Origin of the sequence: Pseudoxanthomonas sp. USHLN014, from assembly GCF_037153335.1 — a bacterium.
Taxonomy (GTDB): Bacteria; Pseudomonadota; Gammaproteobacteria; order Xanthomonadales; family Xanthomonadaceae; genus Pseudoxanthomonas_A; species Pseudoxanthomonas_A winnipegensis.
Genome location: NZ_JBBCKO010000012.1, coordinates 54122 through 111222, shown reverse-complemented (window position 1 = coordinate 111222; position 57101 = coordinate 54122). Strand labels below are relative to the sequence as shown.

Annotated in this window: 49 protein-coding genes and 1 pseudogene (2 of these 50 running past the window's edge); 25 read left to right on the top strand and 25 right to left on the bottom strand. The window is 69.0% G+C overall.

Translation table 11 applies throughout. The annotated features are described in order from the left end of the window. Positions 1-195, top strand: a pseudogene (gene ggt, locus WFQ05_RS18430) (gamma-glutamyltransferase); its annotated part reaches 1455 nt to the left of the window's first position; the annotation flags it as partial. A gap of 105 nt (positions 196-300) precedes the next feature. Next, on the top strand, positions 301-1194 hold the full coding sequence (locus WFQ05_RS18425; RefSeq protein WP_337054859.1) for an MBL fold metallo-hydrolase: 894 nt from the start codon (positions 301-303) through the stop codon (positions 1192-1194). Positions 1195-1653: 459 nt separating this feature from the next. On the opposite strand, the gene WFQ05_RS18420 is transcribed toward WFQ05_RS18425, so the two are convergent. Then, complete coding sequence (locus WFQ05_RS18420; protein WP_337054858.1) at positions 1654-1944, bottom strand: PsiF family protein; 291 nt, start codon at positions 1942-1944, stop codon at positions 1654-1656. A gap of 316 nt (positions 1945-2260) precedes the next feature. After that, positions 2261-2893 carry a uracil phosphoribosyltransferase gene (gene upp, locus WFQ05_RS18415; protein ID WP_130521125.1) on the bottom strand — a complete coding sequence of 211 codons (633 nt, stop codon included), beginning with the start codon at positions 2891-2893 and terminating at the stop codon, positions 2261-2263. 266 nt (positions 2894-3159) lie between these two features. On the opposite strand from upp, the gene WFQ05_RS18410 reads away from it, so the two are divergent. After that, positions 3160-5643: a TonB-dependent receptor gene (locus WFQ05_RS18410; protein WP_337054864.1), complete on the top strand. Its 2484-nt coding sequence runs from the start codon at positions 3160-3162 to the stop codon at positions 5641-5643. Continuing rightward, a complete protein-coding gene (locus WFQ05_RS18405; RefSeq protein WP_337054857.1) occupies positions 5640-6815 on the top strand; it encodes a phytase in 1176 nt (391 codons plus the stop codon). Before WFQ05_RS18410 ends, WFQ05_RS18405 begins: the two co-directional genes overlap by 4 nt. Before the next feature lie 146 nt (positions 6816-6961). Here the strand turns inward: WFQ05_RS18405 and WFQ05_RS18400 are convergent, their stop codons facing one another. Further along, positions 6962-8461, bottom strand: a complete 1500-nt coding sequence (locus WFQ05_RS18400) for an aminotransferase class III-fold pyridoxal phosphate-dependent enzyme (protein ID WP_337054856.1) — start codon at positions 8459-8461, stop codon at positions 6962-6964. 170 nt (positions 8462-8631) lie between these two features. On the opposite strand from WFQ05_RS18400, the gene WFQ05_RS18395 reads away from it, so the two are divergent. The 9 genes from WFQ05_RS18395 to WFQ05_RS18355 all read left to right on the top strand — a co-directional run bounded on the left by WFQ05_RS18395 (position 8632) and on the right by WFQ05_RS18355 (position 18838). Next, the gene (locus WFQ05_RS18395) at positions 8632-9063 is read left to right on the top strand and encodes an Lrp/AsnC family transcriptional regulator (RefSeq protein WP_337054855.1); all 432 of its coding nucleotides are present in this window, start codon (positions 8632-8634) and stop codon (positions 9061-9063) included. Between the two features lie 184 nt (positions 9064-9247). After that, a complete protein-coding gene (locus WFQ05_RS18390; RefSeq protein ID WP_337054854.1) occupies positions 9248-9931 on the top strand; it encodes a hypothetical protein in 684 nt (227 codons plus the stop codon). Then, positions 9928-11346, top strand: coding sequence for an XVIPCD domain-containing protein (locus WFQ05_RS18385; protein WP_337054853.1), 1419 nt, complete (start codon positions 9928-9930; stop codon positions 11344-11346). The genes WFQ05_RS18390 and WFQ05_RS18385 overlap by 4 nt, the downstream gene beginning before the upstream one ends. A gap of 107 nt (positions 11347-11453) precedes the next feature. Further along, complete coding sequence (gene queA / locus WFQ05_RS18380) at positions 11454-12497, top strand: tRNA preQ1(34) S-adenosylmethionine ribosyltransferase-isomerase QueA (protein WP_337054852.1); 1044 nt, start codon at positions 11454-11456, stop codon at positions 12495-12497. Further along, positions 12494-13636, top strand: a complete 1143-nt coding sequence (tgt, locus tag WFQ05_RS18375; protein WP_337054851.1) for a tRNA guanosine(34) transglycosylase Tgt — start codon at positions 12494-12496, stop codon at positions 13634-13636. Before queA ends, tgt begins: the two co-directional genes overlap by 4 nt. A gap of 173 nt (positions 13637-13809) precedes the next feature. Continuing rightward, complete coding sequence (gene yajC / locus WFQ05_RS18370) at positions 13810-14157, top strand: preprotein translocase subunit YajC (RefSeq protein ID WP_130521110.1); 348 nt, start codon at positions 13810-13812, stop codon at positions 14155-14157. Positions 14158-14296: 139 nt separating this feature from the next. Continuing rightward, a complete protein-coding gene (gene secD / locus WFQ05_RS18365) occupies positions 14297-16183 on the top strand; it encodes a protein translocase subunit SecD (protein ID WP_337054850.1) in 1887 nt (628 codons plus the stop codon). Between the two features lie 89 nt (positions 16184-16272). After that, positions 16273-17241 carry a protein translocase subunit SecF gene (secF, locus tag WFQ05_RS18360; RefSeq protein ID WP_130531797.1) on the top strand — a complete coding sequence of 323 codons (969 nt, stop codon included), beginning with the start codon at positions 16273-16275 and terminating at the stop codon, positions 17239-17241. Positions 17242-18052: 811 nt separating this feature from the next. Beyond that, on the top strand, positions 18053-18838 hold the full coding sequence (locus WFQ05_RS18355) for a dienelactone hydrolase family protein (protein ID WP_337054863.1): 786 nt from the start codon (positions 18053-18055) through the stop codon (positions 18836-18838). Between the two features lie 83 nt (positions 18839-18921). Here WFQ05_RS18355 and WFQ05_RS18350 read toward each other — a convergent pair whose 3' ends face one another. After that, complete coding sequence (locus WFQ05_RS18350) at positions 18922-19176, bottom strand: helix-hairpin-helix domain-containing protein (protein ID WP_337054849.1); 255 nt, start codon at positions 19174-19176, stop codon at positions 18922-18924. A gap of 116 nt (positions 19177-19292) precedes the next feature. Further along, complete coding sequence (locus WFQ05_RS18345) at positions 19293-20294, bottom strand: polyprenyl synthetase family protein (protein ID WP_130531794.1); 1002 nt, start codon at positions 20292-20294, stop codon at positions 19293-19295. A gap of 170 nt (positions 20295-20464) precedes the next feature. On the opposite strand from WFQ05_RS18345, the gene WFQ05_RS18340 reads away from it, so the two are divergent. Continuing rightward, the gene (locus WFQ05_RS18340; RefSeq protein ID WP_337054848.1) at positions 20465-21022 is read left to right on the top strand and encodes a single-stranded DNA-binding protein; all 558 of its coding nucleotides are present in this window, start codon (positions 20465-20467) and stop codon (positions 21020-21022) included. A gap of 262 nt (positions 21023-21284) precedes the next feature. Here WFQ05_RS18340 and WFQ05_RS18335 read toward each other — a convergent pair whose 3' ends face one another. Next, a complete protein-coding gene (locus tag WFQ05_RS18335) occupies positions 21285-23048 on the bottom strand; it encodes an oligopeptide:H+ symporter (RefSeq protein WP_337054847.1) in 1764 nt (587 codons plus the stop codon). 152 nt (positions 23049-23200) lie between these two features. On the opposite strand from WFQ05_RS18335, the gene WFQ05_RS18330 reads away from it, so the two are divergent. From WFQ05_RS18330 to WFQ05_RS18315, 4 genes are all read left to right on the top strand, one after another. Then, the gene (locus WFQ05_RS18330) at positions 23201-25171 is read left to right on the top strand and encodes an oligopeptide transporter, OPT family (RefSeq protein WP_337054846.1); all 1971 of its coding nucleotides are present in this window, start codon (positions 23201-23203) and stop codon (positions 25169-25171) included. 244 nt (positions 25172-25415) lie between these two features. Further along, positions 25416-27482, top strand: coding sequence for a S9 family peptidase (locus tag WFQ05_RS18325; protein WP_337054845.1), 2067 nt, complete (start codon positions 25416-25418; stop codon positions 27480-27482). 114 nt (positions 27483-27596) lie between these two features. Beyond that, the gene (locus WFQ05_RS18320) at positions 27597-28571 is read left to right on the top strand and encodes a hypothetical protein (protein WP_337054844.1); all 975 of its coding nucleotides are present in this window, start codon (positions 27597-27599) and stop codon (positions 28569-28571) included. 196 nt (positions 28572-28767) lie between these two features. Continuing rightward, positions 28768-30012 carry a serine hydrolase domain-containing protein gene (locus WFQ05_RS18315; RefSeq protein WP_337054843.1) on the top strand — a complete coding sequence of 415 codons (1245 nt, stop codon included), beginning with the start codon at positions 28768-28770 and terminating at the stop codon, positions 30010-30012. Positions 30013-30117: 105 nt separating this feature from the next. Here WFQ05_RS18315 and WFQ05_RS18310 read toward each other — a convergent pair whose 3' ends face one another. The 3 genes from WFQ05_RS18310 to WFQ05_RS18300 all read right to left on the bottom strand — a co-directional run bounded on the left by WFQ05_RS18310 (position 30118) and on the right by WFQ05_RS18300 (position 33296). After that, complete coding sequence (locus WFQ05_RS18310; RefSeq protein ID WP_337054842.1) at positions 30118-31302, bottom strand: XVIPCD domain-containing protein; 1185 nt, start codon at positions 31300-31302, stop codon at positions 30118-30120. Positions 31303-31370: 68 nt separating this feature from the next. After that, on the bottom strand, positions 31371-32129 hold the full coding sequence (locus tag WFQ05_RS18305; RefSeq protein WP_131659404.1) for an ankyrin repeat domain-containing protein: 759 nt from the start codon (positions 32127-32129) through the stop codon (positions 31371-31373). A gap of 252 nt (positions 32130-32381) precedes the next feature. After that, positions 32382-33296, bottom strand: coding sequence for a LysR family transcriptional regulator (locus tag WFQ05_RS18300; protein WP_337054840.1), 915 nt, complete (start codon positions 33294-33296; stop codon positions 32382-32384). A gap of 112 nt (positions 33297-33408) precedes the next feature. On the opposite strand from WFQ05_RS18300, the gene WFQ05_RS18295 reads away from it, so the two are divergent. Beyond that, positions 33409-34170: an SDR family oxidoreductase gene (locus WFQ05_RS18295; protein ID WP_337054838.1), complete on the top strand. Its 762-nt coding sequence runs from the start codon at positions 33409-33411 to the stop codon at positions 34168-34170. Between the two features lie 454 nt (positions 34171-34624). Here WFQ05_RS18295 and WFQ05_RS18290 read toward each other — a convergent pair whose 3' ends face one another. The 3 genes from WFQ05_RS18290 to WFQ05_RS18280 form a co-directional block, all read right to left on the bottom strand. Next, positions 34625-34849: a CstA-like transporter-associated (seleno)protein gene (locus WFQ05_RS18290; protein WP_130521058.1), complete on the bottom strand. Its 225-nt coding sequence runs from the start codon at positions 34847-34849 to the stop codon at positions 34625-34627. Then, a complete protein-coding gene (locus WFQ05_RS18285) occupies positions 34849-36921 on the bottom strand; it encodes a carbon starvation CstA family protein (protein WP_130521056.1) in 2073 nt (690 codons plus the stop codon). Before WFQ05_RS18285 ends, WFQ05_RS18290 begins: the two co-directional genes overlap by 1 nt. A 121-nt stretch (positions 36922-37042) precedes the next feature. Further along, positions 37043-38083: a magnesium and cobalt transport protein CorA gene (locus tag WFQ05_RS18280; protein ID WP_130535834.1), complete on the bottom strand. Its 1041-nt coding sequence runs from the start codon at positions 38081-38083 to the stop codon at positions 37043-37045. Between the two features lie 127 nt (positions 38084-38210). Here WFQ05_RS18280 and WFQ05_RS18275 point away from each other — a divergent pair, with 127 nt between their 5' ends. The 3 genes from WFQ05_RS18275 (at position 38211) to WFQ05_RS18265 (ending at position 40256) form a co-directional block, all read left to right on the top strand. Beyond that, positions 38211-38576, top strand: coding sequence for a PadR family transcriptional regulator (locus WFQ05_RS18275; RefSeq protein ID WP_130521052.1), 366 nt, complete (start codon positions 38211-38213; stop codon positions 38574-38576). Next, positions 38573-39478 carry a sensor domain-containing protein gene (locus WFQ05_RS18270; RefSeq protein WP_337054837.1) on the top strand — a complete coding sequence of 302 codons (906 nt, stop codon included), beginning with the start codon at positions 38573-38575 and terminating at the stop codon, positions 39476-39478. Before WFQ05_RS18275 ends, WFQ05_RS18270 begins: the two co-directional genes overlap by 4 nt. Positions 39479-39620: 142 nt before the next feature. Beyond that, positions 39621-40256 (top strand): DUF2306 domain-containing protein, encoded by a 636-nt coding sequence (locus WFQ05_RS18265; protein ID WP_337054836.1) that lies wholly within the window; start codon positions 39621-39623, stop codon positions 40254-40256. 48 nt (positions 40257-40304) lie between these two features. On the opposite strand, the gene phaZ is transcribed toward WFQ05_RS18265, so the two are convergent. Together phaZ and WFQ05_RS18255 are read right to left on the bottom strand one after the other, a co-directional pair. Continuing rightward, positions 40305-41546, bottom strand: a complete 1242-nt coding sequence (phaZ, locus tag WFQ05_RS18260; protein WP_130535915.1) for a polyhydroxyalkanoate depolymerase — start codon at positions 41544-41546, stop codon at positions 40305-40307. A gap of 91 nt (positions 41547-41637) precedes the next feature. Beyond that, positions 41638-42231 (bottom strand): class I SAM-dependent methyltransferase, encoded by a 594-nt coding sequence (locus tag WFQ05_RS18255; RefSeq protein ID WP_337054835.1) that lies wholly within the window; start codon positions 42229-42231, stop codon positions 41638-41640. Positions 42232-42303: 72 nt separating this feature from the next. Here WFQ05_RS18255 and WFQ05_RS18250 point away from each other — a divergent pair, with 72 nt between their 5' ends. Both WFQ05_RS18250 and WFQ05_RS18245 read left to right on the top strand, forming a co-directional pair. Then, on the top strand, positions 42304-42756 hold the full coding sequence (locus tag WFQ05_RS18250) for a CopD family protein (protein WP_337054834.1): 453 nt from the start codon (positions 42304-42306) through the stop codon (positions 42754-42756). Positions 42757-42857: 101 nt separating this feature from the next. Continuing rightward, positions 42858-44852: a M1 family metallopeptidase gene (locus tag WFQ05_RS18245; RefSeq protein WP_337054833.1), complete on the top strand. Its 1995-nt coding sequence runs from the start codon at positions 42858-42860 to the stop codon at positions 44850-44852. A gap of 60 nt (positions 44853-44912) precedes the next feature. Here WFQ05_RS18245 and WFQ05_RS18240 read toward each other — a convergent pair whose 3' ends face one another. The 4 genes from WFQ05_RS18240 to WFQ05_RS18225 all read right to left on the bottom strand — a co-directional run bounded on the left by WFQ05_RS18240 (position 44913) and on the right by WFQ05_RS18225 (position 47321). Further along, a complete protein-coding gene (locus WFQ05_RS18240; protein ID WP_337054832.1) occupies positions 44913-45323 on the bottom strand; it encodes a DUF6326 family protein in 411 nt (136 codons plus the stop codon). Continuing rightward, positions 45320-46027 carry a DUF4386 domain-containing protein gene (locus tag WFQ05_RS18235; protein WP_337054831.1) on the bottom strand — a complete coding sequence of 236 codons (708 nt, stop codon included), beginning with the start codon at positions 46025-46027 and terminating at the stop codon, positions 45320-45322. Before WFQ05_RS18235 ends, WFQ05_RS18240 begins: the two co-directional genes overlap by 4 nt. 126 nt (positions 46028-46153) lie before the next feature. Continuing rightward, positions 46154-46789 carry a hypothetical protein gene (locus tag WFQ05_RS18230; protein WP_337054830.1) on the bottom strand — a complete coding sequence of 212 codons (636 nt, stop codon included), beginning with the start codon at positions 46787-46789 and terminating at the stop codon, positions 46154-46156. Positions 46790-47150: 361 nt separating this feature from the next. Then, positions 47151-47321: a hypothetical protein gene (locus WFQ05_RS18225; protein ID WP_337054829.1), complete on the bottom strand. Its 171-nt coding sequence runs from the start codon at positions 47319-47321 to the stop codon at positions 47151-47153. A 289-nt stretch (positions 47322-47610) separates the two neighbouring features. On the opposite strand from WFQ05_RS18225, the gene mqo reads away from it, so the two are divergent. Further along, a complete protein-coding gene (mqo, locus tag WFQ05_RS18220; protein ID WP_337054828.1) occupies positions 47611-49320 on the top strand; it encodes a malate dehydrogenase (quinone) in 1710 nt (569 codons plus the stop codon). A 99-nt stretch (positions 49321-49419) separates the two neighbouring features. Here mqo and WFQ05_RS18215 read toward each other — a convergent pair whose 3' ends face one another. From WFQ05_RS18215 to ptsP, 7 genes are all read right to left on the bottom strand, one after another. Continuing rightward, entirely contained in the window at positions 49420-49899 is a 480-nt protein-coding gene (locus WFQ05_RS18215) for a low molecular weight protein-tyrosine-phosphatase (protein ID WP_337054827.1), read from the bottom strand. 58 nt (positions 49900-49957) lie between these two features. Beyond that, positions 49958-52978, bottom strand: a complete 3021-nt coding sequence (locus tag WFQ05_RS18210) for a diguanylate cyclase (RefSeq protein WP_337054826.1) — start codon at positions 52976-52978, stop codon at positions 49958-49960. A gap of 99 nt (positions 52979-53077) precedes the next feature. After that, positions 53078-53626 carry a redoxin domain-containing protein gene (locus WFQ05_RS18205; RefSeq protein ID WP_131659392.1) on the bottom strand — a complete coding sequence of 183 codons (549 nt, stop codon included), beginning with the start codon at positions 53624-53626 and terminating at the stop codon, positions 53078-53080. Between the two features lie 71 nt (positions 53627-53697). Continuing rightward, positions 53698-54480 (bottom strand): PHB depolymerase family esterase, encoded by a 783-nt coding sequence (locus tag WFQ05_RS18200; RefSeq protein ID WP_337054825.1) that lies wholly within the window; start codon positions 54478-54480, stop codon positions 53698-53700. Between the two features lie 75 nt (positions 54481-54555). Continuing rightward, positions 54556-55176 (bottom strand): DUF1294 domain-containing protein, encoded by a 621-nt coding sequence (locus WFQ05_RS18195; RefSeq protein WP_337054823.1) that lies wholly within the window; start codon positions 55174-55176, stop codon positions 54556-54558. A gap of 12 nt (positions 55177-55188) precedes the next feature. Continuing rightward, positions 55189-56547 carry a magnesium transporter gene (gene mgtE, locus WFQ05_RS18190; RefSeq protein ID WP_130521010.1) on the bottom strand — a complete coding sequence of 453 codons (1359 nt, stop codon included), beginning with the start codon at positions 56545-56547 and terminating at the stop codon, positions 55189-55191. Between the two features lie 151 nt (positions 56548-56698). Continuing rightward, on the bottom strand, positions 56699-57101 hold the end of the coding sequence (gene ptsP, locus WFQ05_RS18185; RefSeq protein WP_337054822.1) for a phosphoenolpyruvate--protein phosphotransferase. The gene runs 1328 nt beyond the window's last position; only the last 403 of its 1731 coding nucleotides appear in the window; its start codon lies off the right edge, out of view; its stop codon occupies positions 56699-56701.

Below are 57101 nucleotides of genomic sequence, written 5' to 3'. Positions count from 1 at the left end.
ATCAAGGCGCTGGAGGCGATGGGCCACAAGGTCGAACAGCCCGGCGACGAGGCCGCCGGCGGTCGCGGCTCCAGCCACGTCTGGGGCAACCTGCAGACGGTGGAATGGGATCGCAAGACCAACACCCTCAGCGGCGGCAGCGACCCGCGTAATCCGGTCGGCGCCGCGGAGATCCTGACCACGACGACGCCCTGAAGATCGGTAACGTCGTGCGATGAGGAAGGCGACGCGGCTGCGTCGCCTTCTTCGCTTCCGGCGCGCAAGGCGCCGCGCAATACAGCCTTCGGGAGGAGGCAAGGCATGAAACTCTGGTCGATCCTGGGCAATTCGCAGAAGCTCGATGGCGGGGCGATGTTCGGCAACGCGCCGCGCGCGCTGTGGGCGCGCTGGGTGGAGCCCGATGCGGGCAACCGCATTGCCCTGGCCTGCCGCGCGCTGCTGGTCGAGGATCTCGACGGCAGGACGGTGCTGTTCGAGACCGGCATCGGCGCGTTCTTCGAGCCGAAACTGCGCGAGCGCTACGGCGTGGTCGAGTCGGAGCATGTGCTGCTCGACTCCCTGGCGCGCGCCGGCTTCTCGCACGAGGACATCGACGTGGTGGTGCTGAGCCACCTGCACTTCGACCATGCCGGCGGCCTGCTGGCGCCGTGGCAGGAAGGCCAGGCGCAGGCGCTGCTGTTTCCCAAAGCGACCTTCGTGGTCGGCGCGGCGCACTGGCAGCGGGCGCGGGCGCCGCATCCGCGCGACCGGGCCAGCTTCATCCCCGAGCTGCCCGGGCTGCTGGAAGCCAGCGGCCGGCTGGAGCTGGTGGAGGGCCCGCATGCGCGGGCGCTTGGCGAGGCGGTGCGCTTCACCTTCAGCGACGGCCACACGCCGGGGCTGATGCTGTCGGAGATCGTCGGGCCGCAGCGCGATGCGCAGGGGCAGGCGCACGGCGGGGTGGCGTTCTGCGCCGACCTGATCCCGGGGCGCTTCTGGGTGCACGTGCCGATCACGATGGGCTACGACCGCAATGCCGAGCTGCTGATCGACGAGAAGCGCGCCTTCCTGGACGATGCGCTGGCGCGCGGGGTGCGGCTGTTCTTCACCCACGACACCGACTGTGCCCTGGCCCAGGTCACCCGCGACGCGCAGGGCCGTTTCGGCACGACGCACGAGGTGGCCGAGCTCCACGCCAGGCCGCTGGCGGCCTGAGCCGCCAGCGGGCGCTCCCGGTGGGAGCCCCAGCTACATGGATGGGAGTTGTTTGGCCCCCCCTTGTAGAGCGGAGCTTGCTCCGCTGGGGCCTTCCCCACGAGCCGAACGAAGAGCAGCGGAGCAAGCTCCGCTCTACAAGCGGGGCTGGAGCCTTCCCCACGAGCCGAACGAAGAGCAGCGGAGCAAGCTCCGCTCTACAAGCGGGGCTGGGGCCTTCCCCACGAACCGAACGCAGAGCAGCGGAGCAAGCTCCGCTCTACAGGCGGGGCTGGGGCCTTCCCCACGAGCCGAACGAAGAGCAGCGGAGTCCCCAAGAGGGGATTGCCACAAGCTCCGCTCTACAGGTGGGCCGCTGCGAGATTTGAGGAGACAGTTGCTCCCACACTGAGTTCGCATCGTCCCTGCGATTGCCGGGACGATGCGCCTGCGGTGTCCGCGCCGCTTGGGCGCGAGCGCTCAGCTCTTCTTGAGACAGCTGGATATGAAGGTCTTGCGCGCGTCACCGGCGAGCTTCTTGGCCGAGGCGTCGGCGTTGCAGGACTTCATGCGCTCCTGCGGCGTGGCGGCGGCGGCCGGCTTGGCGCTCAGGCAGGCCTTCTGCGCCGCCTTGTACTCCTCGCCCTTCTTGCCCTTGTTCTGGGCCGAGCACTCGGCCATGCGGGTCTGGGAACTGGACTGCGCGGCAAGGGCGTGGGCGCTCACGGCGCCGGCCAGCAGCGCGCAGGCCAGCAGGATCGAACGGGTCATGGCGTAGCTCTCCGAAGGGAAGATGGGTGACGCCGGCGGATCCTACGCCCGGCCCCGGTGCCGATGTGTGGCAGCGCTGCGACATGGCGCAGCCGGGCTGAGCGGCGTTCAGCCCCCACCTGTAGAGCGGAGCTTGCTCCGCTGGGGCTTTCCCCACGAACCGAACGAAGAGCAGCGGACTGTAGAGCGGAGCTTGCTCCGCTGGGGCTTTCCCACGAACCGAACGAAGAGCAGCGGAGCAAGCTCCGCTCTACAACGCGGCCGCGGCCTGATCGAGAGGGACAGTGGCTCCCACAGACCGTTCCAGCCTTCCTGGTCAGCCCACCCGCGTGCCGAAGATGCGGTCGCCGGCGTCGCCCAGGCCGGGCAGGATGTAGCCCTTCTCGTTGAGATGGTCGTCGATGGCGGCGGTGTAGACCTCCACGTCCGGGTGCGCGGCCTCCAGGGCCTTGAGGCCCTCGGGCGCGGCCACCAGGAAGATGCCCTTGATGCGGCGTGCGCCGGCGCGCTTGAGCATGTCGATGGTGGCGATCAGGGTGCCGCCGGTGGCCAGCATCGGGTCCAGGATCAGCGCATCGCGCTCCTCCAGGCGGCCGGTGAGGCGTTCGAAGTAGGGCACCGGCTGCAGGGTCTCCTCGTCGCGCTGCAGGCCGACCACGCTCACGCGCGCGGCCGGGATCAGCGCCAGCACGCCGGGCAGCATGCCCAGCCCCGCGCGCAGGATCGGCACCAGGGTGATCTTGGCGCCGGCGATCTTCTGCACCTCCACCGGGCCGGCCCAGCCCTGCATGGTCTCGGTCTCGGTGTGCAGGTCGGCGGTGGCCTCGTAGGCCAGCAGCGTGCCCAGTTCGGTGACCAGCTCGCGGAACCCCTTGGTGCTCAAGGACGCATCGCGCAGCAGGCCGATCTTGTGGCGGACCAGGGGGTGACGGACTTCGACGGTTTTCATGTCTGGCAGTGAGCGAAGGCGGGCGGACCAGTGTGCCGCATCGCCCGCGTGCCGGCCCAGTCGCGGGCGCGTCGGGGCCCCCAGGCGCTGGGTGCTGGAAGGTGACCGCTCCGTCACTTTGCCGCGTGTGTCACGGTGCGGAAATCTCGTCGCAATACCGTGCCGCCCCATCTTTGTTCGCTGGGGAACGACACACCGTGCTGACGCGCCATCGCCTTGCCTGCGCCATTTCGCTCACGCTGACCGCGCTGGCGGCCCCGCCCGTGCTGGCCGGTCCCGCCGCCGACGCACCGGCCGCGGCCGCGCCTGCGGCCGATGCCACCACCCTGGACCGGCTGGTGGTGCGCCCGCAGTTGGAGGCGCAGGTCCGCGCGATCGACCTCAAGCGCGACAGCAACGCCATCCTCGACGCGGTCGCCGCGGACGACGTGGGCGACTATCCCGACCAGAACGTGGCCGAGTCGGTCTCGCGCCTGCCCGGCGTCAGCGTAACGCGCGACCAGGGCGAGGGCCGCTACGTGGTCGTGCGCGGCCTGGACGCGGCGCTCAACAGCGTCACCATCGACGGCATCGCCATCGGCACGACCGAAAGCGACAACCGCGCCACGCCGCTGGACCTGATCCCGTCCGATTCGACCGAACGCCTGAAGGTGGTCAAGTCGCCGACGCCGGACATGCCGGGCGATTCGATCGGCGGGGCGATCGAGGTCGAATCGGCCTCGGCCTTCGACCGCGACGGCCGCAGCCTGCGCGGCAGGATCGAGGCCGACCACCAGCAGCTCAGCGGGCACACCAGCCCGCGGGCCGCCTTCAACTACAGCGAGCGCTTCGCCGATGACACCTTCGGCGTGGCGCTGGGCCTGAACTACCAGGACCGCAAGTTCGAGTCGGACAACACCGAGGGCGAGTACGACGCGCTGGACAGCGGAGAACTGTTCATGGTCCAGCAGCAGCGGCGCAAGTACTTCATCGAGCGCAAGCGCTGGGGCGCCAACCTCAACCTGGACTGGCGTCCGGACGCGGACAACCGCTACTACCTGCGCACGCTCTACAGCGACTACCAGGATGCCGAGACCCGGCAGAACACCGTCATCGACTTCGACCCGGACACCGTCGTGGCCCGGGGCGACGGCACCTACCTGGCCCCGGTGGACGACCTGAGTAAGCGCGTGCGCTTCCGCACCAAGAAGGAGAACACCGCCGCCGCCAGCTTCGGCGGCGAAAACCGGCTGAGCGGCGCGGTGCTGGATTACCAGGTCGGCTACACCAAGACCGAAGAGCGCGTGCCCGACGAGCAGGAGGCCCGCTTCAAGATCACCAAGGCCGCCAAGAAGGGGCTGACGGCCAGCATCGACCAGACCGATCACCTGCCGGACATCGACTTCTCCAGCGAGCGCTGGGCCGACAACGCCAACTACGCCTTCAACAAGTGGGTGCTCTCGCCGGGCAGCACGGACGACAAGGAAGTCAGCGCCAAGATCAACGCGCGCTTCGACGGCGACCACGCCAGCTACAAGCTGGGCCTGCTCGGCCGCTTCCGCGACCGCGACGTGGACAAGAACGAGCCCGAGCTGTCCAAGGGCCCGGCCATCGACCCGACCACCTGGACGGTCGCCGCGCCCGAGCATCGTCACAACAGCCTGGGCCAGGCGCTGAGCTCCTCGGCCATGCGCGCCTACTGGGCGCAGAACGGCGCGCGCTACAGCGCCGCCGCCGGCGACGTGGCCAGCAATGCGGTCGCCGCGCTGGCCGAGGACTACACCTCCAGGGAAGACATCCTGGCCGCCTACGCCATGGGCACCTGGGACATCGGCGCGTTGCGCGCGATCGCCGGCGTGCGCGTTGAGAACACCAGCTTCACCGCCACCGGCAACAGCATCGAGATCCAGGACGACGGGACCTTCAGCGCCACGCCGCTGAAGGCCCACCGCAGCTACACCAACGTGCTGCCGGGGCTGCACCTGCGCTGGGACGGCGGGGAGGGCTGGACGCTGCGCGCGGCGTTGAACAAGACCGTCTCGCGGCCCGGATTCGGCCAGATCGCGCCGCACGCGACCATCGACCGCGACGATGGGCGGGTCGAGCTGGGCAATCCCGACCTCGACCCTTACGAATCGACCAATCTGGACCTGTCCTTCGAGAAGTATCTGGGGCAGAGCGGCATCGTCTCGTTGGGCCTGTTCCGCAAGTGGATCGACGGCTATATCGTCGACACGGTCAGCAACAACGACCCGGCCTATGCCGGCTTCGACGTCACCCGCGCCATCAACGGCGATGACGCCAAGGTGCTGGGCGCCGAGTTCAACTACCAGCAGCAGCTCGACTTCCTGCCTGAGCGCTGGAACGGCCTGCTGGTCGGCGCCAGCGGCACCTGGCTGGACACCGATTTCGATCCCGGCGTGGCCACGCGCCAGGGTGAGGACTTCACGCTTCCGCGCGCGTCCCGACACGTGTACAGCGGCTACCTGGGCTACGAGAAGTACGGCGTGTCCGCGCGCGTGTCGGCGGTGTACCGCAGCGCGTACCTGGACGAGCTCGGCGCCTCGGCGCCGTACGACATCTACGTGGCGCCCAATACGCAGCTGGACTTCGGCCTGGACGTGCAGCTGAGCGACAGCGTGCAGCTGTTCTTCGATGCCTCCAATCTGCTGGATAAGCCGCTGGAGCGCTACCAGGGCGATCGCGCGCATACCCAGCAGTTCGAGGAATACGGCCGCAGCTTCGCGGTCGGCCTGAAGGTGAAGCTGTGATGGCCGCCGTGCGTCTCCCGCGAGGCGCGGCCGTGCTGGCGCTGGCGTGCGCGCTGCTGTCGGCCTGCGATCGAGCGCCGGTCGCCGCGCCCGCGGCGTCCGCACCGCCAGCCACATCCGTGACCAGCGACCGCGAACCCGACGAGGCCGGCACCGGCGATCCGCTGCTGGCCACGGCCAAGGTGCCGCACCAGGTGGTGGCCGAGGCCTTCGTCACCGCCGCCACGCCGCAGGACAATCTGGATTCGCCGGCGGTGTGGGCCGCCCCGGATGGCGCGCGCTGGGTCATCACCACCGCCAAGAAGACCGGCGAGCTGGTGGTGTTCGACGGCGACACCGGCAAGCGTCTGCGCACCGTCGCCGGCAAGGGCGCCGCGCCGGGCCAGCTGGATCGGCCCAACGGTGTGTCGGTGGTGGGCGATATGGCGCTGGTGGTCGAACGCGACAACCACCGCGTGCAGGCGTTCTCGCTGCCGGACTTCAAGTCCGTGGCGGTGTTCGGCAGCGAGGAGCTCAAGAAACCCTACGGCCTGTGGGCGCACCCCAAGGACGAAGGCATCGAGGTCATCGTCAGCGACAACTACATGCTGGGCGCCGACGAGGACACGGTGCCGCCGCTGGCGCAGCTGGGCCAGCGCTTCCGTCGCTATCAGCTCAGCCGCGAAGGCGGGCAGTGGAAGGCGACCTTGCGCCAGACCTTCGGCGACACCGCGCAGGGAGGCGCGATCCGCATCGCCGAGTCGGTCTATGGCGACGCGGACAACGACCGCCTGCTGCTGGCCGAGGAGGACGTGCCCACCGGCACGCGCCTGCGCGAGTACCGGCTCTCCGATGGCACCTACACCGGCCGCGATATCGGCGCGGGCCTGTACAAGGCGCAGGCCGAAGGCATCGCGCTGCTGGCGTGCGCGGATGGTGGCGGCTACTGGATCGGCACCGACCAGTTCAAGGACCGCAGCCTGTTCCATGTGTTCGATCGCAGGACGCTGCGGCATCTGGGCGCCTTCGCCGGGCAGGTCACGGCCAACACCGACGGGGTGTGGATGGACGCGCGCGGCGATGCGCGCTTCCCGCAGGGCGCGTTCTATGCGCTGCACGACGACCAGGCGGTGACCGCGTTCGACTGGCGCGACATCGCCAAGGCGCTGGCGCTGCCGGCCTGCAAGACCTAGCGTCCTGTCGTATCGGCTTTCTTCGAAGGGCAGCGTCAGGTCTGGGGCTTCAGGTCAAAGTCGAAAGAAGTCCCGATCCATCCGTCGAAGTGCCAAACAAGAAGGCCCGCTCGCGCGGGCCTTCCTGCTGCATGGGGCTGGGTGGATCAGGCCGCCTGGGCCTGCTGCTGACGCGATCCTTCGCGCAGGGCCTGGCCGACCATCGACACCAGCAGGTCCAGCTCGTCCGCGTCGATGAGGAAGTGCGGGGTGAAGCGCAGCGAGTTGACGCCGCCGTGGATCACGTTGAGCCCGCGCATGCGCAGCGACTCCTCGATCGACCCGGCGCCATAGCACTTGAACTGCGGCGCCAGCTCGCACGAGAACAGCAGGCCGGTGCCCTGCACATTGGTGATCAGCCCGCCCAGCTCGGCCTTGAGCTGTTCCAGCTTGGCCACAGCCTGCGCGCCGCGGGTGCGGATGTTCTCGCGCACCTGCGGGGTGAGCAGGGCCAGCGTGGCGCAGGCAGTCTCCAGGGCGCGCGGATTGCTGGTCATGGTGTTGCCGTACACGCCCTTGCGATACAGCCGGGCGGCGTGCTCGGTCACCGCCAGCACCGACAGCGGGTACTGGGCGGCGTTGAGCGCCTTGGAATAGGTCTCCATGTCCGGCGCCTCCAGGCCCTCGAAGCCGGGGTAGTCCACCACCGACAGCACGCCGTGCGCGCGCAGGCCGGCCTGGATCGAGTCGACCAGCAGCAGGCTGCCATGGGCGCGGGTGAGCTCGCGCGCGGCGGCGTAGAAGGCCGGCGGCAGCGCGCGGCCCGGGTCGCCTTCGCCCATCACCGGCTCCAGGAACACCGCCTCGATGAACCAGCCGTTCGCCTGCGCATCGGCGAACACCTTGCGCAGCGCCGCCTCGTCGTAGGGCGGCACGGCGATCACCGAGTCCTCGCCGCGGTAGCTGGCCAGGTGCTGGGTATAGGTCTTGCGGCTGGAATCCGAATACAGCCCGGGCCGGTCGGTGCGGCCATGGAAGCTGCCCTTGACCACCACGCGCTTGAGCGTGGCGCCGGCATGGCGCGCGCCCGGGTCGGTCAGCAGCTTGGCGTTGATGTCGGCGATGCGCGCGGCCAGGCCGACCGATTCGGAGCCCGAGTTCAGGCACAGGAACTTCGCATACGGGCAGCCGTCGGCGCGGGTGTGGCCGATCTCGGCGCGCAGGGCCGCATCGAAGCGCAGCTGCGACAGGCTGGGCGTCATAATGTTGGCCATCGCCTGCGGCCGGGCCATGGCCGCCAGCACCGCATCGGGCGTGTGGCCGAAGCCGATCATGCCGTAGCCGCCGGCGTCGTAGAGCACCGCGCCCTTCAGCGTGACCACCCACGGCCCGCAGGCGGCCAGGGCGACATAGGGGTTGACCGCATCGTCGGCATAGAAGTTGACGTAACCCTCCTGCACGCGCGCGACCTGTTCGGCCTCGTCCAGGTCCAGCAGCGCATCGAAGCTGTCCTCCAGCGCGGCGAACTGCGCGGCGGCCGCGGCGATGGCGCGGCCCAGGTCCGGATGGCCGGACGCCAGTCGCGCCAGGGTGGCCTCGTCCAGGCCTTCGGTCAGGCGGGTGCCGGCGCGGGCGCGCAGCGGGGCGAGGGGAGCGGTCACGGACATCGGCAGGTCTCCTTGGGCGAACGGGCGGGCGTGGCGCAGCGCAGCAGGGCGAGGCGCCAGGGAAACACGGGGATGCCTGCATTATTGAAGCAACGACCGTCGATTCGACAGGTATGATCCTGGCGAAACCACCGGTTTTTTCGTCGTATCGACGAAGGGAGCTGCGCACAATGACGGTATCCGCCGCCGATCAGGCCCTGCTTGCGCTGTTGCGCGAGGACGCGCGCGCGCCGGTGGCCGAGCTGGCGCGCCGCCTGGGCGTGTCGCGCACCACCGCGCAGAGCCGGCTGGAACGGCTCGAGCGCCAGGGCGTGATCGCCGGCTATACCGTGCGCCTGCGCGACGATGTGGAACATGGCCATATCCGCGCCCACATCCTGATCACCGTGCGGCCCAAGCAGATGGTCGCCGTGACCAATGCGCTGCGCGCGATGGCGCAGGTGCGGGCGCTGCATTCGGTCAGCGGCCCGCACGATCTGATCGCCATCGGCATGGCGCCCACGGTGGGTGAGATGGACGAGCTCACCGACCGCATCGGCGCGATCGAGGGCGTCGAGCGCACCACCTCTTCGATCGTGCTGTCGACCAAGTTCGAGCGCTGAGGCGCCGGATTGCGGGCGCTTGCCGCGCGATTTTCGTTTCGTTGCGCCACCCGCAGCGAGGCGACTCGACCCGATTGCGTTTCGATCGCCCAGCGGTTTCTTGCACTGCATCCCGATTTGACAGGCCCGCCTGCGCTGGGGACCATTCCGACAAGGCTTGCCGATTCCCCCGTGGAAGGACCCCATGACGCGCACCCAGCCCCGCTTGTTTGCCGCGCCCGCGCTGTTGTTCGCCCTGGCGGCCTGTTCTCCTTCAGATTCAAGGACCGATATGAATGCTGTGACCTCTTCGGCTGCCGAACACGGCGGCGCCGTCGCGTCCGCGCGCAACCCCGCGCCCAAGGATGCCTACCGCATCACCATGACCATCAAGGATGCGCCGGGTCCCTTCGCCTGGATGAAGGCGCTGGCGCAGTACGACGTGGTCAACAAGGAATGCCTGAGTCCGCCCAAGGACAACCCCGGCGGCCGCAGCGCACCGGTGCCTACCGACGATGTGGAGATCCCGCTGCAGAAGGTCTCCGACACCGAGTACGTCGCCACCGTTTACGCCGACCAGATGCTCGACGAGGACTACACCGGGCGCGGGGTGTGCCACTGGAAGCTGATCCAGTTCCGGGTGCATATGAAGGCGACCGGCGCGCAGGGCGAGACGCTTTTCATCCCCAGCATCCAGGATCAGAAGCTGATCCCCGCCGAACAGGAAACGGTCTACTTCAACAAGATCTCTTATCCGAGACTGGCGTCGTCGGCGTTGGATGAGCCGCTGGATACGGGCGAGTCGGATCGGGCGAGGTTCGGTGCTTCGATCCGCGACGATGATCTTTTCACCGTGACATTTGTTCCGCACAAGGATGGTGTGCCATGACGATAGGAACCCAGCAATACGCTTATCTGGCCGACCACAGCTATGGTCGCGACAAGCACGGCGCGGCCGTCGATCTGCAATCCCTGGTGGGTAAGGTCACCGAGATCGGGGGCCTTGAGTACAAGGTCCTGGCCTACTCGGACAAGCCTTCCGGCTATCAAGGCGCCGTCTATCAGCGCATGGATACCGGTGAGATCGTGGTCGCCCATCGCGGCACCGAGTTCGAGCGAGAGAGACTCAAGGACCTGGTCAAGACCGATGGCGGCATGGTGGTTGGGCGCGACAACCGGCAGGCCGACGATGCGATTGCCCTAACGCGTCAGGCGATCGAGCTGGCCAAGGACTATGGCGCGACCAAAGGCGTCGCGCCGCCTGAGGTGACGGTCACTGGCCACTCGCTGGGCGGCACGCTGGCCGAGGTCACCGGGCATTACTTCGGCTTGAAGGGCGAAACCTTCAACGCCTTCGGCGCCGCGAGCCTGAATATGCGCAACCCGGCCACCGGCGAGCACTATCGCATTCCGGAAGGCGGCAACGCGATGGTCAATCACGTGATGGCGGCCGACCTGGTCAGCTCCGCCTCGCCGCACTACGGCCAGGTCAAGGTGTACACCAATCAGCGCGAGATCGACACGCTGCAGAAGTACGGCTACGAGAACAACAGAAGCGTGTTCGACCTGCGCAACGATATCTTCAGTGCGGTCGCCGCCATGAGCGGTGGTTCGCACGACATGGACAATTTCTTGCCTTGGAACGGCCAACATCGTCCCGACACCTCGATCCTCGCCGATCCCAAGGCGCGGCAGCTCGCGCAGCAGTACGACCCGATGATCGACAAGTTCCGGGCGGATATCAGCGGCGAGCGTCTTGCCGCGACGCTGTTGACGCGCAGTGGCAAGGGTCTGGTCGAGGATGCGTGGCACCTGACGCGCGATCCATTGCCTGCGGGTGAGCCCGCCAAGCGGGCCGAGCAGCACGATCGTCGCGGCGCCTCGCTCGACCTCGGCAGGCCCGATCCGGCGCCCGACATGCGCGACCCGGGCCACCCGGCCAACGGCCGCTACCAGCAGGCTTACGCTGGCGTCGCGCGGATCGATCAGGGTATGGGCCGCGCGCCCGATGGCAGCAGCGAGCGCCTGGCCGCGGCGCTGACCGCCGCCAGCCCGCATCTGTCCTCGATCGATCGGGTGGGCGTGAGCCCGGACGGCAGCCGTGCCTTCGCCGTGGAGGCCTCCAACGGCCCGGCCGAGGCGCGGCAGCGGGCGCAGGTGGAGGTGGCCAGCGCGGTGCAGCGCCCGGTCGAGGCCAGCACCGCGCAATGGCAGCTCGCCACCGACCAGCTCGCCCAGTCGCACGCGCGGCAGCAGGCGCAGGAGCGCGCCAATCCGGTGGTCCAGGGCCCGGTGATGGGTTGAGCGCGTCCGGCGCGGGCGCCCCTTCGCAGGGGCGAGCCTGCGCCACGGCGGGGCCGGCCGCGCCGGCCCGCTAGAATACGCGGCTGACCCGACACCGACTGCCCGCGTTGAAGAAGTCCGATTTCCACTATGACCTGCCGCCCAAGCTGATCGCCCAGGCGCCGCTGCCCGAGCGTTCCGCCAGCCGTCTGCTGATCGTCCCGCCAGGCGATGCGCCGCTGGCCGACCTGCACGTGCGCGACCTGCCCGAGCAGTTGCGCGCCGGCGACTTGCTGGTGTTCAACGACACGCGCGTCATCCCGGCGCGGCTGTTCGGCCAGAAGGACACCGGCGGACGGGTCGAGATCCTGATCGAGCGCCTGCTGCCGGACAACCGCGCCCATGCGCAGATCGGCGCCAGCAAATCGCCCAAGCCGGGCGGCCGCATCGCGCTGGACGCCGGCGGCCAATGCGAGGTGCTGGGCCGCGAGGGCGAGTTCTACGAGCTGCGCTTCGAGGTCGGCGATGCGCTGGACAGCTGGCTGCTCAAGGCCGGGCGCATGCCGCTGCCGCCGTACATCACCCGCGAGCCGGGCCAGGATGACGACGAGCGCTACCAGACCGTGTTCGCGCGCGAACTGGGCGCGGTCGCCGCGCCGACCGCGGGCCTGCATTTCGATGAAGCGCTGCTGGCACGGCTGAAGGCCCAGGGCGTGCAGTTCGGCCACATCACGTTGCATGTGGGCGCCGGCACCTTCCAGGCCATGCGCGTGGAGGACGTGCGCGAGCATCGCATGCACAGCGAATGGCTCAACGTCGGCGCCGAGCTGGTGCAGCAGATCCGCCGCACCCGCGCCGCCGGCGGCCGGGTGATCGCGGTCGGCACCACGGTCGTGCGCGCGCTGGAAAGCGCCACCCGCGAGGGCCAGCTGCAGCCCTTCGCCGGCGAGACGCGCATCTTCATCTTTCCCGGCTATCGCATCACCAGTGTCGATGCGCTGATCACCAACTTCCATCTGCCCGAGAGCACGCTGCTGATGCTGGTCTCGGCCTTCGCCGGCAAGGCGCGCATCCTGCAGGCCTACCGGCATGCGGTGGCGCAGGGCTACCGGTTCTTCTCCTACGGCGATGCGATGCTGCTGTTTCCGCAGGCGCAGGAGGCGTCGGCATGAGCCGCATGGACTTCACGCTCAAGGCCACCGACGGCAATGCCCGGCGCGGCCAGCTGAGCTTCCCGCGCGGCACGGTGCAGACCCCGGCGTTCATGCCGGTGGGCACCTATGGCTCGGTCAAGGGCGTGTTCCCCGAGCACATCAAGGACCTGGGCGCCGAGATCATCCTGGGCAACACCTTCCACCTGTACCTGCGCCCGGGCCTGGAGGTCATCGGCCAGCACGGCGGGCTGCACGGCTTCGCGCGCTGGGACAGGCCGATCCTGACCGACTCGGGCGGCTTCCAGGTGTTCTCGCTGGCGCACCGGCGCAAGATCACCGAGGCGGGGGTGACCTTCGCCTCGCCGACCGACGGCGCCAAGGTGTTCCTGGGCCCGGAGGAGAGCATGAAGATCCAGCGCGTGCTTGACTCGGACATCGTGATGATCTTCGACGAGTGCCCGCCGGTGAACGTGGACGGCAAACCGGTCGACAAGCGGGTGGTGCACAAGTCGATGGAGCTGTCCCTGCGCTGGGCGCGGCGCTCGCGCGAGGCGCACGATGGACTGGGCAACGACGCGGCGCTGTTCGGCATCGTCCAGGGCGGCGTGCACGGCGATCTGCGCTCGCAGTCGGCCCAGGGGCTGCAGGACATCGGCTTCGACGGCTATGCCATCGGCGGCCTGGCGGTGGGCGAGACCGAAGACGAGCGCAACGCCATGCTCGACCACCTGCACCCGCAGCTGCCTGGCGACAAGCCGCGCTATCTGATGGGTGTGGGCCGGCCCGAGGATCTGGTCGAGGGCGTGGCGCGCGGCGTGGACATGTTCGACTGCGTCATGCCGACCCGCAACGCGCGCAACGGGCACTACTTCACCCGCTTCGGCACGGTGCGCATCCGCAACAGCAAGTACGAGCACGACCTGGACGTGATCGAGCCGGGCTGCGGCTGCTACGCCTGCCGCAACGGCTTCACCCGCAGCTACCTGCGCCACCTGGACCGCTGCAACGAGATGCTCGGGCCGATGCTCGGCACCCTGCACAACCTGTGGTACTACCAGTGGCTCATGGCGCAGATGCGCCAGGCCATCGAGCAGGGGCGGTTCCAGGCCTTCCGCGCCGCGTTCTATGCGGAGCGCGGGATGGCCGTACCGGGGTGACCGGATTGTCACCGCGCGCGCGGGGGAAACTTTTGCCCGCCGGCGCTGTCCGATCAGGGCACGATGCGGGGAATTGGGGGTGAATCGCACGCACGCGGGCCTTGCGGCCACGCGCTGGCGGCCACATGGCATAATTCCCGGCTGCTTTCGGCCCAACCATGGACCTTGTTGACATGAATCTGCTCGATTTCCTGATCCCCGCCGCCCACGCCCAGGCCGCCGGCGCGCCCGCCCCGCAGGGCGGTGGCCTGTCGATGCTGGTGTTCCCGATCGTCCTGATCGCGGTGATGTACTTCGTGATGATCCGCCCGCAGATGAAGCGCCAGAAGGAGCACAAGGCCCTGCTGGACAAGCTCTCGCGCGGCGATGAGGTGATCACCTCCGGCGGTATCGCAGGCACCGTGGCCGAGATCGGCGACAACTTCGTCACCGTCGAAGTCGCCGACGGGGTCAAGGTGCGGGTGCAGAAGGGCGCGGTCGGCAACGTGCTGCCCAAGGGCACCCTGAAGTCCGCCGTCTGAACCACCCGCTTCATCCGACGGACCGCCTGGCGCGGTCCGTCTTGCTGTTCAACGCCGTGCCGGCGGCCCCGAGATCCGGGGCCGGTGGCCACAGGTTCGATCAACCAAATGCGCGCCTGTTCGGCGCGGGTGCCAAGCAATGCTCGAGTTTCCCCGCTGGAAATACGTCCTGATCCTGGTAGTGCTGGTGGTGAGCGCGATCTATGCGCTGCCCAACATCTATCCCCAGGACCCTTCGGTGCAGATCACCGCCAGTCGCGGCGCGGCCATCGACGATGCGCTGCGCGCCAAGGTCGATGAGACGCTCAAGGCTGCGGGCATCACGCCCAAGCAGATCGAGAAGCGCGACGGCGACCTGCTGGTGCGCCTGTCCACGCCCGACGCGCAGGCCAAGGCCAACGACGCGCTGCGCGAATCGCTGGGCGAGAACTACACCCCGGCGCTGAACCTGGCCTCGACCGTGCCGGCCTGGCTGACCCGGTTGGGCGCCAACCCGATGGTGCGCGGCCTGGATCTGCAGGGCGGCGTGCACTTCACCCTGCAGGTGGACCAGAAGGCCGCGCTGGACAAGCGCGTGGAGGCCTACGCCGAAGACGCCCGCGTCGCGCTGCGCGACGCCAAGATCCGCGTCGACTCGGTGCTGCGCGGCGCCAACAACACCATCGTGGTCAACGTGGCCGAGGGGCAGAGCGCCACCGCCGCGCGCGATGCGCTGATGAAGGTGCTGGCGCCTGCCAACGCCAGCGCCTCCGGCGCGCTGGTCGGCGCCTCGGCGCTGACCTACGACGTGCAGGGCCAGCGCATCGTCATCGGCCTGCCCGAGAGCGAGCTGACCCGCATCTCCGGCGATGCGATCCAGCAGAACATCGCCACCCTGCGCAACCGCGTCAACCAGCTCGGCGTGGCCGAGCCGGTGATCCAGCAGCAGGGCAGCGACCGCATCGTGGTCGAACTGCCGGGCGTGCAGGACACCGCCGCGGCCAAGCGCATGATCGGCGCCACGGCCACCATCGAGTTCCGCGCCGTGGTCGAAGGCGATGCGCTGGAGGCCATGCGCACCGGCAACGTGCCGCCGGAAGCCAAGCTCTACCAGCTGCGCGACAACCGCGGCCCGGTGCTGCTCAACAAGCGCGTGCTGGCCTCGGGCGACCAGATGGTCAACGCGGTCTCCAACGTCGACCAGAACGGCCAGCCGGCCGTGGACATCACGCTCAACAGCGTCGCCGGCCAGCGCATGTTCGACTTCACTAGCGTCAACGTCGGCAAGCGCATGGCGGTGGTCTACATCGAGCGCATCCCGGAAGTGAAGATGGTCGATGGCAAGGAGGTGCGCAGCGTGCGCGTGAGCGAGGAGGCGCTGCAGCCCTCGACCATCAACGGCGTCTTCAGCAACAAGTTCCAGACCACCGGCCTGACCAAGGACGAGGCCGACAACCTGGCCAAGCTGCTGCGCGCAGGTTCCCTGGCCGCGCCGATGAGCTTCGTCGAGGAATACGTCATCGGCCCCAGCCTGGGCGCGGAGAACGTCGAGCGCGGCATCAAGGCGGTGGTGTACTCGTTCCTGTTCACCCTGGTGTTCTTCACCATCTACTACCGCGTGTTCGGCGCGATCACCTCGGTGGCGCTGCTGTTCAACCTGCTGATCGTGGTGGCGGTGATGTCCATCTTCGGCGCGACCATGACCCTGCCGGGCTTCGCCGGTCTGGCGCTGTCGGTCGGCCTGTCGGTGGACGCCAACGTGCTGATCAACGAGCGCATCCGCGAGGAACTGCGTCTGGGGGTGCCGGCCAAGAAGGCCATCGCCGAGGGCTACGAGCGCGCCAGCGGCACCATCCTGGACGCCAACCTGACCGGCCTGATCGTGGGCATCGCGCTGTTCGCCTTCGGCACCGGTCCTCTCAAGGGCTTCGCGCTGACGATGATCATCGGCATCTTCGCCTCGATGTTCACTGCGATCACCGTCTCGCGCGCCCTGGCCACGCTGATCTACGGTCGCCGCAAGAAGCTCAACTCGGTCGCGATCTGACGCCAGGCCCTCGCAAGCGCCTGCGCCAGTACGCGCGTCCCGCAAAAGCCCGCACCTGCGTGTGCGGACTTCTCAAGGAAAAACGTGGCATGAAACTTTTCCCGCTGCACATCGTTCCCAACGACACCAAGATCGACTTCATGCGCCCGCGCAAGCCGGTGCTGGTGCTGATGGTGGTGCTCCTGATCGCCTCGCTGGCCATCATCGGCCTGAAGGGCTTCAACTACGCGCTGGAGTTCACCGGCGGCACCGTGGTGCGCGCGCACTTCGAGAAGCCGGTCGATGTGGACCACCTGCGCACGCTGCTGGACCAGAACGGCTTCGAGAACGCCCAGGTGCAGAACGTGGGCAGCGCCAACGATGTGATGGTGCGCCTGCAGCCGCATGGCGAGCACAACAACGACGAGAACGCTGGCCGGGTCGTGGCTGAGTCGGTGCGCAAGGTCGTCACCAGCGACGCCAATCCGGCCACGGTGCAGCCGGGCGAGTTCGTCGGTCCGCAGGTCGGTAAGGACCTGGCCAAGAACGGTCTGTACGCGACCATCTTCATGCTGGCCGGCTTCCTGATCTACATCGCGTTCCGCTTCGAGTGGAAGTTCGCGGTGGTCGCCTCACTGACGGCGTTCTTCGACCTGATCCTGACGGTGGCCTACATGTCGCTGCTGGGCCGCGAGTTCGATCTGACGGTGCTGGCCGGTCTGCTGTCGGTGATGGGCTTTGCGATCAACGACATCATCGTGGTCTTCGACCGTGTGCGCGAGAACTTCCGCAGTCTGCGCGTGGAGCCGCTGGAAGTGCTCAACCGTTCGATCAACCAGACGCTCTCGCGCACGGTGATCACGGCGGTGATGTTCTTCCTGTCGGCGCTGGCGCTGTATCTGTACGGCGGCCGTTCGATGGAGGGGCTGGCCGAGACGCACATGGTCGGTGCGGTGATCGTGGTGGTGTCCTCGGTGATCGTGGCGGTGCCGCTGCTGAGCATCGGTCCGTTCAAGGTCACCAAGCAGGATCTGCTGCCCAAGGCCAAGGATGTGGAAGCGCTGGCGCGCCGCCCCTGAGCACCCTTGCCGCTTTCGACTCTTGCAAAGGCCGCGCTTTCAGTGCGGCCTTTGTTTTTGCTGGGTTGTAGATCGGGATTGCGGCGGGTGGGCGTGTTGACTTCGGAGGGGCAGCGGTCCGGCGGGCGGCGTCCGCTTATCCCTCAATCAGGGCATCCTGCCCTGATTCGGGCGCTCGGCTCCTGCCTCGCTCGTCGCGGCCACCGCCCGCCGGCCCGCTGCCGCGCGCGTCAGGTCACAGGGCTTCGGTTTGCGGTGTCGTTCGACCTCCTCCCTTTTCGTGCAGGCAAAGGAGAGGAGAGAGGAGTGAGCGCGATCAGTGACCGGAGGACTCCGACTTGAGGCCCCCTCCCTTGCGCGCAGCGCAGGGGAGGGATGGGGAGGGGTCGGGGCTTTCCCGGGCGAGCCACAGAAGCGAAGAGCAAAAGCACCCCACCCCGGCCCTCCCCTTCGCCTGCGGCGAAAGGGAGGGGGCAGGGCGCTGCTTGATGCCTTCAAGTTGGAAGAAGTCCTGATCCATTCGCCGCAGGGCTTCGACCTGGGGCGGGCCCGCGGCGGCGAGTCGGCCAGGGATGGCGGAGCGAGCCGGGCAGCTGCGCCTGGCTGGGTCGAGGCTGTTGGGCGGGGTGCGATCTCCAAACTCAGCTCATGCGTTCTGCAGGTTCATCTGTCTGTGTTCCGGCAAGGAGCCCTGTCGGTGGGCCGGCTTGTGCGTGCTAGCGCGCCTTTGCATCGCCAATGCGGTCGCGGGCCTACACTCGTCGGCATCCGAAACGAACGGGAGGGGCAGGACATGGGCAGATTCTCGGCAATGCTGCTGGTCGCCACGACGCTGCTGGCGGCCGCGCTGCCGGCGGCGGCCAAGGAGGTGGCCAAGCCGGTGCAGTGGAAGGTCGGCGATCAGGCGTTCTCCGGCGTGCTGGTCTACGACGACGCTGGCAAGGCCAAGCGTCCGGGCCTGGTGATGGTGCCGGACTGGATGGGCGTGACCGATGCGGCGGTCGATCGGGCCCGTGAAGTGGCCGGCGACGACTATGTGGTGCTGGTGGCCGATGTCTACGGCACCGGCGTGCGGCCGAAGAACGCCGAGGAGGCGGGCAAGCTGGCGGGTGGCCTCAAGGGCGATCGGCCGGCGCTGCGCGCCCGTGTGCGCAAGGCGGTGGAGGTGCTCAAGGCGCAGGCCGGCGCCGCGCCGCTGGATGTGGCGCGGATCGGCGCCTTCGGTTTCTGCTTCGGCGGCACCACGGTGCTGGAACTGGTGCGCGGCGGCGATGCGCTGGCCGGCGTGGTCACCTTCCATGGCGGACTGGAGCCGGGCAGCACGCCGGCCAAGCCGGGTTCGGCGAAGACGCCGGTGCTGGTGCTCAACGGGGCGGACGACCGCGGCGTGTCGGCCCAGAGCATCGCCGACTTCCGCAAGGAGATGGACGCGGCCGGCGCGGACTGGCAGTTCGTCGATTTCAGCGGCGCGGTGCACTGCTTCGCCATCCCCGGCGCGAACAGCCCGCCCGGCTGCGTCTACAACGCGCGCGCGGCCAAGCGCGCCTATCGGATGGCGCAGGACTTCTTCGAGGAAGTGTTCGGCAAGCAGAAGTGAGCGAAGAGGGCTGAGGAATGAGTGAGAGCGGGTGCGCCGCAGCCTTTACTCACTCCTCGCTTTCAGTCTGATATATGGGCGGATCATGAGACGCAGTGGCGCCTGGCGGCCTCGATTGCGCCGGCCATCGCCTCCCGCGCCTGTGGGCTGTTGCGCCAGCAGGTGCTGCCCAGCATGGCCGAAGCCTGCTGGGTCAGCGCCACCGCATCGGCCTGGGCCAGTTGATCGAGCGAGCGAAATCCCAACTGTTCCAAGCGCGCGACCACGGTCGGGCCAACGCCCTTGACCGCCAGCAGTACGGCGCGATCGGGTTCGGAAAATCCTTGGGCTTCGCTCATTGCTCGGTGCTCGCGGGAATGCCGCTCATGGCGCGCGATGGAGGCATGTGGAGAGGAATGAGGCGGGAACGGTCGGTATCTTGCGCGCTCAGGACTTTCTCATTCTCGCGTCCGTTTCAGTGGCGGCGCTCGACCGCGTAACGCGCCAGGCCGCGAAGGGCGGCGACGGCGTCGTTTTCCGGAAGGCCTTCCAGCGCGGCCTCGGCGGCGCTGGCGTATTCGGTGGCGCGGCGCTGGCTGTAGGCGATGCCGCCGGTGGCGTGGATCGCGGCCAGCACTTCGGGCATGGCGTCGGTCTGGCCGTCGGCCACGATCTGGCGCAGGCGCGACTGGGTGGTCGCGTCGGAATGGGCGATGGCGTGGATCAGCGGCAGCGTGGCCTTGCCCTCGGCCAGGTCGTCGCCCAGGTTCTTGCCCAGATCGCTTGCGTCGGCGGTGTAGTCCAGCACGTCGTCGGCGATCTGGAAGGCGTAGCCCAGCTGCATGCCGTAGTCGTACAGGCGCTGCTGCAGGGCGGCGTCGGCGCCGGAGGCCAGCGCGCCCAACTGGGTGCCGGCAGCGAACAGCACCGCGGTCTTGCGCTCGATCACGCGCAGGTAGGCGGCCTCGTCGGTGTCGGGGTTGTGCACGTGCAGCAGCTGCAGCACCTCGCCCTCGGCGATGCGGTTGGTGGTGTCGGCCAGGATGCGCATCACGGCCATGCGGTCCAGTTCGACCATCAGCTGGAAGCTGCGCGAGTACAGGAAGTCCCCGACCAGCACGCTGGGCGCGTTGCCCCATAGCGCATTGGCGGTGCTGCGGCCGCGGCGCAGGTCCGATTCGTCCACCACGTCGTCGTGCAGCAGGGTCGAGGTGTGGATGAACTCGATGATCGCCGCCAGCTGGTGGTGTTCCGGGCCGGCGTCCACGCCGCAGGCGCGGCCGGCCAGGGCGACCAGCATCGGCCGCAGGCGCTTGCCGCCGGCGGAGATGATGTGGTCGGCGATCTGGTTGATCAGCACCACGTCCGAGGCCAGGCGACGGCGGATGAGGGCGTCGATGGCCGCCATGTCCGCCGCGGCGAGGGACTGGATCTGCGGCAGCGCCAGGGCGGCGGAGGGGAGCTGAACGGCGGACATGCGGCCTGGGAGTTCCAAGGAGAACGGCGATTATAGGTGGGCCGGGGTGAGTTCCGGTCGGCGATGTCCTATACGCCGGCGGGGGGTTTTCCGGTAGACCGGACGGGCCGGCTATAATCCACTGTCCGCAGCCCGCATTCGGCGGGCGCTTCGCAACCGGACGAATCCTCATGGCACGCGGCATCAACAAGGTCATCCTGGTGGGCAACCTGGGCAACGACCCGGACACCAAGTACACGCAGGGCGGCATGGCCGTCACCCGGATCAGCCTGGCGACCACCAGCGTGCGCAATGACCGTGAAGGCAACAAGCAGGAACGCACCGAGTGGCACCGCGTGGTGTTCTTCGGCAAGCTCGGCGAGATCGCCGGCGAGTACCTGCGCAAGGGCTCACAGGTCTACGTCGAAGGCGAGATCCGCTACGACAAGTACACCGGCCAGGATGGCGTGGAGAAGTACACCACCGACATCGTCGCCAACGAGATGCAGATGCTCGGCGGCCGCGGCGAGGGCGGCGGTGGCATGGGCGGCGGCGACCGTCCGCAGCGCGCGCCGCGCCAGGAGTACGGCGGCGGTGGCAGCGGTGGTCAGCGCGGCGGCGGCGACAACTACGGTGGTGGTGGCGGTGGTGGTGGATACGGCGGCGGCCAGCAGCAGCCGCGTCGCCAGGCCCCGGCCCAGCAGCCGGCGCCGATGGATGACTTCGCCGACGACGACATTCCGTTCTGAGCCGACGGCATTGGTGTCGACTGGAAAGCCCCGCATCGCGGGGCTTTTCCTTTGCTGTTCTGGCGATCGATGCGGTACGGCACGCGGATTGCTCCTGCTGGAGAAGCCGTGCCTGGCCCGGTCGAGGCGCTGCGGCGTAGTGCTGCCCTGGCGTCCCACGCGGCTCGGCAGGTTCATGCGCCCACGTTTCGGCGAAGAAATCGAAAGACCCCGCTTGCTGCGGGGCTCCTTCCCTTCATGGAGCGCTTGCCGCCGGCCGCCTTCAGCGATGCGGCCGCATCATCCACTTGAGCAGCGGGGCGGCGACCAGCGCGATCACGCCGCAGCCCAGGCCGATCCACATCATCAGCCAGAACAGGTGCGCGTAGCGGGCCGAGGCCTCGACCAAGTCCATCGTCTGGCCCTGGGGCACGTCGATGGAGGCGAGCTTGCCGAACATGGCCGCCAGCATTTCCGAGAACGCGGTGGCCAGGAACCAGGTGCCCATCATCAGGCTGACCACGCGCGGCACGGCCAGCTGGGTGACCGCCGACAGGCCGACGGGGGAGAGGCACATCTCGCCCAGCTCCAGCACGAAGTAGGCCGCCACGATCCACCACACGCTGGCCATCTGCCCGGTGCTGCCCACGTGCTGCGCGGCCAGCGCCAGGGGGATGAACGAGGCGCCGGCCAGCAGCAGGCCCCAGGCCGACTTCACCGGCTTGGACGGGTCCAGTCCGCGCCGGTCCAGCCAGGCCCACAGCGCGGCGAAGATCGGCGCCAGCAGGACGAGGAACAGGGCGCCGAGGTAGGTCAGCGAGCCGGCGGTCTGCGGCAGCACCAGGCAGTCGCGCACCAGCAGTACCACGATGATCGCCGCGGCGATGGCGAACACGGTGCGCGGCGCCTTGGACTGCGGATGCCGGTCCGACAGCGAGGCGGCGGCCACGAACGCGATCGGCGCCAGCAGCAGCGAGACGATCGACCACGGCAGCGGCGTGCCTTCGCGGATCACCAGCGCCGGCACGATGTCCTTGGTCAGCAACCGGTCGTTGAAGGTCACCCACGAGCCGTAGGTCTGCTCGTACAGAGTGAAGAACACCAGGGCCATGAAGATCAGCGCCATCAGCGCCAGCATCTGGCGGCGCTGCTCGGACGTGCACTGGGTGGCCAGGAACCAGGCGAACCACAGCAGCACCCCGCCCAGCACCACCAGCATCAGCAGCTGGGCCAGGGTGACCTCGCCGCCGAGCGCGAACGCGCCGTTGGCGGTGGCCCACATCAGCCAGGCGATCGGCAGCACGCCGACGACGGCCAGCAGATAGATCAGCCATTCGCGCGGCAGGCCGGCCACGCGTTCGCGCAGCGAGGCCGGGTTGGCCGGCTCGGCATGGCCGTGCAGATACTTCTGGCCCCACAGGAACATCGCCAGCCCGGCCAGCATGCCGATGCCGGCCGCGCCGAAGCCGTAGCGCCAGCCGTAGGCCTCGCCCAGATAGCCGCATACCAGCGAGGCGAACAGCGAGCCCAGGTTGATGCCGGCATAGAACAGCGAGAAACCCGAGTCCCGGCGCGGGTCGTCGTCCGCATAGAGCCTGCCGACGATGGTGGAGATGTTGGGCTTGAGGAAGCCCACGCCCATGATGATCAGCGCCAGCGACAGATAGGTGATGCGCAGGCTGCCCTCATCGCGCAGCACCTGGCCGCCGCTGACCGTGGCGGTGTGGCCCTCGAAGGCCATGCCGACGTGGCCGGCCACCAGCAGCAGGCCGCCGAAGATCACCGCCTTGCGCATGCCCAGCCAGCGGTCGGCGAGCAGGCCGCCGATCACCGGGATGCAGTACACCAGCCCGCCGTAGGCGCCCAGCAGGTCGTAGCCGGCGTCGTCGCCGAACAGGTGATGCTTGGTCAGGTACAGCAGCAGCAGCGCCTTCATGCCGTAGAAGGAGAAGCGCTCCCACATCTCGGTGAAGAAGCACACGTACACGCCCTTGGGATGGCCCAGGAAGTCCTCGCGGGCGGGCGGGGCGGCGGAGGTGGCGGACACGGGCGACCTTGCGGCAATGACAGGCGCGCGAGTATGCCAGTGCGCCGCCTGGGCGGGGCCGGCGGCGCCCGACCGTGGCAATCGTCACTTGGCCCGGCTCGCCGGCTTGGAGTAGCGTTGCCGTTTTACGTCTTCCGCAGGGCCCCAAGACCATGCAGCAGCCCGTCGCCGCGCCGCGGCAGCTCACCTTCCGTGCCGTCGTGCTGGCCGTCGTGCTGGCCGTGGTGCTCTCCGCCGCCAATGCCTACCTGGGCCTGTTCGCCGGCCTGACCATCGCCACGGCCATCCCCGCGGCCGTGGTCTCGATGGGCGTGCTGCGCCTGCTCGGCGGCGGCACGATCCTGGAGAACAACATCGTCCAGACCGGCGCCTCGGCCGGTTCGTCGATCGCCGCCGGCGTCATCTTCACCATCCCCGCGCTGGTGATCATGGGCTACTGGCCGGACTTCAAGTACTGGTGGGTGCTGGGCATCGCCGGCCTGGGCGGCCTGCTGGGCGTGCTGTTCTCGGTGCCGCTGCGCCGCTCGATGATCGTCGAGGAGCCGCTGCCCTTCCCCGAGGGCAAGGCCGCGGCCGAGGTGCTCAAGGCCGGCGAGAACCCGGGCCCGGGCCTGAAGATCCTGGCCGTGTCCGCGGCCATCGGCGCGCTGGTGAAGCTGGCCGCGGCCAGCGGCCTGCGGCTGATCCCCGACACCTGGACCCAGTCGACCTACCTGGGCAGTGCCCGGGTCACCGCCTTCATCGGCACCAACCTGTCGCCGGCGCTGCTGGGCGTGGGCTACATCGTCGGCCTGAACGTGGGCATCGTGGTGGTGTCCGGCTCGATCCTGTCCTGGCACATCGCCATCCCGCTGTATCAGGCCTTCTTCGCCGGCTCCGATCCGGCGCTGGCGGCCAAGATCGCCGCGGCCTCCTCGGCCGACGCCGCCTATGCCATCTGGAGCGCCAAGATCCGCTATCTGGGCGTGGGCGCGATGCTGATCGGCGGCATCTGGACGCTGTTCTCGCTGCGCAAGTCGCTGCTGGGCGGGATCAAGTCCGGCTTCGCCGCCGCGCGCAAGGGCAGCGGCGGCGTGGCCCTGGCCGAGACCGAGCGCGATCTGCCGATGAAGTGGATGCTGGTGGCGCTGGTGGTGTTCACCCTGCCGCTGCTGGGGCTGTACCAGGCCATCGTCGGCGCGTGGCACGTGTCGATCCCGATGGCGATCATCATGGTCGTGGCCGGCTTCCTGTTCGTCTCGGTATCCGGCTATCTGGCCGGGCTGATCGGGTCGTCCAACAATCCGGTCTCGGGCATCACCATCTCCACCATCCTGTTCGCCTCGGCGGTACTGGCCCTGCTGATGGGCTCCAGCGGCCTGACCCCGGTCGGCACGGGCGGCGCGCCGCTGGGCGCGGTGGCCGCGATCATGATCGGCGCGGTGGTGTGCTGCGCCGCGGCGGTCGGCGGCGACAACCTGCAGGACCTCAAGGCCGGCTATCTGGTCGGCGCCACGCCGTGGAAGCAGCAGCTGATGCTGGGTATCGGCGCGTTCTCCTGTGCGCTGATCATGGCGCCGGTGCTGAGCCTGCTCTCGCAGGCCTACGGCATCGGCGCGCCCACGCCCGAGCATCCCAACGCACTGGCCGCGCCGCAGGCCAACCTGATGGCCTCGGTCGCGCGCGGGCTGTTCGGCGGCCAGCTGCCGTGGACCTTCATCGCGCTCGGTGCGGTGGTCGGCGCGCTGGTGATCGCCATCGACGAATGGCTTAAGAAGACCGGCAAGCGCTTCCGCGTGCCGGTGCTGGCAGCGGCCATCGGCATCTACCTGCCGCTGGAGCTGATGGTGCCGATCTTCCTCGGTGGCCTGATCGCGCACCTGGTCGAGCGCTTCCACAAGGTGCGCGCCGACGATGAGGACGGGCGCGACCGCGTGCATCGCCCCGGCGTGTTGTTCGCCGCCGGCCTGATCACCGGCGAGGCGCTGATGGGCATCGCCATCGCGGTGCCGATCGTGCTCAGCAGCCGCGCCGACGTGCTGTCGGTCGGCCTGGACCTGGGCCAGTGGATCGGCCTGGCGGTGCTGGCGCTGGTCGGCTGGCTGCTGTATCGCACCGGCAAGAAGGGCGAGCAGGCGGCCTGAGCCATCCCGCTTCCGTGGGAGCAACAGTCTCCTCAAATCGCAGCGGCCTGCCTGTAGAGCGGAGCTTGCTCCGCTGCTTTTCGGCCGGATCATGGGGAAGCCCCAGCGGAGCAAGCTCCGCTCTACAGGTGGGAGCCGCCATGGTGGCTCCCACACACCACACCACCATCGCGCTTCGGCTTTGCGCCGCCGTGCCGCGGCGGCCTACCATCGGCCACTTTTTGAAGTTTTTGGAGTTCGCGCAATGACGCTTCGTCCCGCCTTGCTGTCCCTGGCCCTGATCGCCGCGCTGCCGGCCGCCGCCGCCGAGCGCGGCTTCGATGTGCACGACCTGGTCAAGCTGGATCGCGTGTCCTCGCCCACGCTCTCGCCCGATGGCGGGCGGGTGGTGTTCGCCAAGCGCGTGATGAATGCCGAGGCGACCAAGGCCAGCACCGCGCTGTACCAGCGCGACCTGCGCACGCGCGACCTGCGTCCGCCGACGCAGATCACGCCCGAAGGCTGGAACGTCAACTCGCCGGCGTTCTCGCCCGATGGCCAGACGCTGTACTTCCTGAGCGCCAAGTCCGGCAGCCAGCAGCTGTACGCCATCCCGGCCACCGGCGGTGAGCCGCGCCAGCTGACCGACTTCGCCGTGGACGTGGACGGCTACAAGCTCTCGCCCACCGGCGATCGCATCGTCTTCAGCGCTGGGGTCTTCCAGGACTGCGGCTCTGACCTGGCCTGCACCAAGGGCAAGCTCGAGGCGGCGGCCAAGTCCAAGGCGACCGGCAAGGTGTTCGACCAGCTGTTCGTGCGCCACTGGGACACCTGGAACGACGGTCGCCGCAACACCTTGTTCGTCGCGCCGCTGCCGGCGGCCGGCGCCAAGCCGGTGGTCGGGGCCTCGGCGATCAGCGCGACCATCGCCGGCGATGCGCCGTCCAAGCCGTTCGGCGGCATGGACGATATCGCCTGGTCGCCGGACGGCCGCTCGGTGGTGGCCAGCATCCGCGTGGCCGGGCGCGAGGAGCCGTGGTCGACCAACTTCGATCTCTACCAGCTCGACGCCTCCGGCCGCGCCGCGCCGAAGAACCTGACGGTGGCCAACAAGGCCTGGGACGCCGGCCCGGTGTTCAGCGCCGACGGCAAGACCCTGTACTACCGCGCGATGAAGCGCCCGGGCTTCGAGGCCGACCGTTTCGGCCTGATGGCGATGGACGTGAAGTCCGGCAAGACCCGTGAGATCGCCGCGGACTGGGATCGCTCTGCCGGCGAGATCGTGCTGACCGCCGATGGCAAGTCGATCTACACCAGCGCCGACGACCTGGGCCAGCACCCGCTGTTCAAGGTCGACATCGCCAGCGGACGCGTGAGCCAGCTGGTGGGCGAGGGCAGCGTCGGTTCGGCCAGCGTGGCCGGCCCCACGCTGGCCTTCACCCGCAACTCGCTCAAGAGCGGCGACCAGATCTTCGTGGCCGATCTGGAAGGCCAGAACCCCCGCGCGATTACCCCCAGCGCCAGCGAGGTGCTGCCGGAGGTGAAGTTCGGCGACTACGAGCAGTTCACCTTCAAGGGCTGGAACAACGACACCGTGCACGGCTACGTGGTCAAGCCGTGGAACTACCAGGAGGGCAAGCAGTATCCGGTGGCCTTCCTGATCCATGGCGGCCCGCAGGGCAGCTTCGGCAACGGCTGGAGCTATCGCTGGAATCCGCAGACCTACGCCGGCCAGGGCTATGCGGTGGTCATGATCGACTTCCACGGCTCCACCGGCTACGGCCAGGCCTTCACCGACGCGATCAGCCAGCATTGGGGCGATCGCCCGCTGGAGGACCTGCAGAAGGGCTGGGCCGCCGCGCAGCAGCAGTACGCCTTCCTCAACGGCGACAAGGCCTGCGCGCTGGGCGCCAGCTACGGCGGCTACATGACCTACTGGATCGCCGGCACCTGGAACCAGCCCTGGAAGTGCCTGGTCGACCACGACGGCGTGTTCGACAACCGCATGATGGGCTACAGCACCGAGGAGCTGTGGTTCTCCGAGTGGGAGAACGGCGGCACGCCGTGGGACAACCCGGAGAAGTACGAGAAGTTCAACCCGATCAACCACGTCGCCAACTGGCGCGTGCCGATCCTGGTGATCCACGGCCAGCAGGACTTCCGCATCCCGGTCGAGCAGGGCCTGGCGGCGTTCACCGCGGCCCAGCGTCGCGGCATCGAGTCCAAGTTCCTGTATTTCCCCGACGAGAACCACTGGGTGCTCAAGCCGCAGAACTCGATCCTGTGGCACGACACCGTCAACGCCTGGCTCAAGCAGCACATCGGCGAGTAAAGTCGACGCATGCGCAGTCGGAAAGGCCGCACGCCGTCTGCGCATGCGGCCTTTTCCTTGCAGGCACCATCAGCCGCGGCATCCCTCACGAACCTGCCCCCGCAGGAGTTGTCCATGCCCACCGCAACGCATCGGTTCACCGTGGCCTTCGCCGGCCTCGAGCCGCTGCCCGCCACGCGCCTGAAGGTCGCCAGCGCCCTGCTGCTGGCCGACCTGCTCGACATCAGGCTGGTGCCCTGGACGGGCGCGCAGGTCGATCTGCTGGTGGCCGACGGCGGCGCGCCCGAGGGCGTCCAGGCGATCCGTGCGGCGTGGGCCGCGCGCCTGCCGGTGCTGACCTTCTCGCGTGAGGCCAGCGGCCGCCAGGGCGAGAGCGAGCTGCGCCCGGACGCCTCGGTGCGGCGCATCGCCGAGGCGCTCAAGGCCGGCCTGGCGGCCGGGCATGCGGGCCAGCCGGGCGTCAATTTGCGCTCGCTGCGCCTGATCGACTGCCTGCGCCTGGACCGGCGCGACCCGGGCGCGCGGCGGCTGCTGATGGAGCTGGGCCTGTTCCGTGTGGTGATCGATCCGGCGCGCGGCCAGCTGCACATGCTGCGGCGCATGCCGCTGGACGAGCTGCTCGACCACGTCGAAGACCCGCGCTGGCAGTCCACGGTGCTGGACGAGGCCGACTGGCAGCGCCTCTACCGCGACGATGTCACCACCAGCCACGCCATCGCCCCGCTGTGGTGGCGTCTGGCGGTGCGTCCGACGCTGGCCCTGCCGGTGCTGCCGCCGGCGCGCCTGCAGCTGGCCGCCTGGCCCACGCTGGATCTGGCCAACACGCCGCCGGACTGGCTCGCGGTGCTGGCCCGGCTGCGCGACGAGGACTACACCCTGGCCGAGCTGGTGATCCAGACCGGCGTGGCGCCGCACACCGTGCGGCGGGTGATGTCGGTCGTGCAGTTGAGCGGCCTGGCCTTGATGGATGTACAGCAGGGGCCGGCCACCCGTGCCCGCCGCGGCAATGTCGAGGCGCGCCAGCCGCGTGCGCTGCTGCGCCTGGTCCGCCGGCTGGGCAGGCGCCTGCTGGGACGCGGGCAGGCCTGAGCGGGCGAGGCGGGTTCGCTTCTCCTGGGGGACTCGTGTTCCGAGGCAGCCGCTGTTGGGGCCAGGCCAGGTGTCGGCCCGCGCCAGGTCCGCCGCGCCGCGTGACTTGCGGCATGGGCGCGCGGGCTGCGGTGCGCGCTAGCGTGGGGGGTGCACGCGGTGATTCCCGTTCGCCGCCGTCCGCGGAGGATGCGACATGAAGTCCGTCATCGGCTGTCTGCTGTGCACCACCCTGTGCCTCGCCGTCGCGCCCGCGTTCGCCCGCGCCCTGCCCAAGCCCGCGCAGATCGACGCGCAGGTCGCCACGCTGATGCAGCGCACCGGCGCCCAGGGCCTGGCCATCGCTATCATCGACCGCGGTCAGCCGGTCTATGTGCAGGCCTATGGCAAGCGCAACGCGCAGGGCGACCCGCTCACCGTCGCCCAGGGCCTGGCCATCGCTATCATCGACCGCGGTCAGCCGGTCTATGTGCAGGCCTATGGCAAGCGCAACGCGCAGGGCGACCCGCTCACCGTCGACACGGTGATGTACGGCGCCTCGCTCACCAAGACGGTGTTCGCCTATACCGTGATGCGATGGGTGGGGCAGGAGCGCATCGCGCTGGATACCTCCATCGCCGACGACCTGCCGCAGCCGCTGCCGCAGTACACCGGCGAGGACCTGGTGACCCGCTATACCGACTGGAGCGCGCTGGACGAGCGCTGGCGCAAGCTCACGCCGCGTATCCTGCTGCAGCATGCCAGCGGATTCGCCAACTTCGGTTTCCTGGAGCCGGACGAGAAGCTGCATTTCCACTTCGATCCCGGCACGCGCTACGCCTATTCCGGCGACGGCCTGGCGACGCTGCAGTTCGTGCTCGAGCAGGGCCGCGGCCTGGATGTGGGACAGGGCACCGATGCGGTGTTCGCCGAGCTGGGCATGACGCGCACCGCGTTGAAATGGCGGCCGGACTTCGCCGGCAACCTGGCCGACGGCTGGGACGCGAACGGCAAGCCCGCGCCGCACGACGACCGCTCGCGGGTGCGCGCGGCCGGCTCGATGGACACCACCATCCGCGATCTGGCCAAGTTCGCCGCCGCGCTGGTGGCCGGCCGCGGCATCGGCGCGCGCGAGCAGGCCGAGATGCTGCGCCCGCAGCGGCCGATCACCACCCGCAGCCAGTTCCCCACGCTGCAGCCGGAGCTGCCGCCGGCGCAGCGACGCAAGGATCTTTCCGCCGGGCTGGGCGTGGTGACGTTCGAAGGGCCGCAGGGTCCGGGCTTCTTCAAGGGCGGGCACAACGACACTACCGGCAACACGCTGGTCTGCCTGCGGCGGCAGCAGCGCTGCGTGCTGGTGCTGGGCAACGATGTGCGCGCGGAGAAGGGCTTCGCCGAGCTGGTGGAGTTCGTGCTCGGCAAGACCGGCGTGCCCTACGACTGGGAGTACGGAACGTCCTGAGCGTCGCTGCGAGCGGCGGCTTCAAGGCAAGGATTTACGTCGTCTCATCGCCGCGGCAGCGGCGAGGGATGTGGACCCGGCAACGATCGTCGCCGCGAGCGCTCCTCAGGCCTGCAGTGCGCGCCGGTGCGGTTCGTGCTGCGCCGCCAGCTGCGGGGATTCCTGCTGGCGCAGCTGCGCGGCGCTGTCGCGTGCCGGTTCGGCGCTGGCCTGTGCCAGGTCCACCGCGCTGCGCCGTTGCGTCGGATCGGCCAGTCCGCCCTGGACCGCGAACACCGCCTCGCCCTGCCGCCCGGGCAGCACGTGGTCGATGCGCTGCAGGCCTTCGCGGCGGGCGTCGGCCGCCAGGCTGGCGGCGGTGTTGAGGAAGGTCTCGTCGTCCTGCAGCCCCAGGCGCTGACGCTGCGGCGCCAGGCCGCGCACCGCGTCGTCCAGCAGGCGGTTGGCGGTGGGCGCACTCGCGCCCTCGGCGGTGCTGGCGCGCGCGCCGAGGCCGGCTTGGTCCTGCGCCTGCATGACTGCGTCGATGTAGTGCAGATCCAACCGGTGCATGAGCATCCTGCCGGGGACCAGCCGCTCGAACACGCCCAGCGGCTCCGGATCGGGCAGGGTGATGCGGTGCCCCGGCGCGTCGGGCATGGCGTACTTGAGCGGGAAGCTGTCCTCCTGCAGATAGGTCAGCAGCTCGTTCTTGACGGCGTAGCTGCGGATCAGGCCTTCGGCCGCGTAGGCCTTGGCCTCCTTGGGATCCAGCCCTGCGCGCTCCAAGGTCTTGTTGTGCACGCCCGAGGCGTTGAAGGTCACCGCGAGCGTATCGGACGCCAGCGCCGCGGCCGCTGCAAGCCCGCCGCCCAGCGAATGCCCGGTGAGGATGAGGTCGTCGCCCAGCATGACCTTGGCCTTCTTTGCCAATTCGATCGACTGCCGGTACTGCGGGTCGTCGAAGCCCAGGCCCTGGCCGACGTTGTGCTTCCAGTCCTTGCCCTCGTCGGTGCCCGCGAAGGCCAGGACCACGTGGCCCTGTGGATCGCGGTAGAACGAGGCGTCGAAGCCGCTCTTGGCGTTGTGCTGCAAGGCGGGGTCGATGCCCAGCGCGCGAAGATCGTCGTCGCCCATCCGCGCCCAGCCTCCGGGAAGTGTCGGCGCCGGCCCCGACACGCCGCGGCGCAGATCGGCCACGGCATAGTTGTCCTGGAGCAGGGTGGACAGGTCGCGGTCGATCAGCCGCGGCTGCATGCCCGACACCTGGGCCGCGAATCCATCGTTCTGCGGTGTGTTGCGATCATCCATTCGCCAATCCTTGCGTCTTGGTCGGGCCCACGGCCCGCGTCATCGGCGACGGGCCGCCGCCGACCGGTCTACTCGCGGGCGACCCCGTGCTGGGTCAGCCAGGCTTCGACGGCCGCGCGCTCCTGCTTGCCCTGCGCGTTGAGCAGCCGCTCCCGGGTCATGAAGAAGTAGCGCTGGAAGGTCACGCCCTGCGCGTTGACCGCGCGCGGGTCGACGCCGGCCTCGAGCAGGCGCAGCAGCGCCTTGCCGTTGTTCGCCGAGGCCGCTTCGTGCAGCAATGTGTTGCCCATGCTGTCCTTGCGATTCAGATCCACCCCGGCCTCGATCAGCATCTCCAGCTGCGGGGCGCGGCCGGACTGCACCGCGGAGAACACCGGCGTGCGGCCGCCGCGCGGGCTGACGATGTCCACCGGCGCCTTGTGCGCGATCAGCACGCGCAGGTACTCGGGCGGCTCGACCATGGCGGCCATGTGGGCGACGGTCTCCTGGTCCATGCCCAGCAGGCGCGCGTCGGCGCCGGACTCGAGCAGCGCCGCCAGCGCCTCGGGCTGTTCGGTCCAGATGGCCCATTCGAGCAGGGTGACGTTGTCCTCGCCGTGTGCGGCCAGGTCGGTCGAGCCGGCAAGCGCGCGGATGCGGGCGATGTCGCCGTGCTGGATGGCCTGGGCCATCGGCACGATCGCCGGATCGTGGAAGGGGATGCGGGAGCTGTCCTTCATCGTTGCTGACATGCCGGTCTTCTCCTTTGCGCCGACCGGTCCGGCGGCGCATGAAGCCATGAGCAAGGAAGTCGCGAGGGCCGCTAGGGCCGGGACGTGCCTGCGCATTGCGGGGTTCCTTTCCGTCTGCGGGTGCGTCGGCCCGCCCTCGTGCCGGGCCGCGTCCCGATACTAGCAAAGCGTTGCGTCACCCAGACAAGCATCGCGACCGTGCATCCGTCACGGCATCGAGAGACAGGGCGGGGCTTCAAGGCCTCTCTGGCCTGGCACGGGCAACGTCGCGGCGGTCTGCCGTGGCCGCGCTGCCGAACAGACGGCAATGACGCCTGCGCGCCGCCAGGGCGGGGGCCGTGCCTCGTATCAGCCGCGGGGCAGCGGCGCCAGATGCGGCGTCAGCAGGCCGGCCAGCCAGTCCATGAAGACCCGCACGCGTCGCGGCAGATGTCTGCGCTGGGCGTAGAGCAGGGTCAGCGGCATCGGTTCGGCCACCAGCTGCGGCACCACTTCGACCAGCTCGCCGCGTGCCAGTGCGTCGCGCACGCTCAGCAGCGGCACCTGGATGATGCCCAGACCGGCCAGCGCGGCGACGTGGTAGGCCTCCACGTTGTTGACCGTGACCGCGCCGCCCATCGGCAGCAGGCGGTAGGCCTCGCCGTCGAAGTACTCGAAGCCCGACGGGCGCTGGCCGAGCACGCTGGCGTAGTGCACCAGCTCGTGCGTGGCCAGGTCCTCCAGCACGTGCGGCGTGCCGCGACGGGCGAGGTAGGCGGGGCTGGCGCAGTTGACGATGTGCATCACGCCCAGCGGCCGCGCGACCAGGGCGCTGTCCTGCGGGGTGCCGCCGCGCAGCACGCAGTCGAAGCCCTCGCGGACCACGTCCACCAGCCGGTCGGTGGCGCTGAGCTCGATCTCCAGCTGCGGATGCTCGGCCAGGAACGCCGGAAGCTGCGGCAGCACCAGCAGGCGCGCCATGCCGCTGCTCATGTCCACCCGCAACCGGCCGCGCAGCTGCCGGCCCTCGGTGAGGAACATGCCCTGCAGTTCCTCCAGGTCGGCCAGCACGTCGCGGCTGCGCTGGTAGAACGCGCGGCCATCGGCGGTGGGCTGCACGCGCCGGGTGGTGCGGTGGAGCAGCTGCGTGCCCACGCGCGCCTCCAGCTGCTGCACGGCGGTGGACACGCTGGCCTTGGGCAGGCCCAGCGATTCGGCGGCGCGGGTGAATCCGCCCAGCTCGACCACGCGCTGGAAGGTCCGCAGGGATTGGGCGAACTCCATGATTGTTCACCGATGTTGAACAGTAATGCCATATTCGAGTGATTTATCGACTGCGTCAATCCCAATAAGGTGCGCTGCATCGGCGCACTCCGCGCCTGCCAGGAGCCTTCCCATGAGCACGTCCCCCCGCATCATCCTGATTACCGGCGCCAACCGTGGCCTGGGCCGCAACGGCGCGCTGGCGGTGGCCAAGGCCGGCAGCGATGTGATCCTGACCTACCGCAGCCATGCCGACGAGGCCCAGGCGGTGGTCGCGCAGATCCAGGCGCTGGGCCGCCGCGCCGCCGCGCTGCAGTTCGACGTGGCCGATGCCGCGGCGCTGCCCGGCTTCGTCGAGGCGCTGCGCGCGCAGCTCGGTCAGTGGCAGGCGACGCGGTTGCATGCGCTGGTGAACAACGCGGGCACCGCGCTCTACGCGCCGATCGCCGAGACCACGCCGGCGCAGTTCGAGGAGATGGTCGCCGTGCATCTGCGCGGGCCGTACTTCCTGACCCAGGCGCTGCTGCCGCTGATCGCCGATGGGGGGCGCATCCTCAACGTCTCCAGCGGCCTGGCGCGGTTCGCGCTGCCGGGCAGTTCGGCCTACGCGATGATGAAGGGCGGCATCGAGGTGTTCACCCGGTATCTGGCCAAGGAGCTGGGCGCGCGCGGCATCAGCGTCAATACGCTGGCGCCTGGTGCCATCGAGACGGACTTCGGCGGCGGCCGCGTGCGCGACGATGCGCAGGTCAACGCGATGGTGTCCTCGGTCACCGCGCTCGGCCGCCCGGGCAAGGCCGACGACATCGGCCCGGTCATCGCCATGCTGCTCGACCCGGCCACGCAGTGGATCAACGCCCAGCGCGTGGAGGCCTCGGGCGGCATGCTGGTGTGAGCTTGCGGCACGCCCAGAGGTGCGTGCAAAGGAAGAGTTCTCGCTGAAGTGCGGAGCCGGGAGCGCCACTTCGCAGACCAGCCTCGACCCGGCCGGGCCTGGGCTCCTCGGCTCGGTCCGCCATCCATGGCGGACTCGCCGCCGGGGGCCATCCTAGGGGCCGCTATCCGCGCTCCCGCCCGGGTCGAGGCTTCGCAACGGATGGATCAGTACTTTTTTCGAACCGAAGCCTCAAAACATGACGCTCAAGGCAGCGGTCCGGCGGGCAGGGGGCGCGCCTAGCGAGGCAGGACGCCGAGCGCCCGAGTCAGGGCAGGATGCCCTGACCGAGGGAAAAGCGGCCCCTGCCCGTCGGACCGCTGCCCCTCCGAAGTCACAACCCTCACTACGCCAAGATCCTTGCATCGAGAGAAGAGCCAAAAAGAAAGGGCGGCCTTGAGGCCGCCCTTCAAGTTCAGCAGCAGCGGAAGCCGCGCCCCCCGCCGAAGCGCGCTTCCTGGCGCTCGCGGAAGAAGGTCTTGTAGTCCATCGGCGTGCGGTCCGGGTGCTTCTCCAGCACGTGGCGCACGTAGTTGTCGTAGTCGGGGATGCCGCAGCATAGCCGCGCGGTTTGCACCAGGCGCCGCCACACGCGGCGGTGCACCTGGTACTGACCGACGGGAACCAGCGCGGTGCCCATCACAGGTCCGCCATCTGGGCCGGCGTCAGCGCCACGTACTCGGTCTCACGATCGCTGCGCTGCGGGTTGCGGCGCGCAACCAGGATCGCCTTGATCGAGTACACCAGCACCATCGCCACCACCAGCAGGAACAGCGTGGTCAACGCCGTGTTGACGTAGGCATTGACCACCACCTTGTGCATCTCGGCCATCGACTTGGCCGGCGCCAGCACCTCACCGCGGCCGATCGCATCCTGGAACTTGTGCGCCTGCGCCAGGAAGCCCTGGCCCGGATTGCTGTCGAACAACTTGATCAGCCCGGCCGTGGTGGTGCACGCCAGCAGCCACAGCGCCGGGATGCCGCAGACCCAGGCATAGCGGTCGCGCTTGAGCTTGAACAGCACCACCGTGCCGAGCAGCAGCGCGATGCCGGCCAGCATCTGGTTGGAGATGCCGAACAGCGGCCACAGCGTCTTGATGCCGCCGAACGGATCGGTCACGCCCGAATGCAGCAGATAGCCCCACAGCGCCACGCAGCCGGCGGTGGCGATGATGTTGGCGGTCCACGACTCGGTGCGCTTCATCGCCGGGACGAAGTTGCCGATCAGGTCCTGCAGCATGAAGCGGCCCGAGCGCGTGCCCGCATCGACCGCGGTCAGGATGAACAACGCTTCGAACAGGATCGCGAAGTGGTACCAGAAGCCCATCGAGTCGCCGGTGGGCAGCACCGCGTGCAGGATCTGGGCGATGCCTACCGCCAGCGTCGGCGCGCCGCCGGCGCGGTTGAGGATGGTGCTCTCGCCGATGTCCTTGGCCGTGGCGGTGAGCACGTCGGGGGTGATGACGAAGCCCATCTCGCTGACCTTGGCGGCCACGGCCACCACGTCGGTGCCGACCACGGCCGGCGGCGCGTTCATGGCGAAGTACACGCCCGGGTCGATGATGCAGGCCGCCACCAGCGCCATGATCGCCACGAAGGACTCCATCAGCATGCCGCCGTAGCCGATGTAGGGCATGTGCGCCTCATTGGCCAGCAGCTTGGGCGTGGTGCCCGAGGAGATCAGCGCATGGAAGCCGGACACCGCGCCGCAGGCGATGGTGATGAACAGGAACGGGAACAGCCCGCCGGTCCAGACCGGACCCTTGCCGGTGTGCGCGTACTCGGTCAGCGCCGGCATCTTCAGGTCGGGCATCACGATCAGGATGCCGATCGCCAGGGCGATGATGGTGCCGATCTTGAGGAAGGTGGACAGGTAGTCGCGCGGCGCCAGCAGCAGCCACACCGGCAGCACCGAGGCCACGAAGCCGTAGCCGATCATCATCCAGGTGATCTGCACCTTAGTGAAGGTCAGCGCCGGGCCCCAGCTCGGGTCGGCGGCGACCTTGCCGCCCAGCCAGATCGCCGCCAGCAGCAGCACCAGGCCGACCACCGAGATCTCGCCGATCTTGCCCGGCCGGATGTAGCGCATGTACAGGCCCATCAGGATCGCGATGGGCATGGTGGCGAACACGGTGAAGGTGCCCCACGGGCTCTCGGCCAGGGCGTTGACCACCACCATGGCCAGCACGCCCAGGATGATGATCATGATCAGGAAGGCGCCGAACAGGGCGATGGTGCCGGGAATCTGGCCCATCTCCTCGCGCACCAGATCACCCAGCGAACGCGCATCGCGCCGACTGGAAATGAATAGCACCATGAAGTCCTGCACCGCGCCGGCGAAGACCACGCCCAGCACCAGCCAGAGCAGTCCGGGCAGGTAGCCCATCTGCGCGGCCAGCACCGGGCCGACCAGGGGGCCGGCGCCGGCGATGGCGGCGAAGTGGTGGCCGAACAGCACATGCTTATTGGTCGGCACGTAGTCCAGACCATCGTTGCGCAGCACCGCCGGCGTGGCCCGCGTGGGATCCAGCCGCATCACCTTGTTGGCGATGAACAAGGCGTAGTAGCGGTAGGCGACCAGATATAGCGAGACGGCCGCCACCACGATCCACAACGCGTTGACGGTTTCCCCGCGCCGCAGCGCCACCGTCCCCAGACAGAACGCGCCCAGGAGCGCGAGCAGCGCCCAGGCGACTTTGGATAGCCCCTTCATGAAATGTCCCCGGCTGTAATGTGGCAGACAGGGTTCAACAAGCCCCGGCGGGGGTCAATCATCCATTGTGCTGGTGGCGGCTCCTACTTTGGTCTAGTAGCCGCCCGCGCGGCGGCGCCGCTTACAGCCAGCGCGCCCGCTTGAACAGCACGTACAGCACGCCGCAGGTCACCGCGACCGCGCCGATCAGCACCCAGTAGCCGAAGCGCGCGTGCAGCTCGGGCATGCCTTCGAAGTTCATGCCGTACCAGCTGGTCATCAGGGTCGGGGCCGCCAGTAGCGCGGCCCAGGCGCCCAGCCGCTTGACCGTCTCGCCCTGGCCCAGGGTCACCAGGGAGAGGTTGACGCTGAGCGCGGTGCCGAGCATCTCGCGCAGGGTGTCGATGCCGTCGTTGACGCGCAGCGCGTGGTCGTGGACATCGCGCATGTACAGGCGGATCTCCTCGGGCACCAGCGGGTTCTGGGTGCGCACCAGCTGGGCCAGGACGTCCTGCAGCGGCCCGACCGCCACGCGCATCAGGGTCAGCTCGCGCTTGAGGTCGTACAGCCGGCGCACCACGGCGCCGCGGTAGGTCTCGGAGAAGATGTCGCGTTCCAGGGTGAACAGCGTGTCGCGCGACTCCTCGATGATCGGCAGGTAGTTGTCGACGATGAAGTCCAGCACGGTGTACAGGCAGTAGGCCGGGCCGAGCTTGAGCAGCTCCGGCTCGCGCTCGATGCGCTGGCGCGCCGGGGTGTAGGACAGCGAGGCGCCGTGGCGCACGGTGATCAGATAGCGCTGGCCGAGGAAGGCCTGGGTCTCGCCATAGCGGATGCGTTCGTCGATGACCTGCACGGTGTGCATGGCCATGAACAGCGAGTGGCCGTAGGTCTCCAGCTTGGGCCGCTGGTGCGCCTTGCCGGCGTCCTCGACGGCCAGCGGGTGCAGGCAGAACTCCTCCTGCAGCTTCAGCAGCACGTGTTCCTCGGGCTCGTACAGACCGACCCAGACGAACGAGCCGTCGTCGCGGGCCAGCACGTCGCTGATCTCGTCCAGGGTCAGGTTGGTGCGCGTGCCTTGCCGGTCGTAGGCGGCGCAGGTGATCACACAGGCCGGGTTGCCGGGGGCAGAAGGCGGTTGCGGGACGGGGGGCAGGGCGTCGGTATGCGGGAGCAGGGTCATGCGCGGCATCCTGCGCCCGGGCGGCTGAAGGCGGCAACACGATCCGCCGCGGGCATGACCACCGGCACATCCACTAGTCCCAAGTTCACACTAGTGTTGTGTTCAACCTAGTGCCCGCACCGCGTCCATGGTCGATGTCGACAGCCAACTGAAGAAGTTCCAGAAGGAGCTCAGCGCCGGCACCGTCTCGCTCGCGCTGCTGGCGGTGCTGGCCCAGGCCGAGGAACCGCTGTACGGCTATCTGATCGCCAAGCGCATGGAGCAGCTGGGCCAGGGCGTGCTGGCCGGCAAGCAGAGCGCGCTGTATCCGGTGCTGCGCAATCTGGAGGCCGCCGGCCTGCTGGAGAGCGAGGTCGAGCCGTCGGCGTCCGGCCCGCCGCGCCGCTACTACCGCATCACCGCCGCGGGCCGACAGGTCCTGGCGCAATGGGCCGCCGCCTGGCGCGCCACCCGAGATTCCGTCGATCTTGTCCTCAAGGGGACCACCGCATGAACGCACAAGGTTTGCCCACCACCATCCCCGAATACCTGGACCAGCTGCGTGCGGCGCTGAAGGGCGCCGACCCGGCCATGATCCAGGACGCGCTCTACGACGCCGAGGAGTATCTGCGCGCCGAGCTGGCCGAGCAGCCCGGCAAGAGCGAGGCCGAGGTGATCGCCTCGGTCGCCGGCAGCTACGGCGCGCCGGAGGAGGTGGCCGACATCTATCGCCAGACCGAGGTCACGGTGAGCCGCGCGCTGCGCCCGCCGCCGCCGCCGCCGCGTCGCTCCTGGCTGGGGCGCTTCTTCGGCGTGGCCGCCGATCCGCGCACCTACGGCGCGCTGTTCTACATGCTGCTGTCCCTGGCCACCGGCGTCTTCTACTTCAGCTGGGTGGTGACCGGCGCCAGCCTGTCGGTCGGTCTGCTGATCCTGATCATCGGCATCCCGATCCTGCTGCTGTTCCTGATGTCGGTGCGCCTGCTGTCGCTGGTCGAGGGACGCATCGTCGAAGTCCTACTCGGCGTGCGCATGCCGCGGCGCCCGCTCTATACCCAGCGCGACAAGTCCTGGTTCAAGCGTCTGGGTGAGCTGTTCACCGATGCCGGCACCTGGACGGCGATGCTCTATCTGCTGTTGATGCTGCCGCTGGGCATCGCCTATTTCACGCTGATCGTCACGCTGGGATCCACCGCGATCGCCTGCCTGCTCTCGCCGCTGAGCCTGCTGGGCGGCAACCACTACGTGTTCTGGGCGAACGGCGAGAACCTGCTGGACACCAGCCCCTGGATCGCAATCGTGACGCCGGTGGCCGGGTTCCTGCTGCTGTTCCTGACCCTGCATCTGGCGCGCTGGATCGGACGCTTCCACGGCTGGCTCGCCAAGCACCTGCTGGTGCGCACGCCGGTGGTGTGAGAGGCGAGGCGTGAGTGGAGGGACAGCGCTTTTGCTATTCCTGCCTCCTCTTCGCTATTCCTGCCTTCAACCCTCGGCAAGCGGGTCATCGGCACGCATCGGCGCTGCCGACGCGGAAATCCATCCAGGGAAACAGACCACCGTGGTCAAGACGATCGGCAACATCGCGCTCTATTTCCTCGCCCTGGCCGTCGCCGCTTACGCCATCCTGGCCTACGCGCTGCTGCCCTTGGGAATCGGCGTCCATCCCGCCATGCGGCTGACGTTTCATGCGCACCAGGTGGGTATCTACACCCATGTGTTCGCTTCATCGCTCGCGCTGCTGACGGGGCCGTTCCAGTTCTCGTCCCGGCTCCGGCGGCGGTATCGGCAGGTGCATCGCTGGATGGGGCGCATTTACCTCGGAATCGGCGTCGCGTTAGGCGGGCTGTCGGGCCTGTACATGGCCACGCTCGCCTTCGGCGGGCTCACAGCCAAGCTCGGCTTCGCGTGCCTGGCGTTGGCCTGGCTCTACACCGGCCTGCGGGCATTCGGCGCCATCCGCGCCGGCGATGTGGCCGCGCATCGCAGGTGGATGGTGCGCAACTTCGCGCTGACCTTCGCGGCCGTGACCCTGCGGATCTATCTGCCCATCTCGGTCGCCAGCGGCATCCCGTTCGAGACCTGCTATCCGGTGATCGCGTGGCTGTGCTGGATCCCGAATCTGCTCGTGGCCGAGGCGCTGTTCAACCGCGCAAGTGGACCGTCACCGATGCGAGAAGTGCGCGCGCAGGAGTGAGGAGTGAGCGGAGCCATCGCGCCTTCGCTCGCTCCACTCGCTTCTGCCTCAGTTGTACTTGGCGATGAAGGCCTTGACGTCGGGATAGACCGATTCGCGCCAGCGGCGGCCGCTGAAGATGCCGTAATGGCCGGCGCCTTCGACGGTGATGTGCTTGCGCCGCGCCTTGGGAATGCCGGTGCACAGCCCGTGCGCGGCCTTGGTCTGGCCGAGGCCGGCGATGTCGTCCAGTTCGCCCTCGATGCTCAGCAGCGCGGTGCCGGTGATCGCCGAGGGATCGACCTTGACGCCGTCGATCGTCCACAGCCCGCGCGGCAGCAGGAACTCCTGGAAGACTACGCGGATGGTGTCCAGGTAGAACTCGGCCGGCATGTCCAGCACCGCGTTGTACTCGTCGTAGAAGCGGCGGTGGGCGTCGGCGTCTTCCAGGTCGCCCTTGACCAGGTCGGCGTAGAAGTCCCAGTGCGACTGGAAGTGGCGGCTGGGATTCATGGCGATGAAGCCGGCGTGCTGCAGGAAGCCCGGATAGACCGCGCGGCCGTGGCCGGGGTAGTTCACCGGCACGGTATGGATGACGTTGTGCTCGAACCAGGACAGCGGGTTGCGCGTGGCCAGGTCGTTGACCTGGGTCGGGCTGACGCGCGCGTCGATCGGCCCGCCCATCATCACCAGCGAGCGCGGCGTGGTCTCGCCCGCGCTGGCCATCAGCGACACCGCGGCCAGCACCGGCACCGTGGGCTGGCACACGCTCATCACGTGCAGCTTGTCGGCGCCAATGTGGCGGATGAATTCCTGGATGTAGGCGACATAGTCCTCCAGGCCGAAACCGCCTTGCTCGGCCGGCACCAGGCGCGCGTCGATCCATTCGGTCACATAGACCTTGTGGTCGCGTAGCAGGGTGCGCACGGTGTCGCGCAGCAGCGTGGCGTGGTGGCCGGACAAGGGTGCGACCACGAGTACGGCGGGCTGGGCCTTGAGCCCGGCGATCACCGCCTGATCGTCGGTGAAGCGCTTGAAGCGCAGCAGCCGGCAGAACGGCTTGGCGATGATCTCCTGCTCGATCACCGGCAGGGTGTGGCCATCGACCTCGACCTCGCCGATGTCCCAGTCGGGCTTCTCGTAATCCTTGCCCAGCCGGTGCATCAGCTCGTTGTAGGCCGAGATGCGCTCGGCGCCCGGCAGGGCCGAGAGCCAGCTGTTGGGATCGGAAAAAATGCGCGAGCTGGCGTCGGCCAGGTGGACCCATGGGGCCATCCACTGACGGCCCATTTCATGCCACTGGTAAAGCATCATAGGAACAAAACCGTGCTGGATCAGGCGGTTGCCGCGGCGCAGGATAGCCCAACGGCGGGCGCGCCACATGAAAGCGCCGCGGACCGGCTCAGGGGCTGGCTTCCAGCGCCGCCGCCTCGGCGGCCAGAGCCGGGCCGAGCCAGCAGTGCGAGCCGGCCGCGCGCAGCCCCACGCGCCTGAACTGGCGCCGGTACCACGCCGCCGGCCGCGCCTGGAAGCCGACGTGGTCGCCGTCGAACGCGTCTTCGGCGGCGAAGGTCTCCAGGAACGCCACCCCGCCGCACAGCTCGGCCAGGCCGGGCAGGCCGCGGCGCAGTTCGGCGTCGGGCAGGTAGTGCAGCACGTCCGAACACACCAGCAGGTCCACCGGCGCGCACGGGCGCAGCCACTGGAAATCCCCGAAGGCGGCCAGGTGCAGGTTGCGGCGCGCGCCGAAGCGGCGCACCGCGTAGTCGCTGCTGTCGAAGCCCAGGTACTGCGCCTTGGGCCGCAGCTTGCGCAGTGGCGCGCGCCAGGCGCCTTCGCCGCAGCCGATGTCCAGCACGGTGCGGATGGGGCGTTCGAGCCAGTACTCGGCGCAGCTGACCGCCAGGGCGACCTTGCGCGCCAGCCGCGCGCTGCCGCCGATGTCGCCGCCGCGATACCAGTGCTGGAAATAGGCGGCGTCGTAGCGCTTGTCCAAGATGCGGGCCTGGGAAGGGATGAGCGACAATGATCGCCTCTTCGCAGCTGCGCGCGCCACGGAGCCGATTCGATGCAGGCTTATTTCTGGGTCAAGACCCTCCATGTGGTGTTCGTGGTGGCCTGGATGGCGGCGGTGTTCTACCTGCCGCGCATCCTGGTCAACCTGGCCGAAAGCGCCGGCCAGCCCGAGGTGCAGGCGCGCCTGGTGCTGATGGGACGGCGGCTGTATCGCTTCGGGCACATGATGTTCGGCATCGCGCTGGTGCTGGGTCTGGTGCTGTGGCTGGGCTACCGCGTCATCCCGGACTTCCCGACCATGGTCGGTCCCGGCAGCGGCTGGCTGCACGCCAAGCTGGCGCTGGTGGTGCTGGTGCTGGCGCACTACGTGGTGTCCGGGCGCTGGCTCAAGCGCGTGGCGCGCGGCGGCGCGCTGCCCTCGGGGCGGGCGCTGCGTTGGTTCAACGAGCTGCCCGTGCTGGGGCTGGTGGTGATCGTCTACCTGGTGCTGGCCAAACCGTTCTAGGCCATCCGCGGCGGGCCGCGCCCAGGACCAATGGCCCATGACCTGACCGGACTGCAAGGTAGGATTCGAAGTCCCCCTCTCCGCCCGGATCCCGCCACGCCATGACCGCGTCCCGTCGCCGTGGGCTGCACGCCCTGGTCCTGCTGTCCTCCCTGCTGGCCTGCGTGGCCGCGCAGGCCGCCGAGCCCGCCGCCCAGGACACCGGCTTCAAGCCGCTGGAGGCCTTCGCCCCGCTGCAGCTGCCCACGCCGGCCACGGCCGTGCGCGGCGGCGCCGGCAAGCCCGGCCCGCTGTTCTGGCAGAACCGCGCCGATTACGCGCTCAAGGCCAGCATCGACCCGGCCAGCCACACGCTGAGCGGCGAGGCGACCATCACCTACAGCAACCACAGCCCCGACGCGCTGGACGTGCTGTGGCTGCAGCTGGACCAGAACATCTACCGCGCCGACTCGCGCGCGGCCAGCACCCGCACCGCGCGTCCCGGCCGCACCTCGCCCGGCAGCGACGGCATGACCATCGCCAGCGTGGAGGTCGAGCAGGGCGGCAAGCGCGTGCCGGTGCGGTATCTGGTCGACGACACACGCATGCGCGTGGATCTGCCGGCCGACCTGGCCGCCAGGACCGGCGTGCTCAAGCTGCATATCGCCTACCGCTACGTGGTGCCGGGCGAGTGGGGCGGACGCACCGCGGTCACCCCGACCAAGAACGGCGACATCTTCGAGATCGCCCAGTGGTATCCGCGCATGGCCGTCTACGACGACCTGCGCGGCTGGGACACGCAGCCGTATCTGGGCTCGGAGTTCTACCTGGAGTACGGCGATTTCGACTACGCCGTGACCGTGCCGTGGAACTACATCGTCGCCGGCTCCGGCGCGCTGACCAATGCCGATGAGGTCCTCACCGCCACCCAGCGCGCGCGGCTCAAGCAGGCGCAGGCCAGCGACAAGACGGTGATGATCCGCACCCCGGAGGAGGTCACCGACCCGGCCAGCCGGCCCGTGTGCAGCGGCACCCAGACCTGGCGCTTCCACATGGACCACACCCGCGACGTGGCCTTCGCCGCCTCGCCGGCGTTCGTCTGGGACGCCGCGCGCATCAACCTGCCGGCCGGCAAGCAGGCGCTGGCCATGTCGGTCTACCCGGTGGAAGGCGCGGCCAACTGGGTGCGTTCGACCGAATACGTCAAGGGCGCCATCGAGCACTTCTCGGACAAGTGGTACGCCTATCCGTGGCCGGTGGCGGTCAACCTGGGCGGCCACGGCGCCGGCATGGAATACCCCGGCATCGTGTTCGACGGCTACGAGGACAAGGACGACAAGCTGTTCTGGATCACCGCGCACGAGCTGGGCCACGGCTGGTTCCCGATGATCGTCGGCTCCAACGAGCGCCGCCATGCCTTCATGGACGAAGGCTTCAACACCTTCATCGACGTCTACGCCTCCGACGCCTTCAACCACGGCGAGTACGCGCCCAAGCGCGACGGCGAATACGCGCCCAAGGGCGGCAACCCGGTCGATGAGATCCTGCCGGTGCTGGCCGACAAGGACGCGCCCACGCTGATGGACCTGGCCGATGCGACCAGCGAGAAGTACCGCCATCCGGTGACCTACTTCAAGGGCGCGCTGGGGCTGGTGCTGCTGCGCGAGCAGATCCTGGGGCCGGCGCGCTTCGATCCGGCGTTCCGCAAGTACATCGCCACCTGGGCCTACAAGCACCCCACGCCGTCGGACTTCTTCCGCTTCATGGAAAGCGAGGCCGGCGAGGACCTGTCGTGGTGGTGGCGCGGCTGGTACTTCAACAACTGGCAGCTGGACCTGGGCATCAGCGCGGCCAGGTACGTCGATGGCGATGCGGCCAAGGGCCTGGCGGTGACGCTGGAGAGCCGGCAGAAGCTGGTGATGCCGGCGACACTGCGCATCGACTACACCGATGGCACGCATGAGGATCGGCGCGTGCCGGTGGAGACCTGGATCCAGCGCGCCGCCCCGCAGCTGCTGCTGGCCACGCGCAAGCCGGTGTCCAAGGTGACGATCGACCCCGACCACGTACTGCCCGACGCCGACCGCGCCAACAACAGCGCGGTCCCCGGCGCCTAAGGCCGCCTGCATCACGGACCGGCCCGGGCGACGCCCGCGCCGGTCCGTGCGGCCGGTTGGTCAGGTCCTCGCGCGCGGCCAGCGCAGGGCGATGACGGCGATGCTCAACGACAGGACGATCTCGATCCCGCCCAGCACCAGGTAGTACGGCCGCGCGCCGGGCAGGGTGAGCAGCATGATCGCGGTGTAGGCCATGCCCAGCAGCGCGTTGAGCCAGCGGCACAGCCGCGCCGGCAGCAGCAGCGCGCCGAGCACCATCAGCGCCGGCACCGCCATCATCAGGCAGACCCCGACCAGCGAGCCCTCACTGTAGGCGCCGACCGGGCCTTCGCCGGCGAGCATGCCCTTGAGCTTGTCCGGCGTGTACAGGCCGAAGTAGTCGCCATACAGATAGCAGAACATCAGCGCGCCCCAGGCCGCCGACAGGCGCTGGCGCACGGGGACGGGCGTGTCTTGCAGAAGGGAGCTCATTCCAGCGTGTCCGTCAGGGTGGAGGCGACCGGTCGCATGCCGAACAGCAGCAGCCACAGGCACAGGCCGATCTCGCCGAACGCCGCCGGCAGGGTCGCGTAGTTCGACAAGGTGCCCTGGTCGTAGCCCGGTACCAGTAGCGCGCCGAACACGTTGCACACATAGCCAAGACCACCCAGGATCAGCGCGGCGCCCAGCACGCGCGGCCATTGCCGCGAGCGATAGACCAGCAGCCCCAGCGGCAGCAGCCACAGGCCCCAGAAAAGGGTCGCCATGAAGATCGCGTTCCGGTAGGCCGTCATCGAATGCAGGGCCAGGGCCTCGCGCAGGTTGCTCGACACCGCGTCCAGGCCCGGATCGGTCAGCGCGGTCAGCGCATCCAGTCGATGGGCGGCGGCGATCAGGGCGATCGGCACCGCGATCACCGCCAGCACCACCATCGCGGCGGCCAGGGTGCGCTGCACGTGGCGCAGCAGGCGGTAGAGCAGGAACGGCAGCGCCAGGAAGGCCAACTGCTCCAGTACGAAGGACGCGATGCCGGCCTGGAACAGCCGCTGCCGCGCCACGATATGTTCGAGCATGCCGCTGGGGTCGCCCACGGCGCGCAGCTGGCCCGGCACATAGGCCAGGCTGAATATGCCGGTGAGTACCACGACCAGGTATACCGCCCCGGTCCAGCGCGCGATCGATCCTTGAGTTGCCACCGGCGGTCCCGCGCCTACGCGCACATTGAGAGTGAGTGCAAGCTAACGCCCGTGTCCTGTCGGCAGTGACTGCCGGAAGTCATGCGCGGGCAGGCCGATGCCTTCCGCGGCGCGCGGCGGTGCGCTTCAGCGGTGTGCGCAGGTGCGCTGGGCGAACATGCCGCTGGCGAAGTAGGCCAGCAGCTCGGCGTCCTGGCTGCCCGGCGCGGCGCTGTCAAGCATGGCGCGCGCGGCGTCGGCCAGCTGCGCCGCTTCGTCGGCGCCGACCTTCTCGATTGTGTCCCACAACACGGCCTGCTGCTCGTCCACGGCCGCCGCGGCGCTGAGCAACTGCGGCGAGGCGTCATCGGGCAGCGGCTGGCGGGTCGGGTCGGGCAGCAGTGCGGTCAGTTCCAGCGCGTAGCGCAGGCTGCGCAGGGCGATGGCGGCCAGCGAGGCATCGATCCACGGCGTCAGCCCGGCAGGCAGCGCGTGCAGCGGCGTCGGGGCGCGGCCTGCCATCAGCGCCAGGCGCACCGGATCGGGCGCGTCTTCGACGGTACCGGCCACGTGCAGCGGCCAGCCGCGCAGCGCGGCGCGCGCCAGTTCCACGCGCTGCGCCTCGGTCAATGCGGCGACCGAGCCGGCCAGGCTGGCCAGATGCAGGTTGGCGCGCGCGTGTGCCGCGGCATGCGTGTCGGCGGCGTCGACCGGCGGCAGCAACTGCTGGGTCTCCCACAGGCTGCGCGCGTAGTGGAGGACGCAATGGGCGAGCTGATTCATCGAGGACTTCGAGCGGACGGCGAGCGCCGAGGAACGGCGCAGACGCCGGCAGGGGCGCGCATTCTAGGCGATCAGGGCATGCCGCCAGCTGAGCGGGTGATGCTGGCGATCAGATGCGAAGTCGAAGGCAAACGGTGGGAGCGCCTTGGCGGCGAGGGGCCTCACCGGGAAAACCTGATCGCGCCATTGGCCGAACAGGCCACAAGGCGGCTCCCATGTGTAGAGCGGAGCTTGCTCCGCTGTGATTTCCCCATGATCCGGCCGAAGAGCAGCGGAGCAAGCTCCGCTCAGGCAGGACGCTGCGAGATTCGAGGAGACCGTTGCTTCCACTAAAGCTTGAGTAGCGACGCGATCTGGAAGCTCAAGCGCGTTTGCGCAGCGGCGTGTTGCCGAGTTTTTCGACCCGGCCGCCGGCGCGTTCGAAGGCGTCCAGGCGGTCCTGCAGTTGGCGTTGCGCGGCGCGCTTGTCCTCGCGCGGGCGGGAGAATTCGATATCCGGCGGCATGGCCTTGGAGCTACGCAGTGTCGTCATAAGCATCTCGTGGAACGTGCTGCATCAATGACAGCGGCCTCGTCAGCCGTCTGTGAAGGCCGCGCGTCGAGGCCGGTTGCCTTACATGGACGACCCGGCGGCACCCAAAGCGAGGTTCAAGACGGAATCGCATCCCACCCAACGGGACAGGAGGACCCCTTGACGCAGTATCGTCCGGAGCGCTGTGGTTTGATGTCCGCGCGATACTGCATGTGGCGTGCGATGACGTTTTTGCGTCACGACCTCCCGCTCAGTCGTACTTGTCTCCCCCCGCGATCCCCCATACGTGATGAAAAAATTACTTAAATTCCTTCTCGGCGCCGTCCTGCTGTTGCTGGTGGTCGGCGTCGTCTTCCTGTTCTGGCCGATCAAGAACGTGACAGGCCCCAAGCCCGACAGCGACCAGTCGGTCGATGTGGTCCTGGTCGGCGGCGGCATCATGAGCGTCACCCTGGCCACCTATCTGCAGGAACTGGAGCCGGACTGGAACGTGCAGCTGTTCGAGCGTCTGGACGGCGTGGCGCTGGAGAGTTCCAACGGCTGGAACAACGCCGGCACCGGACACTCGGCCTTCGCCGAGCTCAACTACACCCCGGAGCTGCCCGACGGCTCCATCGAGACCAAGCGCGCGGTCGGCATCGCCGAGCAGTTCGAGGTCTCGCGCGAGTTCTGGTCGCACCAGGTGCGCGAGGGTCGGCTGGGAACCCCGTCGGACTTCATCAATCCCACCCCGCACATGAGCTTCGTCTGGGGCGATGACCGCATCGAGTACCTGCGCAAGCGCCACGACGCGCTGGTCAAGAATCCGCTGTTCTACGGCATGCAGTACTCGACCGATCCGGCGCAGATCAAGGCCTGGGCACCGCTGGTGATGGAAGGCCGCGATCCGGCGCAGAAGGTGGCCGCCACCTACATGCCGCTGGGCACCGACGTGAACTTCGGCGTGATCACCAACCAGCTCACCGCGGCCCTGCAGAAGAACCCGCACTTCCACCTCAACCTGCAAAACGAGGTGCAGGGCCTGCACCAGAACCAGGACAAGACCTGGAACGTCACCGTGCGGGACCTCAAGTCCGACCAGCTGCGCACGGTCCGCTCGCGCTTCGTGTTCATCGGTGCCGGCGGTGCGGCGCTGAAGCTGCTGCAGATGTCGGGCATCCCCGAGGCGAAGAACTATGCGGGCTTCCCGGTGGGCGGCCAGTTCCTGGCCTTCCAGGCGCCGGCCATCGCCGGCCGCCACGACGTCAAGGTCTATGGCATGGCCGATACCGGTTCGCCGCCGATGTCGGTGCCGCATATCGACGCGCGCAAGCTGGACGGCAAGCCGGTCGTGCTGTTCGGGCCGTTCGCGCTGTACAGCACCAAGTTCCTCAAGGCCGGTTCGCAGTGGGACCTGTACTCCTCGGTGAACCAGCACAACGTGGGCGGGATGCTCAAGGTGGGCGAGGAGAACCTGGACCTGGTCAAGTACCTGCTGCAGCAGGCCGAGCTGACCGACGCCGATCGCCAGGCCGAACTGGTCAAGTACTACCCCAACGCCAAGCGCGAGGACTGGAAGCTGGTCACCGCCGGACAGCGCGTGCAGGTGATCAAGCGCGACCCGGCGACCGGCAAGACCAGCCTGCAGTTCGGCACCGAGATCGTCACCGACCAAGACGACACCATCGCCGCGCTGCTTGGCGCCTCGCCGGGCGCATCGACCTCGCCGCCGATCATGCTCAAGCTGATGGCCCAGGCCTTCCCCAGGCAGATGGAAGCCGGCTGGAAGCAGAAGCTGGAGCAGATCGTGCCCAGCTATGGCCAGGAGCTCAACAAGAGCGCGGCGCTGACCAACCGGATCCGGCGCATGACCAGCGAGACGCTGCACCTGCCCTACATCGAGGTGCCGGACAACGCCGGCCTGCAGCCCGCCCCGGCCGCCGAGCCCGCGGTGCAGCCGCAGCCCGAAGTGCCGGTCAAGACCGAGGACAAGACCAACAAGGCAATGCAGGCGCTGTAAGCCTGCGATCCGGATCGCCCGCCAAGCGGCCGGTCCGCGACGACGCAACGCCAAGCCCGCGGCCCCGTGCCGCGGGTTTTTTGTTGCGAGCGATCCGCCTCAGTCGCGCGCCAGCGTCCAGCTGCGCAGCAGGCCGTCCACGCCGGCCTCGATCATGTCGAAGGCCTTCACGAAGTCCTGCGGGCCGCCGTACCAGGGATCGGGGACGTCGACCGCGCGCTGGCCTGGCGCGTACTCCATCAGCAGGCCGATCCGGGCGCGCGCATCGGGCGGGGCCAGGCGCTCGATGGCGCGGACATGCTGGGCGGTCATGCCCAGGATCAGGTCGAAATGGCGGTAGTCGCGCGCCTGGATCAGCCGGGCCCGATGCGGCGGCATGGGCACGCCGCGTCGCTGCAGCTCCTGCAGGGCACGACGGTCGGGGGGATTGCCGACTTCCTCGTCGGTGACCGCCGCGCTGTCGGTGTCCACCTCGATGCCCTGCGCGGCCGCCTTGCGCAGCAGCAGCGCCTGCGCGGTGGGCGAGCGGCAGATGTTGCCGGTGCAGACGAACAGCACCGAGGGGGTGGTCTGTGACATGGCGACGGATCGTGCGAAGCAAGGGCCGATACCCTAACAGCCCGCCCGCGATGCGGGCCTACAGCGGACGATGCAGCTGCACCCGGTCGCGGCCCTCGTGCTTGGCCTGGTATAGCGCCAGGTCGGCGTCGTTGAACAGCCGCAGTGTGTCCTCGCGGGTGCGGACCATGGCGATGGCCACGCCGGCGCTGATGGTGATATGCCAGGGCGCGTCCTGGCCCGGCACGCGCAGCTCGCAGGCGGCCACGGCCTTGCGGATGCATTCGGCCACGTCCAGCGCGTGCTGGGCGTCGGTGGTCGGCAGCACGCAGGCGAACTCCTCGCCGCCGTGCCGGGCGACGGTGGCCTGCGCGCCGGCGCAGTCGCGCATGGCCGCGGCGACCTGGCGCAGGGCCTCGTCGCCGGCGGGGTGGCCGAAGCGGTCGTTGAAGCGCTTGAAGTGGTCCACGTCCAGCAGGATCAGCGCGCGCGGCAGGGGCCCGTCCGGCGAGGGCGAGACCACTTCCAGCAGCCGGCGGCGGTTGTCCAGGCCGGTGAGCTCGTCGCGGTAGGACAGGGTGCGCAGGCGTTCGTTGGCTTCGTGCAGTTCGGCGGTGCGCTCGCGCACGCGCTGTTCCAGCACGCGACGCTGTTCGCGCAGGCGGCGCGTGCGCCAGGCCGCCAGCCCGTAGCCGACCAGCAGCACGGCGAACCCCGCGGCCACCCGCGCGCCCGGCGTCTGCCACCACGCCGCCTGGATATTGATCGGCACTTCCAATGGCGTGCTCGTGTTGCCGGCGTGGTCGCGCGCCTCCACGCGCAGGCGGTAGTGGCCCGGCGGCAGCGCGTTGAAGCTGCGGAAATTCTGTTCGGTCCAGTCGCCCGGCGCGGTGTCGTAGCCGAGTAGCTGGGTGCGGAAGCGCGAGTCGGCCTCGCGGAACCAGGACAGCAGCGCGTAGTCGATGCGCAGCTCGCGCTTGCCCGGCGGCACCTCCAGCGCGGGTCCGGCCACCGGGCGGCCGTCGATCCGCAGGCCGGTCACGCGCAGCGGCTTGGGCTGGGTGTCGTGCAGCTCACGCCTTGGGTCGTAGACGGCCAGCCCACCCAGCGTGCCGGTCCAGAAGCGGTCGTGCCGGTCCAGGAACTGCACGTAATTGCATTCCTGGTGCAGCAGGCCGTCGTGGCGCCCGAAGATGCGGCTCTCGTAACCGCGCGCGGTCGGGGTGAGCAGCTGCACGCCGTTGTTGGTGCACAGGTAGACCCGGCCCTTGCTGTCGACCTGGGCGTTGTAGACGCTGGGGTCGGGTGGTGGCGGCAGCGGCTCGGGCAGCAGCCGGGGCTGGCGCGGGTCGCTGATGTCCACGCGCGCCACGCCGGCGCTGCTGGTGCCCAGCCACAGGATCTGGCGGTGCCCGGCGTCGGGAATCAGGCTCAGACCGATGACGTTGGTGTCGGTCAGGCCCAGGTCCGTGCCCAGCGTGTCCCAGCGTGTACCGTCGAAGCGCGCCAGGCCGTGGTTGGTGGCCGCCCACAGCCACGAACGACCCTGCGCGTCGACCACGTCCAGCACCCGCAGCGCGCGCCAGGGGGCGTTGCTCACCGGCGGCGGGAAGCGCGTCCAGGCGCCGTCGCGCAGCCGGTACAGGCCGGTCTCGCGGGTGGCGAACCACTGCTCGCGCCGGCCCTCGTAGGTGCGCACCAGGGTGTCGTAGAGCAGTTCGCCCTCGGTGTGCTTCCAGGGCGTGGCGATCGGCGCGAAACGCGACTGGCCCGGCGACCTGCGCAGCACCACGCCGCCGCGCAGACTGACCCAGTAGGTGCTGCGTCCGGCCTCGTCATGGGTGGCGATCACCGAGCCGATGTTGGCGTCCGGCGGCACACCCTCGTCCTGGCCGAAGTGGTGCCACTGGCGGCCCTGGTAGAGCGACAGGCCTTCGCCCGAGGAACTCACCCACAGCCGCTCGCCGCCCTGGCCGTCGGGCTCGACCAGGAAGCCGAACACGCCCAGCCCGTCCGAGCCCATCAGCGAGGCGATCACCCAGGGACTGGCGCCGAGCACGGTGCGGGTCACGCCCCAGTCGCTGGCCATCCACAGCACGTCCAGCCCGTCGGGGCTGCGCCAGGCGATCACGTCGCGGATCACGTCCGACCGCAGGCCGTGGCGGCGGTTGAACACCTGCAGGGTGTCCTCGTGCAGGCGCAGCAGGCCGGCGCGGCTGGCCACCCAGATCGCGCGGTTGCCGTCCGGCAGCGCGGTATTGGCCACGTTATAGATCACGTTGCTTGGCAGGCCGTCGTGGTCGTGGCTCCAGTGGCGCAGGCCGTCGGCGCGCATGCGCCACAGGCCGCCGGTGTAGGTGGAGATCCACAGTTCCTCGCGGCCCTGCTGCATGACCGGCATCAGGTCCTCGACCTGGGCCACGTCGAACTGATGACCTTCCCAGCGCCGCCAGGCGACCTGGCCCGGATCGCGGTACCACAGGCCGCGCGCGTTGGTGCCCAGCCACTGCCGGCCGGGCACGCCCAGCTGCCGGGTCTGGGCCATCGACCGCAGCGGGTCGGCCGGCAGCGAGGCATTCCCAGGATCCAGCTCCCAGCGCCCATCGCGCAGGCGCATCAGGCCGTGGTCCCAGGTCAGCGCCCACAGCACCACCTCGCCGCTGGGGTCGGTGGTCTCGGCGAAATGCTTGATCTGGTTCGAGGGCAGGCCGGTGTCGGTGTTGGCCGCCTGCCAGCGCGTGCCGTCATAGACCGCCAGGCCGGTATTGCGGAAGGCCGCCCACACCCGCCCGCCATGGTCGACGAACACATGCGTGGCCGAGTGCCGCAGCGCCGGCTCGTCCACTGCCATCCAGCGGCGCCCGTCGTAGCGGTACACGCCGGCCGGCGTGGCGCCCCAGACGAAGCCATTCCTGTCCACGCAGGTCGAGGACACTCCGGCGTCCGGCAGCCCCTCGTCCTGGCCGAAGTTGGTGAAGGCCGGCGCCTCCAGATCGGTGAGATCGAGCGGACGCACGCTCGCCGCAGCGCCGGCCGCAGCCTGCGTGGCAGGTATGGCGCAGCACAGCAGCATCCACAGGATGGCCCTGGCCTTGGACATGCGACGGTTCTCCCCTTGGCCCGATTATGCAGACTCCCATGCAAGAAAAAGGCCCCGCGCGCGGGCGGGGCCTTCCGGGAACGTGATGCGTTGCAGCATTCAGTGCGCGCTGTGCTCCAGGGCCTTCACCGCATCCAGCGTTTCCTGCACATGCAGCTTGGGGCTGCGGTCGGAGTAGACGTGGGCGACCTTGCCCTGCGGCGTGATCACATACGAGGTGCGGTCGGACCAGCCGGGCTTCTCGGCCAGGGTGGCGTCGTACTGCGCGGCGATCTTGGCGCCCGCGTCGGCCGCCACCGGGAACTTGCCGCCGCAGGTCTCGGTGTTCTTGGAGAAGTCCGCCAGCTGGTCGGTGTTGCCGGCGGTCACGCCGATCACCGTGGCGCCATGCGCCTTGAACTGGTCCACCGCCTCGGAGAACAGGTGCGCCTCCAGGTTGCAGCCGGCGGTGTTGGCGGCGGGGAAGAAATAAACCACCACCGGGCCCTTCTTCAGCGCATCGGCCAGGGTGAAGGTGAAAGGCTTGCCGGCCAGATAGGCCGGCGCGCTGAAGGCGGGCGCCTCAGCGCCGGTCTTCAGCGCGGCCGAGGCGGTCGAGGCCAGGGTGAGCGCGAGGGCCAGGGCGGCGGACTTGAGCAGGGGCTTCATGGGGTGGCTCCGGGGAAAGTGGCGTGGGTCGTTATACGCCACCGGTCCGGCAGCGGGTGTGGCGGGCGGCGCTACGGGCGACGCTGGGCGAACAGCCAGGCCCACAGCGCCGGGTCGGCGTAGGTGACATCCCAGACGTTGTGATTGCCGTGCGGATACTCGGTGTAGCGCACCGGATGGCCGGCGGCCTCGAAGGCGGCCACCAGCCGGTGGTCGTCTTCTGGCAGGACGATATCGTCCTGCGCGCCATGGAACATCCAGATCGGCGTGCCGCCCAGGCGCGTGGCGATGGCGGCATAGGGATCGGCCAGGCCGTCGACTGGGGTGACGCGCAGGCTCGGCCGCTGCGGGCGCGGTGGATGCACCGCGCCGCACACCGGCGCCAGCGCGGCGAAACGCTCCGGCGCCAGCAATGCCACTTCCCAGGTGCCGTAGCCGCCCATCGAGATGCCGGTGGCGTAGACGCGCGCGGGATCGGCCTGGAACTCGGCCAGCGTCGCCGCCTGCGCGGCCAGCGCGACGCGTGCGTTGGTGCCGGTCCATTCCTCCTCGTCCGGCACCTGCGGCAGGACCACCAGCGCGGGGAAGTCGCGCCGGTGCCGCTGCAGATACGGGCCGAGGCCGGCGTCGAGCTGCTTGCGATTGTCGCGGCCGCGCTCGCCCGAGCCATGCAGGAACAACACCAGCGCCGGCGCACCCTGATAGGCGGCCGGCGAGGGGACGAACACCTGGTAGCGATGCGTCGCACCATCGACCTGCACGCTGCGTTCGACGAAGCGTCCGGACACGGTCTCAGGCCTGGAAGCGCAGGCGGCGAGCAGGGAACAAAGCAACAACAGGGAGAACCTTTTCATGAAACGCATGATCCTGCGGACACAGCGCGCATCCTAGGTCCCTGGCTCGGCTTACGCATGGCGTGCTGCAGCAGATCATGCCCACGGACGACAGTAGACCAGTAGCGCCAAGACCGCACAGTGCGTCGCCACCAGCGACCAGAACGCGATCTGATAGCTCCGCTTTCGGTTCTTGTGACGCAGACTGCGTTGCGCGATCAGCGCCCCAGGCCAGCCGCCAAGCAATTCCAGCAGGTGTAGCGTCTGTTCCGGTGTGCGCCATGCGTTGGATCCGGCTGCACGTTTGTCCAGGGCGTACGCGGTCCAGGTCACGCCGCTCATCGCCAGCACGCCGATCACGCCCCAGTCCGGCACGCGATGGGACCAGGCCAGCCACGCAAGAACCAGCCCGTAGGCGACCAGCATGCACCAGCCCGGCCAGCCTCCATGCCAGGCCTGAGGCGCTTTAGCTGCCGCGCGTTGCCTGGCCGATGCGCTCGGGGGGACGACGCGGCGAACCCGCTTCGCTGCAGGTTGCCCATCGCGGCCCTGGCCCTGCGTATAGCGCAGCCATTCGCCTACTTCCGGCCTGCGCCCCTGCTGCTGGTAGTCGCGGATGTGGAAGAACAGCTTCGGCCCGTCCACTGGCTGGATGAAGCCGTAGCCGCGCGCGTCGTGCCACTCGGTCACCTTGCCCAGCCGCTCGCCGTCGCGCATCCGCCCGCTCCTTCAGAGCAGCACCAGGGTGGCCAGGCCGAGGAAGCTCATGAAGCCCATCACGTCGGTGAGGGTGGTCAGGATCACGCTGCCGGCCAGCGCGGGGTCGAAGCCCATGCGCTTGAGCGCCAGCGGCACGGCCACGCCGCCGGCCGCGGCGGTCAGCAGGTTGAGCGTCAGCGCGGTGCCGATCACCAGCGACAGGCCGGGCTGGCGGAACCACACCAGCACGATCAGCCCCAGCAGCGTGCCCAGCCCCAGCCCGTTGATCAGTGCCACGCCCAGCTCCTTGCGCAGCAGCACGTAGACGTTGGAGGCGCCGATCTGTCCCAGCGCCAGGCCGCGCACCATCAGCGCCAGCACCTGGGTGCCGGCGTTGCCGCCCATGCCGGCCACGATCGGCATCAGCGCGGCCAGCGCGACGATCTTGGCGATGGTGCCTTCGAACTGGCTGACCACCGAGGAGGCGATGAAGGCCGTGCCCAGGTTGATGCCCAGCCACAGCATGCGCCGACGGAAGGCGCGCCGGATCGGCGAGAACAAGTCCTCGTCCTCGTCCAGGCCGGCCGCGCTCATGGCCTGGTGCTCGGCCTGGTCGCGGATGATGTCGACCACGTCGTCGATGGTGATGCGGCCCATCAGGATGTTGTTGTCGTCCACCACCGGCGCCGAGACCCAGTCGTGGTCGGAGAACTTGCGCGCGACTTCCTCCGAGCGCTCCTCCACGTCGATGGCCGGCTGCTCGTCGTCGATCAGGCGGTTGATCGGCGTGGACGGCTCGTGGGTGACCAGCGCGGCCAGCGGCACGCGGCCCAGGTACTGGTGCTTCTTGCTGACCACGAACAGGTAGTCGGTGTGGTCGGGCAGTTCGCCGCGCAGGCGCAGATAGCGCAGCACCACCTCGATGTTGACGTCGGCCCGCACCGTGACCACGTCGGGATTCATCAGGCGGCCGGCGCTGTCCTCGGGGTAGGACAGCACCTGCTCCAGGCGCTCGCGGTTCTCGCGGTCCATCGACTTGAGGACCTCGTCGATGACCGTGTCGGGCAGGTCCTCGACCAGATCGGCCAGGTCGTCGATGTCCAGGTCCTCGACCGCCGCGACGATCTCGTCGGGGTCCATCTCGGCCAGCAGGCTTTCGCGCACTTCCTCGCCGACGTGGACCAGCACCTCGCCATCGTCCTCCGGATCGACCAGGCCCCAGACCACCTCGCGCTTGCCGGGCGGCAGCGACTCGAGCAGGTTGCCGATCTCGGCCGGCGAGAGCGTGTTGACCAGGCGCCGCACTGGCCCCAGACGACCGCTGTCCAGCGCGTCGGAAAGCAGGCGCAGCTGGCGTGCGGTCTTGTCGTGGCGGACGGCTTCTGCCATGCGCATGGCCCCTGTGCGGTCGGTGGAAGCACCGCCTCGCCGATGGACGATGCGCTGCAGGTCAGGTGTTCATCGCGGCATTATCGCTTTTAAGCCAGGAGTGCGTGAAGAGCAGTGAGGAGTGAATGGCACACGCGCTTCCGCTGACGCCTCACTCTTCCTTGCTCGCTCCTGCCTTCGCCAGCCAGCGCTCGATGCCGCTGCGGTCGCGCGCCTTGAGCAGGGCGGGGGCGGCCTTGAGCAGGGCGCCGCGGTCGTGGCCGCGGATGGTGCGGCGCAGTTCGAGCATGTGCGAGGGATGCAGGCTGAAGTGTTCCAGCCCCAGGGCCAGCAGGATCGGCGCCATCGCCGGGTCGCCGGCGATCTCGCCGCACACCGCGACCTGCTTGCCGTGGCGGCGGCCGGCGCGCAGCACGCCGTCGAGCAGATGCAGCAGCGCCGGGCGCAGCGGCGAGTACAGCTCGCCCAGGGCATCGTTGTTGCGGTCGGCCGCCAGCAGGTACTGCACCAGGTCGTTGGTGCCGATGGAGAGGAAATCGACCAGGTCGATGAAG

Coding starts and splice junctions, on each gene's coding strand:
- WFQ05_RS18425 (WP_337054859.1), top strand. CDS start 301: ATGAAACTCTGGTCGATCCTGGGCAATTCGCAGAAGCTCGATGGCGGG.
- WFQ05_RS18420 (WP_337054858.1), bottom strand. CDS start 1,944: ATGACCCGTTCGATCCTGCTGGCCTGCGCGCTGCTGGCCGGCGCCGTG.
- upp (WP_130521125.1), bottom strand. CDS start 2,893: ATGAAAACCGTCGAAGTCCGTCACCCCCTGGTCCGCCACAAGATCGGC.
- WFQ05_RS18400 (WP_337054856.1), bottom strand. CDS start 8,461: ATGTCCGTGACCGCTCCCCTCGCCCCGCTGCGCGCCCGCGCCGGCACC.
- WFQ05_RS18395 (WP_337054855.1), top strand. CDS start 8,632: ATGACGGTATCCGCCGCCGATCAGGCCCTGCTTGCGCTGTTGCGCGAG.
- WFQ05_RS18390 (WP_337054854.1), top strand. CDS start 9,248: ATGACGCGCACCCAGCCCCGCTTGTTTGCCGCGCCCGCGCTGTTGTTC.
- WFQ05_RS18385 (WP_337054853.1), top strand. CDS start 9,928: ATGACGATAGGAACCCAGCAATACGCTTATCTGGCCGACCACAGCTAT.
- tgt (WP_337054851.1), top strand. CDS start 12,494: ATGAGCCGCATGGACTTCACGCTCAAGGCCACCGACGGCAATGCCCGG.
- yajC (WP_130521110.1), top strand. CDS start 13,810: ATGAATCTGCTCGATTTCCTGATCCCCGCCGCCCACGCCCAGGCCGCC.
- secD (WP_337054850.1), top strand. CDS start 14,297: ATGCTCGAGTTTCCCCGCTGGAAATACGTCCTGATCCTGGTAGTGCTG.
- secF (WP_130531797.1), top strand. CDS start 16,273: ATGAAACTTTTCCCGCTGCACATCGTTCCCAACGACACCAAGATCGAC.
- WFQ05_RS18355 (WP_337054863.1), top strand. CDS start 18,053: ATGCTGCTGGTCGCCACGACGCTGCTGGCGGCCGCGCTGCCGGCGGCG.
- WFQ05_RS18350 (WP_337054849.1), bottom strand. CDS start 19,176: ATGAGCGAAGCCCAAGGATTTTCCGAACCCGATCGCGCCGTACTGCTG.
- WFQ05_RS18345 (WP_130531794.1), bottom strand. CDS start 20,294: ATGTCCGCCGTTCAGCTCCCCTCCGCCGCCCTGGCGCTGCCGCAGATC.
- WFQ05_RS18340 (WP_337054848.1), top strand. CDS start 20,465: ATGGCACGCGGCATCAACAAGGTCATCCTGGTGGGCAACCTGGGCAAC.
- WFQ05_RS18330 (WP_337054846.1), top strand. CDS start 23,201: ATGCAGCAGCCCGTCGCCGCGCCGCGGCAGCTCACCTTCCGTGCCGTC.
- WFQ05_RS18325 (WP_337054845.1), top strand. CDS start 25,416: ATGACGCTTCGTCCCGCCTTGCTGTCCCTGGCCCTGATCGCCGCGCTG.
- WFQ05_RS18320 (WP_337054844.1), top strand. CDS start 27,597: ATGCCCACCGCAACGCATCGGTTCACCGTGGCCTTCGCCGGCCTCGAG.
- WFQ05_RS18315 (WP_337054843.1), top strand. CDS start 28,768: ATGAAGTCCGTCATCGGCTGTCTGCTGTGCACCACCCTGTGCCTCGCC.
- WFQ05_RS18310 (WP_337054842.1), bottom strand. CDS start 31,302: ATGGATGATCGCAACACACCGCAGAACGATGGATTCGCGGCCCAGGTG.
- WFQ05_RS18305 (WP_131659404.1), bottom strand. CDS start 32,129: ATGCGCAGGCACGTCCCGGCCCTAGCGGCCCTCGCGACTTCCTTGCTC.
- WFQ05_RS18300 (WP_337054840.1), bottom strand. CDS start 33,296: ATGGAGTTCGCCCAATCCCTGCGGACCTTCCAGCGCGTGGTCGAGCTG.
- WFQ05_RS18295 (WP_337054838.1), top strand. CDS start 33,409: ATGAGCACGTCCCCCCGCATCATCCTGATTACCGGCGCCAACCGTGGC.
- WFQ05_RS18290 (WP_130521058.1), bottom strand. CDS start 34,849: ATGGGCACCGCGCTGGTTCCCGTCGGTCAGTACCAGGTGCACCGCCGC.
- WFQ05_RS18285 (WP_130521056.1), bottom strand. CDS start 36,921: ATGAAGGGGCTATCCAAAGTCGCCTGGGCGCTGCTCGCGCTCCTGGGC.
- WFQ05_RS18280 (WP_130535834.1), bottom strand. CDS start 38,083: ATGACCCTGCTCCCGCATACCGACGCCCTGCCCCCCGTCCCGCAACCG.
- WFQ05_RS18275 (WP_130521052.1), top strand. CDS start 38,211: ATGGTCGATGTCGACAGCCAACTGAAGAAGTTCCAGAAGGAGCTCAGC.
- WFQ05_RS18270 (WP_337054837.1), top strand. CDS start 38,573: ATGAACGCACAAGGTTTGCCCACCACCATCCCCGAATACCTGGACCAG.
- phaZ (WP_130535915.1), bottom strand. CDS start 41,546: ATGCTTTACCAGTGGCATGAAATGGGCCGTCAGTGGATGGCCCCATGG.
- WFQ05_RS18250 (WP_337054834.1), top strand. CDS start 42,304: ATGCAGGCTTATTTCTGGGTCAAGACCCTCCATGTGGTGTTCGTGGTG.
- WFQ05_RS18245 (WP_337054833.1), top strand. CDS start 42,858: ATGACCGCGTCCCGTCGCCGTGGGCTGCACGCCCTGGTCCTGCTGTCC.
- WFQ05_RS18240 (WP_337054832.1), bottom strand. CDS start 45,323: ATGAGCTCCCTTCTGCAAGACACGCCCGTCCCCGTGCGCCAGCGCCTG.
- WFQ05_RS18230 (WP_337054830.1), bottom strand. CDS start 46,789: ATGAATCAGCTCGCCCATTGCGTCCTCCACTACGCGCGCAGCCTGTGG.
- WFQ05_RS18225 (WP_337054829.1), bottom strand. CDS start 47,321: ATGACGACACTGCGTAGCTCCAAGGCCATGCCGCCGGATATCGAATTC.
- mqo (WP_337054828.1), top strand. CDS start 47,611: ATGAAAAAATTACTTAAATTCCTTCTCGGCGCCGTCCTGCTGTTGCTG.
- WFQ05_RS18215 (WP_337054827.1), bottom strand. CDS start 49,899: ATGTCACAGACCACCCCCTCGGTGCTGTTCGTCTGCACCGGCAACATC.
- WFQ05_RS18210 (WP_337054826.1), bottom strand. CDS start 52,978: ATGTCCAAGGCCAGGGCCATCCTGTGGATGCTGCTGTGCTGCGCCATA.
- WFQ05_RS18205 (WP_131659392.1), bottom strand. CDS start 53,626: ATGAAGCCCCTGCTCAAGTCCGCCGCCCTGGCCCTCGCGCTCACCCTG.
- WFQ05_RS18200 (WP_337054825.1), bottom strand. CDS start 54,480: ATGAAAAGGTTCTCCCTGTTGTTGCTTTGTTCCCTGCTCGCCGCCTGC.
- WFQ05_RS18195 (WP_337054823.1), bottom strand. CDS start 55,176: ATGCGCGACGGCGAGCGGCTGGGCAAGGTGACCGAGTGGCACGACGCG.
- mgtE (WP_130521010.1), bottom strand. CDS start 56,547: ATGGCAGAAGCCGTCCGCCACGACAAGACCGCACGCCAGCTGCGCCTG.